The sequence below is a fragment of the Gordonia sp. 852002-51296_SCH5728562-b genome, assembly GCF_001665475.1.
Classification (GTDB): domain Bacteria; phylum Actinomycetota; class Actinomycetes; order Mycobacteriales; family Mycobacteriaceae; genus Gordonia; species Gordonia sputi.
In genome coordinates this window covers 1-57,671 of record NZ_LZMI01000004.1, presented here as the reverse complement: position 1 = coordinate 57,671, position 57,671 = coordinate 1, and the positions used below count along the sequence as shown (strand labels likewise).

The 57,671-nt window shown below is 65.6% G+C and carries 48 protein-coding genes (1 of these 48 running past the window's edge); 34 read left to right on the top strand and 14 right to left on the bottom strand.

Annotated features, from left to right (window positions below; genetic code table 11):
* The 8 genes from ftsZ to ileS all read left to right on the top strand — a co-directional run.
* Positions 1-211 carry the 3' portion of a cell division protein FtsZ gene (ftsZ, locus tag A5766_RS00770; protein ID WP_005205614.1) on the top strand. 962 nt of this gene lie to the left of the window's left edge, so 211 of the gene's 1,173 nt are visible here — the last part of the coding sequence; its start codon lies beyond the left edge, outside the window; it ends in the stop codon at positions 209-211.
* Between the two features lie 29 nt (positions 212-240).
* Positions 241-951 carry a peptidoglycan editing factor PgeF gene (gene pgeF, locus A5766_RS00765; RefSeq protein ID WP_197494586.1) on the top strand — a complete coding sequence of 237 codons (711 nt, stop codon included), beginning with the start codon at positions 241-243 and terminating at the stop codon, positions 949-951.
* On the top strand, positions 951-1,697 hold the full coding sequence (locus A5766_RS00760) for a YggS family pyridoxal phosphate-dependent enzyme (protein ID WP_064863588.1): 747 nt from the start codon (positions 951-953) through the stop codon (positions 1,695-1,697). Before pgeF ends, A5766_RS00760 begins: the two co-directional genes overlap by 1 nt.
* Before the next feature lie 96 nt (positions 1,698-1,793).
* Positions 1,794-2,513, top strand: a complete 720-nt coding sequence (locus A5766_RS00755) for a cell division protein SepF (RefSeq protein ID WP_064863587.1) — start codon at positions 1,794-1,796, stop codon at positions 2,511-2,513.
* Between the two features lie 134 nt (positions 2,514-2,647).
* Positions 2,648-2,974: a YggT family protein gene (locus A5766_RS00750; RefSeq protein WP_064863586.1), complete on the top strand. Its 327-nt coding sequence runs from the start codon at positions 2,648-2,650 to the stop codon at positions 2,972-2,974.
* Between the two features lie 324 nt (positions 2,975-3,298).
* Positions 3,299-4,084 (top strand): DivIVA-like cell division protein Wag31, encoded by a 786-nt coding sequence (gene wag31 / locus A5766_RS00745; protein WP_064863600.1) that lies wholly within the window; start codon positions 3,299-3,301, stop codon positions 4,082-4,084.
* A 33-nt stretch (positions 4,085-4,117) separates the two neighbouring features.
* Entirely contained in the window at positions 4,118-5,095 is a 978-nt protein-coding gene (locus tag A5766_RS00740; protein WP_064863585.1) for a hypothetical protein, read from the top strand.
* Positions 5,096-5,571: 476 nt separating this feature from the next.
* The gene (ileS, locus tag A5766_RS00735; protein WP_156527329.1) at positions 5,572-8,763 is read left to right on the top strand and encodes an isoleucine--tRNA ligase; all 3,192 of its coding nucleotides are present in this window, start codon (positions 5,572-5,574) and stop codon (positions 8,761-8,763) included.
* Positions 8,764-8,771: 8 nt separating this feature from the next.
* Here ileS and A5766_RS00730 read toward each other — a convergent pair whose 3' ends face one another.
* On the bottom strand, positions 8,772-9,482 hold the full coding sequence (locus A5766_RS00730; protein ID WP_064863599.1) for a TetR/AcrR family transcriptional regulator: 711 nt from the start codon (positions 9,480-9,482) through the stop codon (positions 8,772-8,774).
* A gap of 155 nt (positions 9,483-9,637) precedes the next feature.
* Here A5766_RS00730 and A5766_RS00725 point away from each other — a divergent pair, with 155 nt between their 5' ends.
* Entirely contained in the window at positions 9,638-10,099 is a 462-nt protein-coding gene (locus A5766_RS00725; protein ID WP_064863583.1) for a nitroreductase/quinone reductase family protein, read from the top strand.
* 95 nt (positions 10,100-10,194) lie between these two features.
* Positions 10,195-11,610 carry a DNA polymerase IV gene (locus tag A5766_RS00720; protein ID WP_064903061.1) on the top strand — a complete coding sequence of 472 codons (1,416 nt, stop codon included), beginning with the start codon at positions 10,195-10,197 and terminating at the stop codon, positions 11,608-11,610.
* 18 nt (positions 11,611-11,628) lie between these two features.
* Here A5766_RS00720 and A5766_RS00715 read toward each other — a convergent pair whose 3' ends face one another.
* Positions 11,629-12,579 carry an asparaginase gene (locus A5766_RS00715; RefSeq protein ID WP_064863581.1) on the bottom strand — a complete coding sequence of 317 codons (951 nt, stop codon included), beginning with the start codon at positions 12,577-12,579 and terminating at the stop codon, positions 11,629-11,631.
* 277 nt (positions 12,580-12,856) lie between these two features.
* Here A5766_RS00715 and A5766_RS00710 point away from each other — a divergent pair, with 277 nt between their 5' ends.
* Positions 12,857-13,393: a hypothetical protein gene (locus tag A5766_RS00710; protein WP_064863580.1), complete on the top strand. Its 537-nt coding sequence runs from the start codon at positions 12,857-12,859 to the stop codon at positions 13,391-13,393.
* An 88-nt stretch (positions 13,394-13,481) separates the two neighbouring features.
* Here A5766_RS00710 and A5766_RS00705 read toward each other — a convergent pair whose 3' ends face one another.
* Positions 13,482-14,471 carry a hypothetical protein gene (locus A5766_RS00705; RefSeq protein WP_082933726.1) on the bottom strand — a complete coding sequence of 330 codons (990 nt, stop codon included), beginning with the start codon at positions 14,469-14,471 and terminating at the stop codon, positions 13,482-13,484.
* Positions 14,472-14,510: 39 nt separating this feature from the next.
* Here A5766_RS00705 and lspA point away from each other — a divergent pair, with 39 nt between their 5' ends.
* The 5 genes from lspA to A5766_RS00680 all read left to right on the top strand — a co-directional run bounded on the left by lspA (position 14,511) and on the right by A5766_RS00680 (position 21,957).
* On the top strand, positions 14,511-15,119 hold the full coding sequence (gene lspA / locus A5766_RS00700; RefSeq protein ID WP_064863579.1) for a signal peptidase II: 609 nt from the start codon (positions 14,511-14,513) through the stop codon (positions 15,117-15,119).
* Positions 15,112-16,038 (top strand): RluA family pseudouridine synthase, encoded by a 927-nt coding sequence (locus A5766_RS00695; RefSeq protein WP_064863578.1) that lies wholly within the window; start codon positions 15,112-15,114, stop codon positions 16,036-16,038. The genes lspA and A5766_RS00695 overlap by 8 nt, the downstream gene beginning before the upstream one ends.
* Before the next feature lie 249 nt (positions 16,039-16,287).
* On the top strand, positions 16,288-19,833 hold the full coding sequence (gene dnaE / locus A5766_RS00690; protein ID WP_082933724.1) for a DNA polymerase III subunit alpha: 3,546 nt from the start codon (positions 16,288-16,290) through the stop codon (positions 19,831-19,833).
* A gap of 22 nt (positions 19,834-19,855) precedes the next feature.
* The gene (locus A5766_RS00685; RefSeq protein ID WP_064863577.1) at positions 19,856-21,535 is read left to right on the top strand and encodes an NAD-binding protein; all 1,680 of its coding nucleotides are present in this window, start codon (positions 19,856-19,858) and stop codon (positions 21,533-21,535) included.
* A gap of 143 nt (positions 21,536-21,678) precedes the next feature.
* The gene (locus tag A5766_RS00680; RefSeq protein ID WP_005205647.1) at positions 21,679-21,957 is read left to right on the top strand and encodes a hypothetical protein; all 279 of its coding nucleotides are present in this window, start codon (positions 21,679-21,681) and stop codon (positions 21,955-21,957) included.
* Here the strand turns inward: A5766_RS00680 and A5766_RS00675 are convergent.
* A complete protein-coding gene (locus A5766_RS00675; protein WP_064903082.1) occupies positions 21,918-22,904 on the bottom strand; it encodes an SMP-30/gluconolactonase/LRE family protein in 987 nt (328 codons plus the stop codon). The two genes, A5766_RS00680 and A5766_RS00675, sit on opposite strands and share 40 nt — an antisense overlap.
* Positions 22,905-23,086: 182 nt before the next feature.
* Here A5766_RS00675 and ilvA point away from each other — a divergent pair, with 182 nt between their 5' ends.
* A complete protein-coding gene (gene ilvA, locus A5766_RS00670) occupies positions 23,087-24,490 on the top strand; it encodes a threonine ammonia-lyase IlvA (RefSeq protein ID WP_156527325.1) in 1,404 nt (467 codons plus the stop codon).
* A 40-nt stretch (positions 24,491-24,530) separates the two neighbouring features.
* Here ilvA and treZ read toward each other — a convergent pair whose 3' ends face one another.
* Positions 24,531-26,441: a malto-oligosyltrehalose trehalohydrolase gene (gene treZ, locus A5766_RS00665; RefSeq protein WP_231894501.1), complete on the bottom strand. Its 1,911-nt coding sequence runs from the start codon at positions 26,439-26,441 to the stop codon at positions 24,531-24,533.
* A gap of 217 nt (positions 26,442-26,658) precedes the next feature.
* On the opposite strand from treZ, the gene A5766_RS00660 reads away from it, so the two are divergent.
* The 9 genes from A5766_RS00660 to A5766_RS00620 all read left to right on the top strand — a co-directional run bounded on the left by A5766_RS00660 (position 26,659) and on the right by A5766_RS00620 (position 36,439).
* Complete coding sequence (locus A5766_RS00660; RefSeq protein WP_156527324.1) at positions 26,659-27,528, top strand: MlaE family ABC transporter permease; 870 nt, start codon at positions 26,659-26,661, stop codon at positions 27,526-27,528.
* 1 nt (position 27,529) lies between these two features.
* A complete protein-coding gene (locus A5766_RS00655) occupies positions 27,530-28,396 on the top strand; it encodes an MlaE family ABC transporter permease (RefSeq protein ID WP_005205655.1) in 867 nt (288 codons plus the stop codon).
* 10 nt (positions 28,397-28,406) lie between these two features.
* Positions 28,407-29,771 carry an MlaD family protein gene (locus A5766_RS00650; protein WP_005205657.1) on the top strand — a complete coding sequence of 455 codons (1,365 nt, stop codon included), beginning with the start codon at positions 28,407-28,409 and terminating at the stop codon, positions 29,769-29,771.
* The gene (locus A5766_RS00645; RefSeq protein ID WP_005205659.1) at positions 29,768-30,802 is read left to right on the top strand and encodes an MCE family protein; all 1,035 of its coding nucleotides are present in this window, start codon (positions 29,768-29,770) and stop codon (positions 30,800-30,802) included. Before A5766_RS00650 ends, A5766_RS00645 begins: the two co-directional genes overlap by 4 nt.
* Before the next feature lie 8 nt (positions 30,803-30,810).
* Complete coding sequence (locus A5766_RS00640; RefSeq protein WP_005205661.1) at positions 30,811-31,791, top strand: MCE family protein; 981 nt, start codon at positions 30,811-30,813, stop codon at positions 31,789-31,791.
* An 8-nt stretch (positions 31,792-31,799) separates the two neighbouring features.
* A complete protein-coding gene (locus A5766_RS00635; protein ID WP_039855507.1) occupies positions 31,800-32,918 on the top strand; it encodes an MCE family protein in 1,119 nt (372 codons plus the stop codon).
* A 98-nt stretch (positions 32,919-33,016) separates the two neighbouring features.
* Entirely contained in the window at positions 33,017-34,189 is a 1,173-nt protein-coding gene (locus tag A5766_RS00630) for an MlaD family protein (protein ID WP_245548700.1), read from the top strand.
* Entirely contained in the window at positions 34,177-35,349 is a 1,173-nt protein-coding gene (locus A5766_RS00625) for an MlaD family protein (protein WP_064903059.1), read from the top strand. Before A5766_RS00630 ends, A5766_RS00625 begins: the two co-directional genes overlap by 13 nt.
* A gap of 37 nt (positions 35,350-35,386) precedes the next feature.
* Entirely contained in the window at positions 35,387-36,439 is a 1,053-nt protein-coding gene (locus tag A5766_RS00620) for a hypothetical protein (protein ID WP_231894500.1), read from the top strand.
* Here the strand turns inward: A5766_RS00620 and treY are convergent.
* The 4 genes from treY to A5766_RS00600 form a co-directional block, all read right to left on the bottom strand.
* Complete coding sequence (treY, locus tag A5766_RS00615; protein WP_064903057.1) at positions 36,404-38,869, bottom strand: malto-oligosyltrehalose synthase; 2,466 nt, start codon at positions 38,867-38,869, stop codon at positions 36,404-36,406. The genes A5766_RS00620 and treY overlap by 36 nt on opposite strands.
* Positions 38,866-41,520 (bottom strand): glycogen debranching protein GlgX, encoded by a 2,655-nt coding sequence (glgX, locus tag A5766_RS00610; protein ID WP_005205673.1) that lies wholly within the window; start codon positions 41,518-41,520, stop codon positions 38,866-38,868. Before glgX ends, treY begins: the two co-directional genes overlap by 4 nt.
* A gap of 157 nt (positions 41,521-41,677) precedes the next feature.
* Positions 41,678-43,879, bottom strand: coding sequence for an acyltransferase family protein (locus A5766_RS00605; RefSeq protein ID WP_064903055.1), 2,202 nt, complete (start codon positions 43,877-43,879; stop codon positions 41,678-41,680).
* A gap of 201 nt (positions 43,880-44,080) precedes the next feature.
* Positions 44,081-44,644 carry a TetR family transcriptional regulator gene (locus A5766_RS00600; protein ID WP_005205678.1) on the bottom strand — a complete coding sequence of 188 codons (564 nt, stop codon included), beginning with the start codon at positions 44,642-44,644 and terminating at the stop codon, positions 44,081-44,083.
* Between the two features lie 134 nt (positions 44,645-44,778).
* Here A5766_RS00600 and A5766_RS00595 point away from each other — a divergent pair, with 134 nt between their 5' ends.
* The 6 genes from A5766_RS00595 to A5766_RS00570 all read left to right on the top strand — a co-directional run bounded on the left by A5766_RS00595 (position 44,779) and on the right by A5766_RS00570 (position 50,141).
* The gene (locus tag A5766_RS00595) at positions 44,779-46,080 is read left to right on the top strand and encodes an adenosylmethionine--8-amino-7-oxononanoate transaminase (protein ID WP_064903052.1); all 1,302 of its coding nucleotides are present in this window, start codon (positions 44,779-44,781) and stop codon (positions 46,078-46,080) included.
* Between the two features lie 44 nt (positions 46,081-46,124).
* Positions 46,125-47,297 (top strand): 8-amino-7-oxononanoate synthase, encoded by a 1,173-nt coding sequence (locus tag A5766_RS00590; protein ID WP_064903073.1) that lies wholly within the window; start codon positions 46,125-46,127, stop codon positions 47,295-47,297.
* Positions 47,294-48,040, top strand: a complete 747-nt coding sequence (gene bioD, locus A5766_RS00585; RefSeq protein ID WP_064903050.1) for a dethiobiotin synthase — start codon at positions 47,294-47,296, stop codon at positions 48,038-48,040. Before A5766_RS00590 ends, bioD begins: the two co-directional genes overlap by 4 nt.
* Positions 48,037-49,098, top strand: a complete 1,062-nt coding sequence (gene bioB / locus A5766_RS00580; protein WP_064903048.1) for a biotin synthase BioB — start codon at positions 48,037-48,039, stop codon at positions 49,096-49,098. Before bioD ends, bioB begins: the two co-directional genes overlap by 4 nt.
* 150 nt (positions 49,099-49,248) lie before the next feature.
* Positions 49,249-49,524 (top strand): biotin synthase auxiliary protein BsaP, encoded by a 276-nt coding sequence (bsaP, locus tag A5766_RS00575; RefSeq protein ID WP_064903046.1) that lies wholly within the window; start codon positions 49,249-49,251, stop codon positions 49,522-49,524.
* Positions 49,524-50,141, top strand: coding sequence for a DUF2567 domain-containing protein (locus A5766_RS00570; RefSeq protein WP_064903043.1), 618 nt, complete (start codon positions 49,524-49,526; stop codon positions 50,139-50,141). Before bsaP ends, A5766_RS00570 begins: the two co-directional genes overlap by 1 nt.
* Here the strand turns inward: A5766_RS00570 and A5766_RS00565 are convergent.
* Positions 50,125-50,922 carry an NUDIX hydrolase gene (locus A5766_RS00565; protein WP_156527323.1) on the bottom strand — a complete coding sequence of 266 codons (798 nt, stop codon included), beginning with the start codon at positions 50,920-50,922 and terminating at the stop codon, positions 50,125-50,127. The genes A5766_RS00570 and A5766_RS00565 overlap by 17 nt on opposite strands.
* A 209-nt stretch (positions 50,923-51,131) precedes the next feature.
* Positions 51,132-51,647: a response regulator transcription factor gene (locus A5766_RS00560; protein WP_064903069.1), complete on the bottom strand. Its 516-nt coding sequence runs from the start codon at positions 51,645-51,647 to the stop codon at positions 51,132-51,134.
* A 227-nt stretch (positions 51,648-51,874) separates the two neighbouring features.
* On the opposite strand from A5766_RS00560, the gene nadA reads away from it, so the two are divergent.
* Both nadA and nadC read left to right on the top strand, forming a co-directional pair.
* Positions 51,875-52,933: a quinolinate synthase NadA gene (nadA, locus tag A5766_RS00555; RefSeq protein WP_064903041.1), complete on the top strand. Its 1,059-nt coding sequence runs from the start codon at positions 51,875-51,877 to the stop codon at positions 52,931-52,933.
* A gap of 4 nt (positions 52,934-52,937) precedes the next feature.
* On the top strand, positions 52,938-53,834 hold the full coding sequence (gene nadC / locus A5766_RS00550; RefSeq protein WP_064903067.1) for a carboxylating nicotinate-nucleotide diphosphorylase: 897 nt from the start codon (positions 52,938-52,940) through the stop codon (positions 53,832-53,834).
* 123 nt (positions 53,835-53,957) lie between these two features.
* On the opposite strand, the gene A5766_RS00545 is transcribed toward nadC, so the two are convergent.
* The 3 genes from A5766_RS00545 to A5766_RS00535 form a co-directional block, all read right to left on the bottom strand.
* Entirely contained in the window at positions 53,958-55,763 is a 1,806-nt protein-coding gene (locus A5766_RS00545) for an MDR family MFS transporter (protein ID WP_442902942.1), read from the bottom strand.
* A gap of 281 nt (positions 55,764-56,044) precedes the next feature.
* Complete coding sequence (locus A5766_RS00540) at positions 56,045-56,542, bottom strand: MarR family winged helix-turn-helix transcriptional regulator (RefSeq protein WP_005208448.1); 498 nt, start codon at positions 56,540-56,542, stop codon at positions 56,045-56,047.
* 322 nt (positions 56,543-56,864) lie between these two features.
* A partial coding sequence (locus A5766_RS00535; protein WP_197501257.1) for an HNH endonuclease signature motif containing protein occupies positions 56,865-57,671 on the bottom strand: 807 nt, incomplete at its 5' end.

The window sequence follows — 57,671 nt, the reverse complement described above, 5'->3', positions numbered from 1 at the left end:
CGACGCCCCCGCGGCCGTCGGCAAGACGGCCGTCGGAGCTGGCCAGGCGGGCACCGTGAACCCCGCGGAGAAGACCGACCCGCTCTTCGGGAAGATGCCGCAGGAGGGCGCTGGTGACCCGTTCGCCGATCGCCAGGCGTCGCCGCCCCGTCGCAACAGCGTCACGCTCGACGACGATGACGTCGACGTGCCGTCGTTCATGAAGCGCTGACGAACGTGAGCGGGCCGATCACGCCCCGGGTGCGTCGTGTGGTGACCACCCGGGACGGCGGTGTGTCGAAACCGCCCTACGACTCGTTCAATCTGGGCGATCATGTCGGCGACGACCCGGATGCCGTCGCGGCGAACAGGTCTCGGCTCGCGTCGCAGTTGGGTCTCGCCGCCGACCGCGTCGTCTGGATGGAACAGATTCACAGTCGCAACGTCACAGTGGTCGACGCTCCTGTCGGCCACGCCGTCGAGGCCACCGACGCGCTGGTGACGACGACGCCAGGGCTTGCGCTGGCGGTTCTCAGTGCCGACTGTGTGCCGGTTCTGTTGAGCGACGACGAGGCGGGTGTGATCGCCGGAGTACATGCCGGACGGGTGGGAGCGCGCATCGGGATCGTCCCGGAAACGCTGCGCGTGATGATTTCGTTGGGTGCGCGCCCCGAGCGGATCGGCGCATTTCTCGGACCTGCCGCGTGTGGACGCCAATACGAGGTTCCCGCTGCGATGCAGCGCGACGTCGAAGAGCATCTACCGGGCAGTGCCTGTTTGACCGACAAGCGCACCCCGGGACTCGATCTTCGGGCTGGATTGCGTCGGCAACTGCTTGCGCTGGGTGTCGCCGCGGTGGCAGAGGATCCGCGGTGCACGATCGAAGACGCGCACCTTTTCAGTCACCGACGCGGCGCGCCGACGGGCAGGCTCGCATCGGTCATCTGGATCGACCCGAGTCCCGAGTCGTGATGACTGCACACGACGATGAGCGCACGGCCCAACTGTCGGAGTCGCTGTCGGCTGTGCGCACACGTCTCGACGCCGCGGTCGATGCTGCTGGGCGACGACGAGGTGACGTGGAGTTGCTCGTCGTGACCAAGTTCTTCCCGGCCGAAGATGTCGCGCGATTGATCACGTTGGGCGAGAAGGACTTCGGCGAGTCGCGGGAGCCTGAGGCGAGCCGCAAAATCGACGAACTGCGCGCGGATGCGGGTGGCGATCTCGGCGACGTCGCATTCGACATGATCGGTTCGGTGCAGACCAAGAAGGCGCGCACCGTCGCCCGATGGGCACGTGCGGTGCATTCGGTCGACCGCGACAAACTCATCGATCATCTGGCGACAGCAAGTAGGTCCGCCCTCGACGACGGTGAGCGGGGCACGCCGCTGGGGATCTATCTCCAACTGAGCCTCGACGGCGATCCCACCAGGGGTGGAGCGCTTGAGGAAGAGCTTCCCGAGTTGGCCGACAGGGTCGAGGCGAGCGACTCGCTGGCGCTGCGCGGGCTGATGGTGATCGCGCCGCTCGACGGCGACGTCGACGAGTGGATGGCACGAACGGCGCAGGCGCACGAACGGTTTCGGACCCGGTTTCCCCAGGCGACCGGACTCTCGGCGGGTATGTCGTCGGATCTCGAAAGTGCCGTCGCACATGGATCGACATGCGTGCGTGTCGGTACCGCAATCATGGGTCCGCGGCCGTTAATCTCTCACTAGTCACATTGGTCACATGCGAACCAACGAGAACAAACTCCACACTGACAACACTCGCGAACCCGCCGCGGGTGTCGGATGACCAGAGAGGCCCCTCACATGACCACGATGCAGAAGTTCAAGGCATATTTCGGCATGGTGCCTCCGAGCGAGTACGAGGACGACTACTTCGACGAGCCCGGACCGGGTCCGGTGCGGTCGATGTCGCGTGAGCGCGTGTACCGCGACGACTACTACGGCGAGGCTCCGCTGCGTGACGGCTACGGGGATTCCTACGCAGACCCCGGCTACCGCGAGGCTGCCGACGCAGGCTACGACGAGCGACGATTCGGACCAGGCTTCGATTCGGCACCCGGCTACGAGCAGGGGTACCAGGGCGACTACACCTACGCGGGTCCGCGACACTCCGAGCCGGTCGAGCGTCCCCGCCCGGTCTCGCGCCTCGAGCCGCTGCAGCGGTCGAGTGCGGCCCCGCACCGCGCCGCAGCGGTGTCGGCCTCTGCGAGTCCCGATCTCGAGCAGGTCTTCGCCGACGGTCCGCTGCACAAGATCACGACGCTGCGCCCCGCCGACTACAGCGAAGCACGCACGATCGGCGAGCGGTTCCGTGACGGCAACCCGGTCATCATGGATCTCGTCGACATGAGCAACGACGACGCGAAGCGCCTCGTCGACTTCGCGGCCGGTCTCGCCTTCGCGCTGCGTGGCTCGTTCGACAAAGTCGCCACGAAGGTGTTTCTCCTCTCACCGGCCGACATCGACGTCTCTGCGGAGGATCGCAAGAAGATCGCCGCGACAGGCTTCTACAACCACGGCTGACATCGACGTATTCGGCGGGCGAATCGCACTCGGTTCGCCCGCCGATGCTCGTTCGGCCCCCACATCTGCTCGCGCGCACCAGGTCAGCGGTACCTGGGGTGCAGCGCGCCCGACATATCAGGCACTCTTGACTCGTGGCGATACTGTTCGAAGTCCTCTACATCGTGCTGTTCATCTACTGGCTGCTCCTGCTTGCACGCCTCGTCATCGAATTGGTGCGCACCTTCGCGCGTGAATGGCGACCGAGGGGTATTGCAGTTGTGATCATCGAGGCGGTATTCACTGTCACCGACCCGCCGATCAAGGCGCTTAGGCGCATACTGCCTCCGATTCCGCTCGGTCCGGTTCGGCTCGATCTCTCGCTGATGATCGTGATGATCGTCGTACTCATCCTCATGTCGGTCATGCGAGGGCTGGCCAACAATGCAGCGGCCTCGGCGCTGGCGAGCGCACTCCTCTGACCAGCTGATCGGAGCTCGGGCGCTCGGTGAACGTCGGTTGAACACGATCCGACGTCATGATCCGACTGCCGCTCGTCGAGCCGATGTTCTACCGTTGAGTGTCATCATCGAGTGACTGTTGCATTGCAGGACGGCATCGAACATATGCGACAAGCGGTTCAGATGTGACAGGATGAGACGCCAGTTACGGATTTTGACTGGTATGAATATTGAGTGACAGTCTGTACACATAGGCTGTGACGTATCCGCCCAACTGAAGACCAAGCTCGGACGACACCAAGCTCGAGCCGACCCAACGCTCTAACGACAATGAGGGGAACCGACATGCGGCTGACACCAGCTGATGTGCACAACGTCGCGTTCAGCAAACCGCCGATCGGTAAGCGCGGCTACAACGAGGACGAGGTCGATCAGTTCCTCGACTTCGTCGAAGCCGAGCTCGCTCGCCTGATCGAAGAGAACAGCGACCTCAAGCAGCGCGTCGAAGAGCTCGAGGGTGAGCTCGCCGACGCCAAGTCCGGCAGTGGGACCGCCGACGCATCCTCGTCGTCCGACTCGACACCGACGACCGATGATTCGACACAGGTGTCCGACGACGACTCGAACATCCGAGCTGCTCGGGTTCTCGCTCTCGCGCAGGACACCGCCGATCGCCTGACGGGTTCGGCTCGCCAGGAAGCCGACACGTTGCTCGCGGATGCCCGTTCGCGCGCGGACGCCATGGTGTCCGAGGCGCAGACGAAGTCCGACGCTCTGCTGAACGATTCGCGTCAGCGGGCCGAAGCAATCCTCGCCGACTCGCAGACGAGGTCGGAGGCTCAGCTGCGTCAGGCGCAGGAACGTGCCGACGCGCTGCAGAGCGACGCCGAGCGTAAGCACAGCGAGATCATGGGCACCATCAACCAGCAGCGCGGCGTCCTCGAGGGACGTATCGAGCAGCTCAAGACGTTCGAGCGTGAGTACCGCACACGCCTCAAGACCTATCTCGAGTCCCAGCTCGAAGAGCTACAGCAGCGCGGCAGTGCCGCGCCTGTCGAGAACGGGCGCTCCGATCAGTCCTTCTCGTCGGATCCCGGTAACGGCGGCTTCAGCAGCTACTCGCAGAGCTGATCGGTGCCGGCGGACGGTCATTAGGCAGATGACGTGCTGAGTCTGGCGCTCGCGGCCACCCTCGTGGGCTTCGTGCTGCTCATCGTCGGGTTGATCACCGGCTCGGTGTGGCTGGCGGTGGCGTGCATCGTCGTCTGCCTCATCGGCCTGGCGTTCCTGATCGTCGACATCATCGGTTCCGGCCGAAAAGATGACCAGGTCGGCAATGATGACCAGGTCGGCAGTGATGATCAGGTCGACGAGTCCGACACAGGGGAGCGTCCCGAGGGACGTCGCTCCCGTAGCGTCGCCGCCGAGAGTGATCTCTCCGACGACGATCCCCCCGACGGTGGTAATGTGTTCGACGGCGGCTCGGGCATTTCCGGTCCGTCTCCCGCTGCACGACGCGAGTCCCCTCCGCAATCGTCGTGGCAGGGTGTGATCCAACCCGGCGGGCGGTCGGGTTCATCCGCCGACGCGGCGTCGAATCCGGATTCCGGCGAGAATCCAGGGACGAATGCATTCGGCACGGGAGAGGCTGCCCAGTCCTCGCGTGAAGGCAATTACGACGACTATCTGCGCGCTGTCGGGGGCGATCCCGCAACCGGCGGATTCCGCAGGCCGTCGACGCCTGACGAGCAGGCGCCGCCCCAGCAGGGGCGCCCTGATCAGCGTCCGCCGGCGCAGGGATACCAGCAGCCCCCGCGGCAAGCGCCTCCCGCGCAGATGCCAACGCAGGGCCCCCCACCGCAGGGTCCGGCCGCGCCGGGGTACCCGCAGCAGCCGTATCCCCGGGGCCCATATCCCCAGGGGCGCGAGCCCTACGGCCAGCAGAGGCCGGGTGGCGACCAGCAGCGTCCCGGCGCGGCGCCCCGACAGCCAGAGCGCGAGCAGCCGCCAGGCATACAGCAACCGCCGTCCGACGACGGCAAACCTTCTGATCGACCCTGGGAGCAACCCGAGCGTGAGCAGGGGAGCGGAACCGGGCGTTTCGATCCTCTCGATCCCAACTGGCGTCCGCCGTTCGACTGATCCCGACCGATCCATCCCTGGCGACCCCCTGCGGCATCAACAGGGCGACGACACCCAGGGCATCGACGACGGTCGATTCGTGGCCGGGTAGCCGCGGTCGCTACACTGGAAGCGCAATGATCCGGCCATCACCGGGGAGCACCCGGAAGAACGGATTCTCGTCACGCACCGCGTGAGTCGGTGGGCGTCCCAGTAGAACCGGGCGGGAGTGGCCCGTCATAGCCGCAGGCCCATTCGGTTGGGAGTGTTGGAGCGCTCCGGGTGTGTGAGCACCCGGCGTTATTCGCCTGCCGATCCGAGAGGGCCATGAGCGGCATCGGAGCAGTCCGATGCAAGCGGGGTGGTACCGCGCACGCGTCGTGCGTCCCCGTGCCAAGAGCACATGCACACGTCCTAGTGGACGTGCGAGCCAGGCACGAGGAGTCAGCGTGAGCGAGCAGTCAGAATCGGCAACACGTGTGTACCCGGTCGTCGACATGACCGGTGGCGTACGTAGTGGTGCGCCATCTTTCCCCGACGTCGAGCTCAACGTTCTCGACTATTGGAAGAACGACGACACGTTCGCCGCATCCATCGCCAATCGAGCCGACGCTCCGGAGTTCGTGTTCTACGACGGGCCTCCGTTCGCCAACGGCCTCCCCCACTACGGTCACCTGCTGACCGGTTACGTCAAGGATCTGGTACCGCGGTACCAGACGATGCGCGGCAAGAAGGTCGAGCGTCGATTCGGCTGGGACACCCACGGACTGCCCGCAGAACTCGAGGCCGAACGTCAACTCGGGATCACCGATAAGTCGGAGATCGAGAAGATGGGCGTCGAGAAGTTCAACGACTTCTGTCGCGACTCCGTGCTGCGCTACACCGGTGAGTGGCGTGACTACGTCACCCGTCAGGCTCGTTGGGTCGACTTCGACAACGATTACAAGACCCTCGACATCGACTTCATGGAGTCGGTGATGTGGGCATTCAAGCGGCTCTGGGACAAGGGCCTCATCTATCAGGGCTATCGCGTGCTGCCGTACTCCTGGTACGAGCAGACACCCCTGAGCAACCAGGAATCGAAGCTCGACGACGCGTACCGCATGCGCCAGGACCCCGCTCTCACCGTGAGCATGCCGCTGGTCGTCGACTCCGACGGTCCGCTGGCGGCGCTGGACGGGGTCAATGCGTTGATCTGGACCACGACGCCCTGGACTCTGCCGTCGAACCTCGCGATCGCCGTCAATCCCGATGTCTCCTATGTGCATGTGCGTGCGGCGGACGGGCGCGAGTACCTCCTCGCCGAGCCGCTGCTCGGCAGCTACGCGAAGGAGATCGTCGACCCCGAGGTGCTGGGCACGTATCAGGGGCGCGACCTGGAGGGGCTGGCGTACACACCGCCGTTCGACTTCTTCGTCGGGCACCCCAACGCTCACCGCATACTGCTCGGCGATTACGTGACCACCGACAGCGGTACCGGAATCGTCCATCTCGCACCGGCTTTCGGTGAGGAGGACATGGAGCTCTCGACGGCCAACGGCATCGAGGTCGTGCAACCACTCGACGCAGGTGGCCGATTCACCTCGCAGGTGCCGCCGTATGAGGGCCTCATGGTGTTCGACGCCAACGCGCCGATCATCAAGGACCTCAAGGCCGGTGGGTCGCGCGTCCTCGCCGGATCGGACGGGCACCAGGGGCGTGTGGTGCGGCACGAGACCATCGAGCACTCCTACCCGCACTCGTGGCGGTCGGGAAAGCCGTTGATCTACATGGCCGTTCCGTCGTGGTTCGTCGCGGTCGACCCGATCAAGGACCGCATGATCGAGCTGAACAAGCAGATCACCTGGTCGCCGGCACACATCCGCGACGGGCAGTTCGGCAAGTGGCTCGAGGGTGCACGCGACTGGAACATCAGCCGCAACCGCTACTGGGGCGCGCCGATCCCGGTGTGGATCTCCGACGACCCGGAGTACCCGCGTACCGACGTGTACGGCTCGCTCGACGAGCTCGAGCGCGACTTCGGCGTGCGCCCGAACAACCTGCATCGTCCCTACATCGACGATCTGACGCGGCCCAATCCCGATGACCCGACCGGGAATTCGACGATGCGCCGCGTTCCCGAGGTTCTCGACTGCTGGTTCGAGTCGGGCTCGATGCCGTACGCCCAGGTGCATTACCCGTTCGAGAATTCGGAATGGTTCGACGGGGCGAGTGACGGTTCGGAGCCTGCGCACAATCCGGGCGACTTCATCGTCGAGTACAACGGCCAGACGCGTGGATGGTTCTACAACCTGCACGTGCTCGCGACTGCGCTCTTCGATCGTCCGGCATTCAGAACCGTTGCGGCGCACGGCATCGTGCTCGGCGACGACGGCCAGAAGATGTCGAAGTCCAAGCGTAACTATCCCGACGTCAACGAGGTGTTCGACCGCGACGGCAGCGATGCGATGCGGTGGTTCCTGATGGCGTCGCCGATCCTGCGTGGCGGCAACCTGGTGGTGACGGAGAAGGGAATCCGCGAGGGCGTACGCCAGGCGTTGCTCCCGCTGTGGAATGCCTACAGCTTCCTGCAGCTCTACGCCGACCGGCCCGCCACGTGGCGCACCGACTCGTCGAACGTGCTCGACCGGTACATCCTGGCCAAGCTCGCCGTCACGCGTGACGCGATGACCGAGGCCCTCGACGTTTACGACGTCTCCGGCGCGTGTGATGCGTTCCGCGAGTTCGTCGAGTCACTCACCAACTGGTATGTGCGTCGATCGCGGGCGCGTTTCTGGGCGGGCCAGGATGAGGACCCGGAGGCGTTCGACACCCTGTACACGGTGCTTGAGGTTGCGAGTCGCCTTGCGGCGCCGCTGCTTCCGCTGGCGACCGAAGCCATCTGGCGTGGGCTGACGGGCGAGCGTTCGGTGCATCTGACCGACTGGCCGACGAGTGACGAACTTCCCGCCGACGCCGACCTCGTCGCTGCGATGGACGACGTGCAGGCGGTGTGCTCGACGGCGTCGAGCGTGCGCAAGGCCAACAAGCTCCGTGTGCGACTTCCGTTGCCGCAGTTGACCGTCGCGTCGCCCAACGCCAATCGTCTCGCGCCCTACACCGATCTGATCGCCGACGAGATGAACGTCAAGTCGGTCGAATTGTCCACTGAGGCAGATCGATACGGTCACTACGAGCTCGCGGTCAACGCGCGCGCCGCAGGACCACGCCTTGGCAAAGATGTACAGCGCGTCATCAAGGCGGTCAAAGCGGGGAACTGGAGCGTGCGGACCGCCGACGACGGTACCGAGATCGTGTCGGCCGACGGCATCGACCTGGAGCCGGGCGAGTACAGCAGGAAACTCGTTGCGGAGGAACCGGATTCGACGGCCGAACTCCCCGGCGGGGGCGGACTCGTCGTCCTGGATACGAACGTCACCGAAGACCTAGAGTCGGAGGGTTGGGCGAAGGACCGCGTGCGTGAACTCCAGGAGGCACGTCGCGGTCTTGGGCTCGACGTGTCGGATCGCATCGAGGTGCGCTTCGTGGTGCCCGAGCCGCGACTCGAGTGGGCTCGACGCCACGCCGACATGATCGCCGGTGAGGTGCTCGCGACGTCGTTCGTAGTCGAATCGGCAGACGACTCCGGTGCGGGAGCGATCGAACTCGGCGACGGGGTGACGGCGGACGTCAAAAAGCGAGCTGAGTAGCCCGCCGATCAACATTGGTCGTCGAAGAGCAGTGACAGGACGGCGTCGACCTGCGTGGTGAACAGCGCGTCGGGATGTGTGAAGGTGTCGGCGCCGTACTGTCCGAAGACCTCGAGGCTGATCCCGCCGATGATGGTTGCCCATAGGGTGGTCGCCGCGGCGACCACCTCTGCGGGCATGTCGACGCCGAACTCGTCGAGGATCTGGCGCATGTCGGCGGCGACCGCCGGCGAGATCGATGGCAGCTGCGCGCGCAGTGCGCCATCGCGGTGGGCTGCCGCCAACTCGACGACGAGTCGGCCGACCACGCGCGTTCCGGGGACCGTCGTACGCTCGGCCGGTGCCGAGTACCCGGGCACCGGACTGCCGTACAGCAGCGCCCATCGCGCGGGATCGGTGAGTGCCCAGGCGCGCATCGCAACGGCCATGCGCCGCAAGCGCTTCCGCGAGTCGCTGACGCCGTCCGGGCTGTCAGCGTCAGCGGCGGCGTCGACGGTGTCGGCGACGTCGTTGTAGCCCTCCACCAGAAGCAGGGTCAACAAGTCGTCGCGGCTGGGTACGTAGCGGTAGACGGCCGACGAGACGACGCCGAGGTCGCGAGCGATCGCCCGTAGCGAAAGCCCGGCAGCGCCCTGCGTGCGCAGGTGCTCGCGGCCGAGCCGCAGGATCTCGGCCTCCATCGCCGCGCGATTGTCAGCGCGCGTCTTTCCCGTTGCCATGAGGCCAGTCTGCCAGATCAGAGAGCGGTGCTCTTGCACTTCCTCGGCGAAGAGCGCATGCTCAATGGAGAGCGGTGCTCTCGGTTCGGGCAAGGTTTTCACTCGCAATGCCTTCCCATGCACTGCTTCACATACAACGTCGAGGAGTAACCGTCATGCAATCAACGCAACACCACGTCACGCCCGGCCGCTCGGACCGCGTCTTCAATTCCGTCGTTCGCTGGCTCGCCGACCGTGGGGTCAACCTCGCCGGTGCACAGACGCTGACCGTCGTCGGACGAAAGTCTGGTGCACCACAGAGCATTCCGGTGAATCCCATCGCGCTCGACGGTCGCGAGTACCTCGTGGCGGTACGCGGCAACACCCAGTGGGTGCGCAATGCCCGAGCCGCGCGGACCGCGCACCTGCGTCGTGGTCGCAACGATCGAAGGGTCACGCTCAGCGAGGTCGATGTCGCCCACCGCGGTCCGATCATCCGCGCGTACCTGAAGCGATGGGGATGGGAGGTCGGCCGATTCCTACCCGACGGCATGACCACCGACCCATCCGACGACGAACTGCACACACACGCGGCGTCGATCCCGGTTTTCGCCGTCGGCAGGGCGACCACCGGGTAAGTCCCTGACGTGACGTGAATCGGCCTGCCTAGTCTTGATGTGTGTCAGCAGTGTCCGGTTCGTCCTCAGACGGGGAACGCAGCACCCGGTGGGTGATGCATCTGGACATGGATGCCTTCTTCGCCTCGGTGGAGCAGTTGACGAGACCGACCCTCGCGGGACGCCCGGTACTCGTCGGTGGCACCGGGGGCCGCGGTGTCGTCGCGGGCGCCAGCTACGCCGCACGTCGATTCGGTGCGCATTCGGCGATGCCGATGCATCAGGCACGACGCCTCGTCGGAGCGTCGGCGGTGGTACTGCCACCGCGCGGCTCGGTGTACCGCGTGGTGAGCAGCAAGATCTTCGGGATCGTGCGTGACGCGGTGCCGGTCATCGAGATGCTGTCCTTCGACGAGGCTTTCGGCGAACCCGTCGATCTCGTCGGTGCCTCCGCCGCCGACGCCGAGGCGTTCGCGCAAGAGATCCGTAGGCGCATCTTCGACGGCGTCGGGTTGGCGGCTTCCGTCGGTGTCGGCAGCGGTAAGCAGATCGCGAAGATCGCCTCGGGAATGGCCAAACCCGATGGGGTCATGGTCATTCCGCCGAGCAGAGAACTCGACTTCCTCCACGCACTGCCGGTACGCAAACTCTGGGGAATCGGGCCCGTCTCCGGAGAACGGTTGGCGCGCCTGGGTATTGACACGATCGGCGACCTTGCCGCGATGTCCGACCTCGAAGTAGCGTCGGTGCTCGGCTCCAGCGTCGGACCAGCACTGCATCTGCTCGCGCGTGGACACGACGACCGGCCCGTCACCGAGCGCGCAGCGGCCAAACAGATCAGCGCCGAATCGACCTTCGCGCGCGACATCGTCGACCTCGCAGGCCTGCGACCCGCAATCGACAAGTCGGCGGCCGACGCGCACCGTCGACTGCTTTCCGACGGACGCGGTGCGCGCACCGTCGTGCTGAAACTCAAGCGTTCGGATATGTCGATCCTGACCCGATCGTCGACGCTGCCCGCCGCGACGACCGATCTCGACACCCTCACATCGATGGCCCGACGACTCGCTCTGGACCCACAGACCGTCGGCCCGATACGCCTTGTCGGAGTGGGCTTCTCAGGTCTGTCGACCGTCGAGCAGTACGCACTCTTCGGCGACGCCGATATTGCACCAATCGCCGACATCGCACGGATGCCCCCAGATCTCGACGCCCCAGATCTCGAAGCAGTGGTGTCCGTCGACACGGCTGCACCCTCGGACGGATTCGAAACCACCCACTCTGCCGTCTCCGACAGCGGTGCCGAATCGGCCCTCTCCGACAGCGGGAGCTGGGCGACGACAGGCGTCGACGTGGTGCATCCCGAGTTCGGGCACGGCTGGGTGCAGGGGAGCGGACACGGTGTGGTGACCGTGCGATTCGAAACGCGGGCAACAGGACCCGGCGTCGCGCGCACGTTCGCAGCCGACGATGGCGCGTTGCGACGCGGCGACCCGCTCGACAGTCTCGCGTGGCCCGATGTACCGCGCTGAGCCCTCAGGCCACGACGATCAGGTGGCGGGCTCGGAACGGCGGAAGAAGTCGGCGACGTCGTCGGCGTCATGTCCCGTCGACAGCAGCGCGATCAGTGCCATGCGCGCCTGTGGCGCACGCAACCACCGGGACACCACGGCGCCTGCGCGTTCGAGGTCGACGGCTCCGCCACCGCCGCCATAGGTCGCGACCACCGGGCCGTACGGCACACGGGTCGTGACGACGACGGCGACCCCCGCGCGTCGCGCGGCGACAACCTCGGCGGTGATGTCGGGATGCGTGTTGCCCGAACCCGTTGCCGCGAGCACGATTCCCGACGCACGCTGTGCGACGGCCGCGGCGATGATTCCCGCGGCGACGCCGGGGTACAACGCGTAGGTGTCCACGCGGGCGAGACGTTCGGGCATCGGGTCGCCGACCAGGGGGCGCGGCAGTGCGTCGTGCACGGTGTCGAAGGCCTCGGTCGCGGTGGTCGACACTTTGAACGCTCCCCGAACGGGCAGCACGCGTCCGCCCAATGCCAGCACTACGCCGCGGCCACGGCTAGCCGGATCGGCCGCCACCTCGATGGCCGCAGCGATGTTCGCGGGTCCGTCGGCGTCGGGGGCGTCGGCGGGGTATTGCGCCCCGGTGAACACGACGGGCCGGGGATCGTCGGAGACGAGGTCGGCCAAGAACGCTGTCTCCTCCATCGTGTCGGTGCCGTGGGTGACGACGACCCCGGTCACGTCACCGTCGTCGAGTGCGGCCTTGACCGCGCGCACCACCTGCGCCTGTTGGGTCACCGTGATCGCCGAACTGTCGACCGACATGAGGTCGACGGACTCGATGAGTGGAGTGAGAGCGTCGGGCGTCGGCGCGTCGGCGAGGAGTTCGGACGCGGTCAGCACCGGAATCGCCCCGTCCGCGCTCTGGCGAGCAGCTACCGTTCCGCCCGTGGTGATGAGCGCGATTCGGGGTTGCGTCATGCCAGACAGCGTCCCCGGAACCGATGTCGGACGTCAACCGTTGCACTCGTCGGCACTGCTCGTGCGACACCGTAATGCTCACCGACGATCGTTGTCACGCACGATCTCGGCGGGTACGTGTCGTTGGGTGGAGTCGATGTGTTTGGCATAGTGGTGTGAGTTTGTGGCCACGGGGGTGGACGCGGTGACCGGAGTGACGGTCGCTGTGAACCGCGGACGACCGCGCCCGTCACCGCCGAACACGATCATCGCCGACGTTGAAATGTGAGGAAGATCCTTGAAGTTCCCTAAATTCGTAGGTGCCGCCGTCATGACCGTGGCAGTTGCCACGTCCCTCGCGGCATGCAGCAGCAGCGACGATTCCGACGACGTCCCCACGGTCGCTGCGACGACCAGTGCTGCCGCGACGTCCGAGGCCGCCGCGTCGGGTGCCGACGCCGGGGTCACCAACCCCAACGTCCGCCCGAGTGTCGCCACGCTGAACGCGATGTTGAACAAGGCGCTCGACCCCAATGTGCCCAACTCGGAGAAGACCGATCTCGTGCAGGGTTCCGAGAAGGATCCCCAGCTCTTCGACAAGCTGGTCAAGGCGCGTGAGGACAACAAGGACGTCACCTACCAGATCTTCCCGCCCGTGATCCCGGCCGGCCCGAACAAGGCAACCGTGAAGGTTCAGGTGAAGCTCCCCGACAACCCGCCGACCAAGCTCGACGCCCAGATCGTGTACGACGGCGGACGGTGGAAGCTCGCCAGCGACTCGGTGTGCCCGATCCTGTCCGGCAACAACATCAAGAGCGCCATGTGCACCAAGTGACTCAAGTGCACGCCTGAGCGCGCATGCACCACAACGAGAGCCCCTGTCCCGCGCGGGACAGGGGCTCTCGTGTGTGTGAGGGAGCTCTCTACTTCCAGGAGTAGGAGAAGCCGATCTTCTGGAGCAGTGGATTGGCAGGGTCGGCTCCGACAAGTTCACGCGCACCCGTGTACGTGCCCGAGCCGCTGATCGGCAGACCGCGCGTCACGTCGGAGACAAGGGTTCCCGAACCGGTGTAGGAGTAGCGGGAGATGGTCAGCGTGGTGTCGGAGCCGGGAATCGCATACACCGAGTTGACCGGTGATTCTTCGGTGGTGAAGTCGATGGTCACGCGGTTGCCGTCCCACGCCTTGAGTGTCGCGGTGATCGTCTGGGTCAGCGTTGTGGCGGCCGTGATGGTCCGCTCGGTTCGCCACGTCGCACCCACCCCGATCGGCTCGGTGGGCAGAGGAATCGAGTTCTGGAACGCCTGAACCAGCGACTGCTCGATGGCACTTCTCGCCTCCGAACCCGAATCCTTCGTCGGGATCAGTCGCAGCGAGACCGGAGCGGCGCCCGGTCCGAGCGCCACACCCGCCTTCGCGTCCTTGGTCGCCTTCAGTTGGTCGTTCAACGTCGGGTCGGGCGAGGTCGACGCGCCCAGTGTCATCTCGAGATCGGTGTTGTCGGTGCAATGGAACGACGCGGTGATCGGGATGTCGACGGTCTGCTCGGTCGTGCCGTCGGCCGCTGTGACAGACGACGTCGTCGACAACGTCGAATGTTGTGGCGTTGCGCGGTTCGGGGCGCTGCCGACCACGCGGTGTGGCTGGTTTCCGGTGGATGTGACAGTGACCGCCGCGGGTGGGATCGGGATCAGGTTGGCGTCGCGTTGCCCGGAGGTCGAGGTGGTCGTGCAGCCCGCTTGGGCTCCGGACGGCTGCCCCGATCCGGCATCCGACTCCGAGTCGCTGCCGCATCCCGACACGAGGAGCACACTCGCCAGTGCCGCTGCGGTCGATCCGAGCGTGACCCGGCGGCGAACCGAGCGGCGTCGAGGGGGTGGTTCATGGACAGTTCGACGGGTCGGATCGGACACGCCAGTCAGCGTATTGCACGTGTCAGGGATGATGGTGGGGTGGATGACCGACCCGACCAGACGCACGACCTCTCCGACGACCGGGAAACCAGCGAGAACGACCGCAGTGGGATGCTGCGCAGCTCGACCTCGGTGCTGGTATTGCTCGCGGGCATCGCGTTGGCGGTGATCGCGCTCGACGTGATCACCAAGTCGCTGGTCGTCGCGCTACTCGACCCGGAGCGCCCGGTGCACATCATCGGTGATGCCGTCACGCTGCGGCTCGTGCGCAACAGCGGCGCGGCATTCTCGATGGCGTCCGGCTACACCTGGGTATTGACGCTGATCGCCCTCGCGGTCGTGGTGGTCATCTTCCGGTTCAGCCGCAAACTCCGCTCGGGGTGGTGGGTCCTCGGTCTCGGGCTGGTCCTCGGCGGTGCCATCGGCAACCTGATCGATCGGATCTTCCGTGACCCCGCACCGCTGCGCGGACACGTCGTCGACTTCATCTCGGTCGGCTGGTGGCCCGTGTTCAACGTCGCCGACTCGGCGGTTGTGTGCGGTGCCGTGCTACTCGTCGTGCTGTCGCTGCTCGGATACGACTACGACGGCTCGCGGTCGGGCTTTGCCGCTCGGCGCGCCGCGAAAGTCGAGGCCGAGAATGCGTGAATCGCGTTCCATGCCGGTTCCCGACGGGATCGCGGGCATGCGCCTCGATGCCGGGGTGTCCCGCATCCTCGGCCTCTCGCGAACCGTCGTGGCCACTCTCGCCGATGCGGGTGATGTGACCGTTGACGGCATCGCGGTCGGCAAGTCGCACAAGCTCGCAGCGGGTAGTTGGCTCGATGTATTGCTTCCCGAGCCGGACGAGCCGTTGCGGGTCGAGCCGACGCCGGTCGAAGACCTCTCGGTGATCTATCACGACTCCGACATCATCGTCGTCGACAAGCCCGTTGGCGTCGCGGCCCATCCGTCGCTGGGATGGAGCGGACCCACCGTCGTGGGCGCGTTGGACGCCGCGGGATTCCGGATCTCGACCTCGGGCGCGGCTGAACGGCAGGGCATCGTGTCGCGTCTCGACGTGGGCACGTCGGGGTTGATGGTGGTCGCGGCGTCGGAGCACGGATACACGTTGCTCAAACGCGCGTTCCGCGACCGTGAGGTCGAGAAGGGCTATCACGCGCTGGTGCAGGGCCATCTCGATCCGCCGACCGGAACCATCGACGCGGCGATCGGCCGTCATCGGGGAGCCGACTGGAAATTCGCGGTGACCGCGAACGGCAAGCCGAGCATCACCCACTACGACACGCTGGAGATGTTCGCCGCGGCGTCGCTGCTCGACATCCACCTCGAAACGGGACGGACGCACCAGATTCGCGTGCACTTTTCTGCGCTGCACCACCCATGCTGCGGTGACCTGACCTACGGAGCCGATCCGGTGTTGGCCGCGCGACTCGGGCTCGAGCGCCAGTGGCTGCACGCTCGTTCGCTCGGGTTCGCCCATCCTGCCGACGGACGTTGGGTGGAGTTCGTCAGTCCCTATCCGGCCGACCTGCAACACGCTCTGGACGTCCTGCGCGACACGTGAGTGCACGCCCGCGCCGACACGCCGCGGGCGACACTCCGGGGATCCTCGCCTCATCTGTCACAGCCTGGCGCGGCATGTTCGTGAGTGTCAGAGGGGAGTCCTACAGTGGTTGAGGTCGATCAGTGGTCGGGATCGATCAACGCGCACACAGCAACACACTGAGCATCACGCACAGCAACACACGTACTCAGCAACACGCACATTCAGTGACGTCCTGTCCGGGACGTTCCTTCGAGGTGAGAGGCATCCGTGGCCGGTTCGTTTGTCCACCTGCACAACCACACCGAGTACTCGATGCTCGACGGTGCAGCAAAGGTGTCGCCCCTGTTCGCGGAGGCCAAACGCCTGGGCATGACCGCGATCGGCATGACCGACCACGGCAACATGTTCGGTGCAAGTGAGTTCTACAACACCGCGATCAAGAACGAGATCAAGCCGATCATCGGCATCGAGGCCTACATCGCACCGGAGTCGCGGTTCGACACCAAACGCATCCAGTGGGGTACGCGCGACCAGAAGGGCGACGACGTCTCGGGTTCGGGCGCCTATACCCACATGACGATGGTCGCCGAGAACGCGACCGGTCTGCGTAACCTGTTCAAGCTGTCGTCACTGGCGTCCATCGAGGGCCAACTCGGCAAGTGGGCCCGCATGGACGCCGACCTCATCGCCGAACACGCCGAGGGCATCATCGCGACCACGGGGTGTCCGTCCGGCGAGGTCCAGACCCGTCTGCGTCTCGGTCATGACCGCGAAGCTCTCGAAGCGGCCGCCAAATGGCAGGAGATCTTCGGTAAGGAGAACTTCTATCTCGAGTTGATGGAGCACGGACTCGAGATCGAGCGCCGTGTGCGTGACGGCCTGCTCGACATCGGCCGCAAGCTCGGCATCAAGCCGATCGTCACCAACGACTGCCACTACGTCACGAAAGACCATGCCGCGAGCCACGAGGCGCTGCTGTGTGTGCAGACCGGTAAGACGCTGACCGACCCGACACGATTCAAGTTCGACGGCGACGGCTACTACCTGAAGTCCGCCGACGAGATGCGCGCCCAGTGGGATTCGGTCGTCCCCGACGCCTGCGACAACACCCTCGAGATCGGCGACCGGGTGCAGTCCTACACCGACGTCTTCACCCACCGCGACCGCATGCCGATCTTCCCCGTTCCCGACGGCGAATCGCAGCAGACGTGGCTGCGCAAGGAAGTGGCCAACGGTCTCGCCGAGCGTCGTTTCCCCGGCGTCGAGGTACCAGAGGAATATCTGCGTCGCGCCAACTACGAGCTCGACGTCATCATCCAGATGGGTTTCCCCGCCTACTTTCTCGTGGTCGGCGACCTCATCCGGCACGCCCACGAGGTGGGTATCCGCGTCGGCCCAGGCCGTGGTTCCGCGGCGGGCTCGCTGGTCGCGTGGGCGCTCGGTATCACCAACATCGACCCGATCCCGCACGGACTGCTGTTCGAGCGATTCCTCAACCCCGAGCGTGTGTCGATGCCCGATATCGACATCGACTTCGACGACCGTCGACGCGGCGAGATGGTTCGCTACGCCACCGACCGGTGGGGCAGCGACAAGGTCGCCCAGGTCATCACCTTCGGCACCATCAAGACCAAGGCCGCGATCAAAGACTCCGCGCGAGTTCAGTTCGGCCAGCCCGGCTTTGCCATTGCCGACAAGATCACCAAGGCGTTGCCGCCGCCGATCATGGCCAAGGACATCCCGGTCTGGGGTATCACGAACCCCGAACATGAGAGGTTCGGCGAGGCCACGGAGGTCCGCACTCTCATCGAGACCGATCCCGACGTCAAGAAGATCTACGACACCGCGATCGGACTCGAAGGCCTGATCCGTAACGCGGGCGTCCACGCGTGCGCGGTGATCATGTCCTCCGAACCACTCACCGACGCGATCCCGGTGTGGAAGCGCGCACAGGACGGCGCGATCATCACCGGCTGGGACTACCCGTCGTGTGAAGCCATCGGTCTGTTGAAGATGGACTTCCTCGGTCTGCGCAACCTGACCGTCATCGGCGACGCGCTCGAGAACATCAAGCTCAACCGAGGCATCGATCTCGACCTCGACACCCTGCCGCTCGAAGACACCAAGACCTACGAGCTGCTGGCCAAGGGCGACACCCTCGGTGTGTTCCAGCTCGACGGCGCGGCGATGCGCGAACTGCTGAAGATGATGCAACCCACCGGCTTCGAAGACATCGTCGCCGTGCTCGCGCTGTATCGCCCCGGACCGATGGGCGTGAACGCGCATACCGATTACGCCAAGCGTAAAAACGGGCTGCAGCAGATCAAGCCGATCCATCCCGAACTCGAAGAGCCGCTCAAGGAAATCCTCGCCGAGACCTACGGTCTGATCGTCTACCAAGAGCAGATCATGCAGATCGCTCAGAAGGTCGCGGGCTATTCGCTCGGTCAAGCAGACCTGCTGCGCCGCGCGATGGGCAAGAAGAAGAAGGAGATCCTCGACGAGGCCTATGACGGCTTCGCAGAGGGGATGCGCAACAACGGCTTCTCCCAGGCTGCCATCACCGCCCTGTGGGACACGGTGTTGCCCTTCGCCGGCTATGCGTTCAACAAGTCGCACGCGGCGGGCTATGGTCTGGTCTCCTTCTGGACCGCCTACCTCAAGGCGAACTACCCGGCCGAATACATGGCCGGCCTGCTCACCTCCGTCGGCGACGACAAAGACAAGGCGGCCATCTATCTCGCCGACTGCCGGAAGCTGGGCATCACTGTGCTCCCTCCGGACGTCAACGAGTCGCAGCACAACTTCGCCGCAGTCGGAACGGACATCCGCTTCGGTCTCGCCGCGATTCGCAACGTGGGTTCGGGCGTCGTGTCGTCGATCCTCGCCGCCCGCGACGAGAAGGGGAAGTTCACCAGTTTCTCCGACTACCTCAACAAGATCGATGTCACGGCGTGCAACAAGAAGGTCACCGAGTCGCTGGTGAAGGCGGGCGCATTCGATTCGCTCGACCATCCGCGCAAGGGTCTGTTCCTGATCCATGTCGAGGCGGTCGAGTCGGTCATCGGCACCAAGAAAGCCGAAGCGATCGGACAGTTCGACCTCTTCGGCGACGCGGGGGGTGGAGCCGACGACACCATGGCCGAGGTGTTCGCGGTCAAGGTGCCCGACCAGGAATGGGATTCCAAGCACAAGCTCGCACTCGAACGAGAGATGTTGGGGCTCTACGTGTCCGGGCATCCGCTCAGCGGCGTCGAACACGCGATCGCGGCGCAGACCGACACCTCGATCACGCAGTTGCTCGAGGGCAACATCTCCGACGGTGCACAGATCACCATCGGCGGCATCATCTCGTCGGTGACCCGCAGGGTGAACAAGAAGGGCGAGCCGTGGGCGGCCGTCACACTCGAGGACATGGTCGGTGGTGTCGAGGTCTACTTCTTCCCGCGCGCTTTCCAGACCTACGGGATGGACATCGTCGCCGACAACATCGTGTTGGTGAAGGCGCGCGTCAACATGCGCGACGACTCGATGATGATCAGCGCCAACGACCTCGCCGTTCCCGATCTCAACGCCGCGGGGGCCACCAAACCGGTCGCGCTGACACTTGCGGCTCGCGCCTGCACGCCCGATCGCGTGCAAGCGCTCAAGCAGGTACTCACCCGACATCCGGGCCCGGCCGACGTGCACGTGACGCTGGTCAGTGATGAGCGGTCGACCGTGCTGAAGTTGACCGAGTCGTTGCGCGTCACGCCCAGTTCGGCCCTGATGGGCGATCTCAAGGCGCTACTCGGGCCGACCTGCCTGGGCTGACCGACACGGGTACGCTCCAGCAATGCCCGGCCACATCATCGTGCACGGCGATGACGCCCTCACCGAGCGCATCACCGAAGAACTACGGCTCGCAGGAGCGACCATCGTGGTGCTGCACGATCCGGCAGAACTGCCGGACGTCGGCGTCGAAACCGCCGCGGCCGTCGTCTGCGCCGGTTCCGACGACGCGCTCAACCTCGAGATCGCCCTTCTGACACGCCAACTCAGCGCCGAGGTGCGCGTCGTGACCAACCTGTCGAGCGGCGTCCTACGCGACGCTGTCGCCCTCGGCAACGGTCCGGGCGCGGTGCTCGACGTCGCCGAGCTCGCGGGTCCGTCGGTGGTCGAGGCGTGTCTCGGCCGCACCACGCACCCGATTCCGGTGGCGGGCAACGACTTCCTCGTCGCGGGTGACTACGCGTCCCGCGACGCCACGTTGCGCGAACTCTACGGCGACCTCGCTCCCGTCGCCGTGCTTCGCGGTGAGAACAGCCCTGACGAGGGGGAGGTCGTTCCCTCGCCCGGGCGCGATCTCGCTGTGACAGCGGGCGACTGGGTCGCGATGATCGGCACCGCCGACGAGTTGGCGCACCAGAACATCGCAGTCAAGGAAGGTCCCGAGCGTGTGCATCGTAGAAGCGGCCGCCCGGTTCTGTTGCGTCTTCTCGGTGGCCTTCGGGGATTTCGAGACGACGTGAACCCCAACCTGTTCCGTGCGCTCGGCGTCTCGCTGGCCCTGCTGCTGGGGGCCACGGTCCTGCTGCGGTTCACCTACCACCGGCCGGGGATGAGCTTCGTCGACGCGCTCTACTTCTCCACCGAGACCATCGCGACCGTCGGCTACGGCGACTTCAGCTTCGTCGGTCAGCCCACGTGGCTGCGACTCTTCTCGATAGCGCTCATGTTCGCAGGAATCACCACGACGGCGATCCTGATGGCCTTCGTTGCCGACCTGCTCCTGTCGCGCCGTATCGGGACATCGGCCGGACGCCGACGCGCGAGCCAGATGTCGGGCCACGTGATCGTGGTCGGTCTCGGCTCATTCGGAATCCGTGTCGCCACCGACCTCGTCGCGCTCGGTTATCCGGTTGCGGTGGTCGAGCGCAATGACGACAACCGCTACCTCGCTGCGGCAGCAGAACTCGACATTCCGGTCGTCTTCGGTGATGCGACGCTCCGCAGCACGTTGAACGACGCCGGACTCGCGCGGGCGCGGGCCGTCGCCGTGCTGACACACGATGACATGGTGAACATCGAGAGCGGCATCGTGCTGCGCGAACTGCTCGGCGCACGGTGGTCCCGCGGCGCCGACGGCCGACCTGGGGTGCCGGTCGTCATGCGCGTCTACGACCACTCGCTCGGTAAGGCCGTCGCGCATCGCTTCGGATTCCAGAACGTCCGATCGACGGTCGAACTGGCGGCGCCGTGGTTCATCGGGGCTGCGCTGGGGCTCCAGGTGATCTCGACCTTCTCCGTCGGACAGCGCTCGTTCATGGTCGGTGGTTTGTTCATCCGCGCCGGGAGTCCCCTTGACGGCATGACCATGGCCGACCTGCCGACGCGCACACGGATCATCGCCATCGTGCGGGGCACCGACACCATCGTGCATCCCCGCCGCGACGATCGCCTCGCCGCAGACGACACCGCGTACCTCGTCGGTCCCTACCACGAGCTCTTCGACACCCTGCGTGACGGGCGCTGACGCGAGCTGACCAGCAATGATCGGTTGGTCACTCCGAAAGGTTTCGGGTCACCGAATATTTTCTCGCGGGTATGTCTATACTCGACGCAAAGCCCACCCGAACGGGTAGACGAACAGCCAGCCGAATCGTTGCGAGGTATCCGATGACAGTTCTGCTCGAGTCCAACGGAGCTCACCGCGGTCGCGCAACCGGCGCCGGCCACACGATCGACATCGCCGGAGTGAGCTGGCCGGTGCACAAGCTGTACTCAGCCGTGGCAGCCGCTGCGGTCGCGCTGGTCGCACTCGTCGTGACCCGGTCGCCCGAGATCGCCGCATGGTCGTCGGCCGCGGCAGGTGTCGCGGTGTGGATCGTCGCCGCCAGCCTCACGCGCGAGTCGGCTCAGCGGCCGGGGAACGCGGCGACCGACCCGGCTGAGTAACCACTCGGGATCTCATAGATCCGACCGTCGAAGCCCGCCCGGTACAGGTGCCCGGCCGAGAAGCCACTCGCGGAACGACCGTACGACACCACGCTCGACAGCGGCAGTCCGCTCGCGAGGACGCAATAGCGTCCCGGTGAGGTGATTCGCACGATCTGACCACCCGCGTTGAACGGAACCACCGGACGGTCGGCGGCGTCGAGTGTCAATCCGTCGGGTGCGGCGAGCGCGTCGGCGCCACCGAGCGTCAACAGACTCTGCACGACACGCGGATTGCCCGTCGAGATCCGGCTGACGCCCGGATTGCTGAATGTGCGCGACACGTACAGGAAGCTGTCGTCGCGGTTGAGTACCGCTCCGTTGGCGCTCGGGATCGAAGCCCAGTTGGCCTGGACGGCCCCGTTCGGAGTGATACGTCCGACCAAATTGCCGAAGTCGTTGGTGGCGTACACATTTCCGCGCGCCGACACATCCATTCCGTCGGCTGCGGAGAGGCCGCCGACCCACGGGCGCAGGGCGAGGTTGTTGACGTCGAGCCGAGCAATCGCGCCGGGACGGATCGCATCGCCCAGGAAGACGCGTGGGTCCGACCCGTAGCCGACGAGGAGCGTGCCGTCCGGGGTCCACGCGAGTGCCCCTGCGCCACCGGAGGGAACCTTGGCGATCGGCACGGCACCGGCGCCGGGTCGATCGAGTCGGAACACCCGGCCGCTGACCAGGTCGGTGGTGTAGAGCCGTCCGCGCGAATCGACAGTCAGCCCTTCCAACGCTGCTCCGGGAACAGTTCCGACGAGCCGCGCCGGTGCTGCGCCACCCGGACACGGCGCCGCGGCATTCGCGGGACCGGTGCCGGTGACGGCGGTGACGATCACCGTCGCGCACGCTGCTGCGCAGGCGGTGGCAAGAGCTGTGGTCCGCCGAAGAGTTCCAGTCCGAAGGGCTGCCATGGGAACGCGGTGTCGGAGCATGCCGACCTCCTGCTTGTCGTCCGCCGCGATGCGGTGAGTGTGTCGCCACTGGGCTGGACGACGGCGTGTCGACGACGACGCGGCGAAATGGGTGGACGTCACCGATGCTACGTCGGTCGGGTCGCCCGACGAGGGATTTCGTGAGGTGAGACCATAAGAGCGTGAGTACGCAACACCTCGGAATCGACAATTCGCAGCCCACGACGTCGGATCAGCAGCTCTCCGCCGACGCGATCGAAGCGGCTGTCGCGCGAATTTCGCCCGCGGTCACGCGCACCCCGCTCGAGGCCGTCCCACGAATCTCGGAGGCGTACGGCGCGCGGATTCATGTCAAGCGCGAAGACCTGCAAACCGTTCGGTCCTACAAGATCCGCGGCGCGTACAACACCATGTCGCTGCTGTCCGACGACGAGCTCGCGCCCGGCGTCGTCGCGGCCAGTGCAGGCAACCACGCACAGGGTGTCGCCTACGCCTGCCGCACGATGAAGGTGCCCGGCCGCATCTACGTCCCGACTACTACCCCAAAGCAGAAGCGCGACCGTATCCGTTGGCACGGAGGCGAATTCGTCGAACTCATCGCGGTCGGCGACACCTACGACGCTGCCGCGGCGGCCGCGCAGGACGATGTGATCCGGACCGGCGCCGCATGGATTCACGCATTCGACGACCCGCGCACCGCGGCCGGTCAGGGCACCAGCGCGGTGGAGATCGTCGAGCAGCTCGGCAGGGTTCCCGACGTCGTCGTCCTTCCGGTCGGCGGGGGCGGCTGCCTGGCGGGTATCGCCACCTACCTGCGGGCGAAATCCGACGACGTCGCGATCATCGGTGTCGAACCATACGGTGCGGCATCGCTGTCGGCGGCGCTGGCGGCAGGAGGGCCGGTCACGCTCGACGAGATCGACCCGTTCGTCGACGGCGCGGCGGTCAAGCGGATCGGCGCACTCGGTCACCACGCACTCGCCTCGATGGGCGCGACCGTCGCCGATCATCCCGAGGTGCGCCGACTGGTCGCACGCCAGGGCGGAACGTCGCACGTGCCGGTGCTGTCCGTCGACGATCCGCTGGTCGTGACGCCGGGCACCACCCACATCACCCACGTCGACGAGGGCGCGATCTGTTCGACGATGCTCGACCTCTATCAGAACGAGGGAATCATCGCCGAGCCCGCGGGCGCACTGGCCGTCACCGGGCTGTCGAGACTGTCGCTGCCCGCCGACGCCGACGTCGTCTGCCTGATCTCCGGCGGCAACAACGACGTGTCGCGGTACAACGAGATCATCGAACGGTCTCTCGTCCACAAGGGGCTCAAGCACTACTTCCTCGTCGACTTCCCGCAGGAACCGGGTGCGCTGCGCAGGTTCCTCGACGAAGTCCTCGGACCCGACGACGACATCACGGTGTTCGAGTACGTCAAGCGCAACAATCGTGAGACGGGTGCGGCGCTCGTCGGCATCGAGCTCGGTTCACCGGAGGGGCTCGGCGACCTCATGGAGCGGATGTCGCACTCCCGACTCAACTGCGAGCGACTCGAGCCGGGCTCGTCGGCGTACAACTATCTGACCTGACCGCCGTTTCTGACCTTACCGGCCGGGTTCTGGTCCTACGTCAGCGAACTCTGGTGCCGACGATGACGTTGTGGCCCCCGCTGTGCAGGCCGTCGTCGCTGATGTCGACGTCGGCCCAGGTCAGTGCCGGTTCGAGCGGGATCGGCACGGTGGTTGGCTCTGCGCCGATCACCGCGACGACGGTCTGGTCGCCACGATGCATCGCGAACCAGCCGGCCTGCTCGTCGTACTCGACGTCTATAGAGGCAAAGGAGTTGTCGGCGAACGCGTTTCGTGTTTTCCGGAGTTCGATGAGTGCACGGTAGAACTCGAGTACCCGCGCGTGGATTCCGGTGTCGGGTTCGCTCCAATCGAGCTTCGAGTCGGCAAATGTCTGCGGTGATTGTGGATCGGGGATCTCGGCGCTGTCCCAACCGTGCTCGGCGAACTCGGCCTTGCGTCCCTCGGCGGTTGCGCGGCCGAGCTCGGGCTCGGGGTGCGAGGTGAAGAACTGGAACGGGGTGCTCGCCGCCCACTCCTCACCCATGAACAGCATGGGCGTGAAGGGGGAGAGGAGCACCAACGCGGCCTTGATGGCGAGCTGCCCGGGATCGAGATAAGCCGACGGGCGGTCGCCGATGGCGCGGTTGCCGATCTGGTCGTGGTTGCAGGTGTAGGCGAGTAGTGCCGTTGCCGGGATCTCGTCGGTCGGTATCGGCCTGCCGTGATGTCGTCGCCGAAACGACGAGTAGGTGCCATCGTGAAAGAAGCCGCCGCGCAACACCTTTGCCAGGGCCTGATAGCTGCCGAAGTCGGCGTAGTAGCCCTGCCGTTCGCCGGACACCAGGCTGTGGATGGCGTGGTGGATGTCGTCGTCCCACTGCGCCGTCAGACCGTATCCGCCGCGATCACGCGGTGTGATCAGACGCGGGTCGTTGAGGTCGCTTTCGGCGATCAGCGACAGCGACCTGCCGAGTTCGGCTGCGAGGGAGTCGGTTTCGAGAGCGAGCTCCTCGAGGATGTGTAGCGCGCGGTGGTCGTTGAGGGCGTGCACGGCGTCGAGTCGCAGGGCGTCGATGTGGAAGTCGCGGAACCAGCGAAGCGCATTTTCGACGATGTAGTCGCGGACAGTGTCCGAGTCGGGGCCCGCGAGGTTGGGTCCTGCGCCCCACGACGTCGCCCCGTCGCTCAGATACGGCCCGAAGTCGGGTAGATAGTTTCCCGACGGGCCCAGATGGTTGTAGACGACGTCGAGAACGACCCCGAGTCCCCGTGCGTGGCATGCGTCGACGAACCGCGCGAGCGCGTCCGGCCCTCCGTAGGACTCCTGGACCGCGTACCAGTCGACGCCGTCGTATCCCCATCCGACGTCGCCGTTGAACGCATTGACCGGCATGAGTTCGACGAAGTCGACGCCGAGGTCGACGAGGTGGTCGAGTTTGTCGATGGCGGCGTCGAGTGTCCCGGTGGGAGTGAAGGTACCGACGTGAAGCTCGTAGATGATCGCGCCGAGAATCGACCGTCCGCGCCATCCGTCGTCGGTCCAGATCGATTCGTCGACGACGTGCAACGCCGACATGTCGTGCACACCGTCCGGCTGGCGGACAGACCTGGGGTCCGGACGCACGGGAGCGTCGCCGTCTGTGTCGTCGGACAAGAGTCGGAAGCCGTAGCGACGGCCTGTATCCGACTCCGACGGCGCGCCGGAATCGGAACCGTCCTGAGTGTTGACCCGCCACCAGCCCGGAGCGTCGGGCACTCGCGTCATCGGACTGCCGTCGGTGTCCGGCGAGTCGGTCACGAGAACGACAGCATTCGCGGCCGGGGCCCACACCTCGATGTCGCCAATGAAGCGGGGAGGGGTGAACCGTCTCGACGGCGCGCTTGTGTGCACGTCTTCCTCCGACCTCGAGGCTCCTGTCGCCGGGATGTCTGCGTCGACAGGGCCGAGCAGTTCGGGGTTGGTCTGCATGGCCCCAACGGTAGATCCGCTGGCGGCCGGGCGCCGACTCGCCACCATGTGACCCATCGCACATGACGTCAGCGCGGCGATGTATATTACCGCGCAGTTAGATAAGTGAACTCTGGCGAACGACCGCTTGTTGGCATAGCGCCAACAGTGGCATGATTGCCGGCAGCGTGCGGCACCGCACAACATGGGCAGGGGTGGTTGTCATCGAGAGTCGGGCATGAGTGAAACCGCGGAGCGCGAGAGTGCGGCGCCAGAACGTGGCGTGACCATCCGGTCTCGCCACAACGGCGCTGCGGTGTGGTTTCGCGAGCATGTCGTGGCGTCGTTCGACACGTTCGGGCGGCAACTCGGTCTGTTCGTCGAGGTGTTCCGAACCCTGTTCGTCGATATCGCCAAGCGACGGTTTCCGTTCGCGGAGTTCATCCGTCAGTGCGCGTTCATGGCCAGCACGTCCGTGTTGCCGACCCTGCTCGTCGCCATCCCGATCGGCGTGATCGTGTCGATCCAGGTCAGCAACATCGCAGGTCAGATCGGAGCGACGTCGTTCTCTGGTGCGGCAACCGGTCTCGGTGTGATTCGACAGGGTGCACCGCTGGTGACGTCACTGTTGCTCGCGGGCGCCGTCGGCTCGGCCATCGCCGCCGACCTCGGCTCGCGGACGATCCGCGACGAGATCGATGCGATGAGGGTGATGGGTGTCAATCCGATCGAACGACTCATCTCGCCGAGACTCCTCGCGACGATGGTTGTGAGTTTTCTGCTGTGTGGCTTTGTGTGCTTCGTCGGCTTCATCACCGGCTACGTGTTCAACGTGTACTTCCAGGGCGGCACGCCCGGTAGCTACACCGGGACCTTCGCATCGTTCGCCTCTGTCTCCGACCTCTCGTTCGCGCTCACCAAATCGGTCATCTTCGGGGCGATCGTGGCGATCGTCGCCTGCGACCGCGGGTTGTCGACCAAGGGTGGGCCTGCGGGCGTGGCGAATTCGGTCAATGCCGCCGTCGTCAACTCGGTGCTTCTCCTGTTCACGGTGAACGTCATTCTCACGCAGATGTTTGCTCTCCTCGTCCCGACAAAGGTGGTGTGAGGTGACCGCATCACGGTATGTGCCACCGGTTCTACGTCCGCTCGGCGCGGGCAAGGTAGTCGTCACCGCACCGCGCGACGCACTCGCCAGGATGGGGCATCTCGTCACGTTCCTCGTGCGGTCGATCGGTGCTGTGCCGCTCACCTTCACCCACTACCGCAAAGAGGTGTGGCGCCTGCTCTCCGACGTCGCATGGGGCAACGGGGCGATCGTGGTCGGCGGTGGAACCGTCGGCGTGATGCTCATCCTCGGTGTCATGGGTGGGGCGACTGTGGGTATCGAGGGCTACACCGCGCTGAATCTGCTCGGCATGGCACCGGTGACCGGTGGACTCTCGGCCTTCGCGACCACCCGCGAGATCGGACCACTACTCGCAGCGACCGCGTTCACGGCACAGTCGGGATGCCGATTCACCGCGCAGTTGGGATCGATGCGGATCAGCGAGGAGATCGACGCACTCGAATCGATCGCGATCCGACCGATGCCGTATCTCGTGACCACGCGCATGCTCGCGGCCGTGATCGCGATCGTGCCCCTCTACTCGGTGTCGTTGGCCGCGAACTACATCGCCTGCCAAGTCATGTTCCAGCTCCAGAGCGGCAAAGGGGCAGGTGACTACCTTTCGTATTTCGACTCGTTCATCCGCTCTCAGGACGTGCTCTTCTCGTTCATCAAGGTGATCATCTTCGTGCTGCTGACCACCTTCATCCAGTGCTACTACGGATATTTCGCGTCGGGCGGACCCGAGGGGGTCGGCGTCGCAGCGGGCCACGCGATCCGACTCGCGATCATCGTCATCGTCTTCGCGAACCTCATCATGACGCTCGTCTTCTGGGGCATGTCGTCCGGCGTTCGGATATCGGGATGAGGGGGGACCGATGAACATCGCCACCGACGGACGCAACCCGTCGCTGCGCCAGTACGTTCTGCGCGGACTGATCTTCGTGGTTGTTCTCGCCATCATGTTCGTCGTCCTGTTCATGCGTTATCAGGGTGCGTTCGACTCGGTCGTCGGCGTGCACGCCGAGATGGAAGACATCGGCGACGGGCTCGTCGACAGCGCGGATGTCCGGTACAACGGCCTGATCGTCGGCGAGGTCAAGACCATGCAGCTCTCCACCGAGACGGGGGCGGGCGGCAAACAGATCAAGGTTGTCGACATCGACCTCGATCCCTCTCAGGCCGAGGGCATTCCGGCAAATGTGACGGCGCGGACGGTGCCGTCGAATCTGTTCGGCGTGAACTCGGTGGAGTTCGTCGCCCCCGAACAGCCGGCACCAGAACATCTTTCCGACGGCGCCAACATTCCCGCAGACCGGTCACTTCCGACCATCAAGCTGCAAGACGCGCAGAACGATCTGCGTACACTGCTGACAGCTGTCCCGCCCGAGCAACTCGCGTCTGTGCTCGGCACCATCGCGGATGCGCTGCACGGTGGTGGCGCAGTGTTCGGGATGTTCTCCGGCGAACTCAAGACATACTTCGAATCCCTCAACGCGCAGTTCCCGGCGGGTGCACCGTCGGGTTTCGACAACTTCAACGATTCGGTACTCGGACTGGCGAAGTCGGCGCCCGAACTACTGAACACATTGGGCCGCAGCGTCATCCCAGCTATGACCGTCGCATCACATCAACGTGACATCACCGCGCTCCTCACCGCGGCGTCGACCACGCTGGATCAGGCGCAGACCCTGTTCGCGCGCAACGGCGACGTGGCCAAGCGATTGGTTCCCGATCTCGACACGATGATCGGCGCAGTGACACTCGAGCCGAACTCGCTTCCGCAGGCGCTCACCGCTCTCAACCAACTGGCCGCCAAGGCGGTCACGGTGTTCACCGGACTCAACGGCCACGTCCAGGTCAACGTCGGCCTCAGTTTCGGTGCGCTGCAACAGTACTCGCGCGCGAACTGCCCGGTCTACAACGGCGGGCCGTACGGCCAGGCGCGCGGTCCGGGATGTATCGGACCGGGAACAGGTACCGGTCCCACCAGTTCGGGGCCGCTGCGCGTTGCGCCGGCCTCCAACCAGCAGGGATCGCGCCAGCAGGGATCGGGCCAGCCATCCAACGACGGCGACCGGTCGTCGGCGGGCGCGGTCACCACCGGCGCAGACAATCAGACACTGACAACGGCACTCGATCGCGCACCGCGTGCGGCCGACACGCTGATGCTCGGCCCACTCGTGCAGTCCGTGTCGCTCGAACAAGAACACGACGGCAACGGCACGGGGGGAGGACGATGAGCGCGGTCGAGGGGTCGATCCGAAAGCCGTTGATAGGCTTCACCATCTTCGCGGTGGTCGCGTTGTTGCTGACGTACATCATCTATTCGACGCTCGAGCGTTCCGTGTCGGGTCCTACGCGCGACTTCTCGGCGTACTTCAACGACGCGTCGGGCCTGCTCTCGGGCGACGACGTGCGGATGGCAGGTGTTCGCGTCGGACGTGTGCAGTCGATCGACCTCGACCACGGCCGCGCCAAGGTGACGTTCGAGGTGCAACAGGACCAGCCGGTGTTCACCACCACGCAGGCGGCGATCCGGTACCAGAACCTCGTCGGGCAGCGCTACCTCGCGCTCTCGCGCAAGGACGCGGCATCCGAGGCGCCGTTGTCTCCAGGTTCGACGTTGCAGCAGCCCTCCCAGGATTCGTTCGACGTCACCAAGTTGTTGGCGGGCTTCCAGCCGGTGTTCGACACGCTGCAGCCCGAGCAGGTCAACGCGTTGTCGAACGGGTTGATCCAAGCGTTCCAGGGCGACACCGTGTCGTTGAACACCACTGTTGCGCAGATCAGCAAACTCGCCTCCGACATGGCCAACCGCGACGTCGTGATCGGAGCGATCATCGACAACCTCAGCGGCGTGATGCGCGACCTCTCGGTGCAGAAGAGTCAGCTCACCGGGGTCGTGACCAGCGTCGCGTCGCTCATCGAGAAACTCAACGCGAACTCGGCCGCGCTGGGGAAGTCCGTCGACCAGGTCGGGAAAACCGCAGCAGGATTCGCAGATGTGCTCGGTCGGTCGCGTACAGATCTGGCGGCGGCCGCGAACAACACCAGGTATGCGACGAACGGGCTGATCTCGGCGGGCGCGTCACTCGACCAGACCGTGGTCGATCTGCCGAAGTTCCTCGCGCTCCTACCGAAAGCGATGCAGGAGGGGGCGTATCTGAACGTGTACGCATGTGATCTCGACATCTCGATAGGCAATGTTCTGCTGCCTCCGGGAATCCTCAACAAAGTCGGCGGCACCAAGCACTCCCCGGTGTGCCAATGAGCGGGCGCATGCGCAGGAGCTTCAGCAGGCACCGTCGTACCTGGTACGGCGTCATCGGTGCCGCCGTGATCGTGGCGCTCATCCTGCTCGTCACCGGGATCGGGCAGGCGCACATCGGGAAGAAGTCGTACTCAGCCGATTTCGCCCAGGCCGGGGGTATCCGGCCGGGCGACAAAGTGCGCGTTGCGGGAATCGACGTCGGTGAGGTTGCCGACACCTCGCTCGAGCGGGATCACGTCAAGATCACCATGAAGGTCGATCGCGATGTGAACGTCACCTCCAATGGGTCCGCTGAAATCAAGATGTCGACGCTGCTCGGACAGCGCTACATCGATGTGTCGCTGGGGGATTCGTCGCAACCCGCGCCCGATGGTCGGATCGCCAAGACCGCGGTGCCCTACGACCTGCAGAAGACTCTCGAAGTGGGCACGCCGGTGATCGCCGGTGTCGACGTCAAAGCGTTGGCGCAGAGCATCACGACGCTCAACGCGCAGCTCTCGGATGCGCCTGCGCTTGCCCGACCGACGATCGATTCGGTCGTCGAGATGTCGAAGATCATCACCAACCGCAAAGACCAGATCACCCAACTCCTCGCCGACACGAACACGGTGACCTCGGTGGTGAACGACACCCAGACGCAATTGGCGGTCATCGTCGGTCAGGGTGGACAACTCGCTCAGAAGATCGTCGCGCGTGAGGCATTGGTGACCAAACTCCTCGATGGTGTTGCGGCGCTGGCTGATCAGACGCGAGCCGTCGCCGCCGAGAACGGCAACAGCTTCGCGCCGATCCTGGCGAACCTCAACACCATCAGCCAGGGCCTGCAGAAGAACCAGGAGAATCTGCGCAAGCTCCTGCAGATCCTTCCGGTCACCTCACGCATGCTGAACAACATCATGGCCGACGGACCACACTCCACCGGATATCTCCCGTGGGGCCTTTTCCCCGACAACTGGCTGTGTACCGCACGTGTGGTGGACGGGTGCTGAGCATGGGAATGAGTCGACACGTGATCACGAATCCGCACTGGCGTAGGCCGACGATCATCGTCGCGCTGACCGTCCTGGTCGTCGCATTGCTCTCGGGGTGCTCGCTGGTCCCGGCGAGTTGGAAGGTGGCCGTCGGCTCACAGATCAAGGTGACCGCCTATTTCCCGAACGTCGCCGGTCTGTACAAGGACAACGACGTCGCGGTCCTCGGAATGCCGGTCGGGCAAGTCACTTCTGTTGAGCAACAAGGCAATCGCGTCAAGGTCACCTTCACCATCGACAAGAACGTCCCGGTTCCGGTCGACGCGACCCCCGCGATCGTGAACACCTCGATCGTCACCACCCGCCACATCGAGTTGACGCCGACCTATTCCGGCGGACCGAAACTGACAGACGGTGCCGTCCTCAAGAACGAGGGTCGGAGTCCGGTGGCCGTCGGAGATCTGTTCGACGCCGTCGATCGACTGGTGTCGTCGCTGAGTACCGACAAGGATGGCGAGGGGCCGATCGCCGATCTGGTGGACATCACGTCGGGCACGACGTCGGGAAACGGCGAGCGTATCCGTGAGGCAATCAACCAACTCGGCTCTGCGACAGACGTGTTCGCGGGCAACGGCGACCAGCTCACGCAGATCATCAAGAACACACAAAAGCTGACCGGTGCGCTGACCGCGAACTACCCGAAGATGAAGCAGTTCTCGTCGTCGATCAGTCAGGTGTCCTCGATGCTGGGTCAACAAGCTCCGGGACTGACGGCGACACTCGACGATCTCAATCAGACGCTGCTCAACACGTCGCAGTTCCTCGGCAACAACTCGACGACCATCAGCGACTCGACGGGCAGACTGAGCGCGCTGGTGCGCAATCTGAGCGACTACTCGCGTCAGGTGGTCGAGACGATCGACGTCGCGCCGCTGCTGTTCCAGAACCTGGCCAACACCGTATCGCCGGAGCAACGCGCGTGGCGCTTGCAGGTGCTCCTTGACAAGTCGCTGATCGACGGTGAGGCGCTCAACCAATTCTGCCAGTCGATCAACCTGCAGAAGAACGGCTGCCGAACCGGTCAGCTCAAGGATTTCGGGCCAGACCTCGGCGTGTTCTCGAGTCTGCTGGAGATGAGCAAATGAGGCAGTACACGATTACGCTGGGCAGGCCGCGATCGCCCATCTCGCGCGCCGCGATCGCGGAACATCTGCGGCCGATGCGTCGGATAGTTCGGACGCAGATGGGTCTGACGCAGTCGGGTCGGACGCAGTCGGGTCGGACGCACGGAATGCGCCGACGCGGCGACGCGCGTCGAGGTGTCCCGGCGATCCTCACGCTGATCGTCGCGGCGACCGTCGGACTGTGCGGCTGCAGCGCGATGCCCGGCCTCACCGTCGAACAGCTCCCGCTACCTGCTCCCGGTGGGATCGGCGACGGCAAGACGCTCATCGCGCACTTCGACAACGCATTGAACCTGCCGACCCGCGCGAAGGTGAAACTCAACGGCACCGACGTAGGTGAGGTCAGCGACATCGCGGTGCGCGACTACACCGCGATCGTGCAGATGAAGGTCGCAGGCGACGCGCAGATCCCCGCGGGTACCGGGGCACAACTGCGACAGGCGACGCCCCTCGGTGATGTCTTCGTCGCTCTCATGCCTCCGGCGAACGCATCGGGTCCCTCGGTTGCCGACGGCACGGTGCTCACCGGCCCGACGTCGGCTGCGGCGACCGTCGAGGACATCCTCGTCTCCGCGGCCGCAGTGGTCGACGGGGGATCGCTGGGGTCGTTGCAGCAGATCGTCACCGAGCTGAGCGCTGCCGTGGCGGGCGGACCGAGCAGCCCCGGCAATCTGCAGGGCGCCATCAAGGAATTCACCACCGCGATCAGCAGACTGAACGCCAACTCCGCCGAGGTCGACCGTTCGTTCCGCAACACCTCCGTACTGACCGCGGATCTCGCCGCGGGTCGACCGCAGATCATGGCGGCCATCAACAAGCTCGGCCCGGCGATCGACACCATCGACGACCAGATGAACCTGATCTTGTCGACGCTCGACAAGACGAACAGCGTCACCGACGCGGCGAATGACTTCCTCGGCAGCAATTCGGACAGCTTCGTCTCGCTGGTCGGGAGTTTGCGAACCCTGACCGCCGAATTGCGCGACATACCACCGATTCTCGGGCCGGTGTCGCGCAATCTGGGTGAGCTGACGCCGAAGTTCGCCAAGACGATTCGAGGCAACTCTGTTGCGAGTTCAGCAAAGTTGTACTGGCTCACAACGGGATTCGGGTTCGATTCGGCCAGCAGACTGCCCGAACTGCAAGACCTCCAGGCTGGTGGGCAGTCGCTCGAGCAGACGCTGACCCGGGTTCTTGCGCAACTGAGCGGCACGAAGGGATGCTGCGGATGATCACCTGGTTGCGAAAGCACTCGAGTCTGCTCGGCAACATCGGGCTCGTCGTCGTCATGCTGGTCGGCCTCGCCTACATCGGGTTCGGTGCGCTGAGTTGGCGCCCCTGGCAGGGCTCCTACCACCTCACGGTCAACTTCCCGATTTCCGGTGGACTACAAGACAGTTCACGTGTGACGCTCCGCGGCGTCAACATCGGAAAGGTCGAGTCGCTTCAGGTGCAACCCCAGTCGGTGCAGGCCAACCTCACCATCGACGACGACGTCAAGATCAACCGGAATTCCCTGGTATCGGCATTGGGCTTGTCGGCGGCGGGCGAGCAGTACGTCGACTTCACGCCGACGACGAGCAGCGGTCCCTATTTCACCGACGGCGACACGATCGAGGTCAATCAGACGCACGTCACCGCGCCGTTCCCGGCGTTGCTCGAGTCGTCGTTGAATGTCATCAGTCAGATAGACCCCGTGAAACTCCGTGCCACAGTGTCGAGTCTCGACACCGCGCTGACCCCGGAGGCCGGGCAGACCAATCAACTCCGAGTGTTCTTCGACGCCGCGGGCACAGTCTTCACCGACCTGCGTCGGGTGCTGCCCGAGACCACGAAACTCATCCAGCAGACCGGCACCATCCTCGCCACGACGGCCGACGTCCAGCCGGATTTCGGGACCACAACGGCGGGCGCGAGTGCTGTGATCAACTCAGCGGTCGCCGCGAACGGGGAACTCAACACCTTGCTCGGCAAGGGGCCTGCTCAGTTCACCAGCCTGAGCGGCTCCCTGAGTCAGATCCGCGATCCGTTGACCGGAGTGCTCCAGCAAGTGGCCGACATCGCGCGTCAGGGAGCACTGCGCGCTCCGGCGCTCGCAACCCTGCTGCCGTCGATCCGCGACGCGTCCTACATCAGCCAGGACATGTTCCACGACGGTGCGTGGTGGGTGATGGCGTCGATCTTCCCGCGGCCCTACTGCAACTACGCGGTCACTCCGATCCGGCCGACCAAGGTGCTCGAAACGGTGATTCCGACCAATCTGTACTGTGTCACCGAAGACAAGAACCAGCAGATCCGAGGCTCGGCCAATGCGCCACGACCTCCCGGTGACGACACCGCGGGACCGGCCCTGGGCGCCGACCCGAACGCACGGACGGTACCGCTGGGATAGGGACTGGCCTCCGCCGGGATACGACGGTGTGGGCGCCGTGACGACCACGGCCGCAGCCACCCGCGACGCCGCACATCGCGCCCGCCCTCTGGCGGGCGAGCAACTGAACTGGAAGCACATGACAGCCGACAAGAACACCGACGACACCAACACTGACGACACCAACACCGGCGACAACAACATCGGCGACACCAACACCGGCGACACCAACATCGAAGAAACCACCGGCGACGCCAAAGAGGTCGCGACCGAGAAGGTAGAAGCCGCGTCGTCGGAGAATGTCACCGAGTCTCAGGCACCTCGGACGAAGAGTGCGCGTGCGGCGGCTCGCAAGTCGAGTGCGGGCTCCGACGCAACCGCTCCGAAGACGGCAGGTCGAGAGACTGCCGCCCAGGAGACCGCCGTTCGTGAGAACGCCGCTCATGAAAACCAGGGTGCAGCACAGGAGAAGAACGAGCGCAAGGGTTCTCGCCAGGTCTCTGTCACCATCAGCACCGCGGGACTTCTCAAGGTCCTCGCCGGGCTCGTAGTGGTTGCCCTGATCGTGGGCGTCGGATTGCTCGGTTGGGGCTACTACCGGGATCAGCAGAAGCTGGCTGCCTTCGACGACGCGAAGTCGGCATCGTCGGTCTTCACCGTCAAGCTCGTCAGCACGATGAACTCCGACGCCGTCGGCGACATGAAGACGTTGCTGGGGCCGCTGAGTACCGGGGAGTTCAAGCAGAATCTCGAGCGCGAGCAGACCGACGGTTCCAAGGCCCTGCGTGATCTCAACGTCAAGGCCACGCCGACGGTCAAGTCGGTGTCGGTCGAATCGTTCGAAGCCGATCGGGCGTCAACGGCCGTGCTCGTCGAGGTGTCCGGTACGAGCACGATCGCTCCCAGCGGAGGTAAGGAGCTGATGCTCGTCTGGCTCGACCTGGTCAAGGAGGACGGCTCCTGGAAAGTCTCCAAACTCAGTGGGGCACAAGCAGGTCTGGGACAGCAGCAGGGAACGAACGGGCCGGCGGCCGATACTCAGGGCGGTTCGCAGAGCCCCGCACCGGCCACGCCCTCACCTGCCGCGCCAGCTCCTGCTCCCGGCGGCTGAGCCCGCCGGGGCGACGTCGGCCCCAGTCGCCGCCGGCCCCGCACCAGACGTCGCCGCCCCCGTTATCCCCGCTGACTTCGCGGCCGTTGTCGCGGAGGTGTCACCGTCCGTTGCGCGCACCAATATCGCTACCGGGTTCGCCGTACGCAATTCCCCGAGGTCTGCGACGCCTCGATAGACCTTGTCCGACAACACATCACGCCAGTTCCCAGCGGGTAGGTCGAGGAAGGTCAGTGCTGCGTCGTCGATGAGGCTGTGGGTGAATCGGGCCGTCACTACGATCACCTCGGTCACCCCGCCGACGACGCGTCCGAAGGCGATCGCATGGTCGGCGCCCGGTCCGTCGGCGTAGATCGGTAGATAGCCGCTACCGCGATCAAACGCTGCCGGGTGTGCGGCGCGTACCGCGAGTGCGGCACGCACCACTCGCGCCTTGGGATGATCCAATGAGCGGTCGTAGTCGACGGGGCGCCGATTGTCGGGATCGACGAGCGAGTCGTCCCACCACTCGGTGCCCTGATAGATGTCCGGTACGCCCGGGCACAGGAGCGCAATCGCCTTGCGTGCCAGCGCTTCCTGCTCCCACGCCGAGGCGATGCGCGCCACGAAGCGTGAGATCGACTCGGCCGCAGCGCCATTGGTGATCTCGTCGATCCAGGCGTCGATCTGGCTCTCGAACTCCTCGTTGACGTCGGTCCACGACGTGTGCAGTTCGGCCTCCCTCGTCGCCTTGCGTGCGTAGTCGTACAGGCGTTGTCGAAGGTCGTCGCCGACCGTCGCGCTGCCGGGTGGATCGCCGATCGGCCAGACGCCGATGATGTTCTGTAGCAGAAAGTAGCCGGTGAGGTCGTCGGGTGGCGGCCAATTCGACCACAGCTCGTCGACGAGGAGGGACCACCGTTCGGGCACCTGGGCGAGCAGCGCGATCCGGGCGCGTACGTCCTCACCGCGTTTGGTGTCGTGGGTGCTGGTCGCCGTCATGGCCTGTGGCCACTGCGCCGCGCGAATCTCGTTGTGGTTGTGGAAGTTCTGCAGGCTCATGGTGGGGTCGGCGGGGTCGCTGCCGACTTCGAGCGTCGAGACCAGTCGCGCCGTGCGGTAGAAGAGGCTGTCCTCGATACTCTTCGCAGTCACGGCACCGCCGGTCTGCGCCAGGCGAGAACTCGCGGCGCCCTCGTGCGCTGTCGCAGTGATCACGGTATCGATGGCGGCGGCGAGATCTGCTCTGCGCGCGGCGATCTCGGTCGCTGTGGTGATCAGCAGGGGGCGTAGCGAAGGGTAATCGGCGCGATACACGGGCAGCGCCGCGATCAGCTCCGCGGTCGCTTCGGCGACGGCGTTCGAGTCGGCGTCGGGATCCGAGTGGGTGATCGCACGGACCAGTCTGCGGTGTTCGCTGCCGAACTTGTCGCGCAGTGTCTGCAGCTTGCGTTCGCGTTCCTGGCTGTGCAGCCAGTGCGAATCACCCGGCAGACCGGTGACGCGCAGGTGGATCTCGTCGAGTTCGACGACCCCCGACGGTGCCGTGAACACTGCGTCGATGACCCGCATCTGGTCGTATCCGGTGGTTCCCTCGATGGGCAGGGTCGGTTCGAGCGGCTCGTCGGCCGCGAGGATCTTCTCGATGTACAGCAGCGAGTCGGAGCCGATGTCGCTGCGCAACTCGTCGAGGTAGTCCATCGGTTGCCAGAGACCGTCGGGATGATCGACGCGGAGCCCGTCGATGAGCTCGGCGTCGAAGAGCTCGTTGATCCAGGTGTGCGTTGCGCGATAGACCTCGTTGTCTTCTTGGCGTAGGCCCGCCAGCTCGTTGACCGTGAAGAATCTGCGGTAGCCGATGAGGCCGCTGTCCCACGGCACCAGCCGATAGTGTTGGCGCGCATGCACATCCTGTGCGCTACTACCGAGAGTTCCTGGAGCGGTGGGGAATTCGTGGTCGTAATAACGCAGAACACCGTGCGAGTCGACGGTCAGCGGCGACAGGTCGCCGTCGGAGGCGACCACGGGGATCGCGATCTTGCCGTCGCACCCGTTCTCCGACGAGAAATCGACGTCGAAATACGACGCGTACCGCGACCCGGAGCCGCGTCGCAGCAGGTCGGCGAACCACGGATTGCGCATGACCTCTGCAACACCGGTGTGGTTGGGCACGATGTCGATGATGATTCCCAGGCCACGCTCGGACGCCGCGACCCGGAGTGCGCGGAGCCCGTCGAGACCACCGAGAGTGGCAGACACCTGGGGCGGCGGCACCCAGTCGTAGCCATGCGTCGACCCGGGCATGGCGGTCCCGATCGGTGACAGATAGACATGGCTGATGCCCAGCGCCACAAGGTGATCCAGGATGCCGATGGTGGCGGCGAAGTCGAAATCCGGTGTCAGTTGTACCCGGTATGTGGCGATCGGGTGTGGGCGATCGCTTGTCGTCATGCCAGCGTGCGCAAGACGAGGAGTGAACGCGCGCCGATCGTGACCGTGCTGCCGCAGGGCGCCGACTCGATGTCGGAGTCGCCCTGCGGATGTGTGGTGTCCAAGACGCCCTCCCACTCGTGGCCGAGCCGTTCGGAGGCCAACGTGAACTCGATGTCCTCGTAGTGTGCGTTGAAGCAGATCATGAAGCTGTTGTCGGAGATGACCTCACCGCGTTCGTTTTTCTCCGCGATGCCGTTGCCGTTGAGGAAGACCGCGAGACTCTTGCCGAATCCGCTGTCCCAGTCGGCGGTCGTCATCGCCTCGCCCGAGGGCGTCAGCCACACGATGTCGAGCATGTCCTCCCCCCATCGGATCGGCTTGCCCGCGAAGAAGCGTCGACGTCGGAACACCGCATGCTTGGTGCGCAGGTCGATGGCCTTGCGGGTGAACGCGAGAAGGTCCGAATTCTTGTCGGCGAGAGACCAATCCATCCACGCCAGCGGCGAGTCCTGGCAGTACACGTTGTTGTTGCCCTGCTGGGTACGACCGATCTCATCGCCGTGCGCCAGCATCGGGGTGCCCTGCGACAGAAACATCGTCGCGAGGATGTTGCGCTGTTGGCGCGCGCGGAGTTCGTTCACTTCCGGATCGTCGGTGGGACCCTCGACGCCGCAGTTCCACGACCGGTTGTGGCTCTCGCCGTCACGGTTGTCCTCACCGTTGGCCATGTTGTGTTTCTCGTTGTAGGACACCAGGTCTCGCAACGTGAAGCCGTCGTGCGCGATGACGAAGTTGATACTCGCCGACGGCCGTCGGCCCGTGGACTCGTAGAGATCCGACGAACCGGTGAGCCGAGAGGCGAACTCTCCCAACGTCGCAGGCTCACCGCGCCAATAGTCGCGCACGGTGTCGCGATACTTGCCGTTCCACTCTGTCCACAGCGGCGGGAAGTTGCCGACCTGATAGCCGCCCTCGCCGATATCCCACGGCTCGGCGATGAGCTTCACCTGGCTGACCACCGGATCCTGTTGCACCAGATCAAAAAAGGCCGACAGGCGATCGACGTCATGCAGTTCGCGGGCGAGCGTCGACGCGAGGTCGAAGCGGAAACCGTCGACGTGCATCTCGAGCACCCAATAGCGCAGCGAGTCCATGATGAGCTGCAGCGTGTGCGGATGGCGTCCGTTGAGGCTGTTGCCGGTGCCCGTGTAGTCCATGTACATCTCGGGCTGACCGTCGACGAGTCGGTAGTAGGCGCCGTTGTCGATGCCGCGGAAGCAGACGGTCGGACCGAGGTGGTTGCCCTCCGCGGTGTGGTTGTAGACCACGTCGAGGATCACCTCGATGCCTGCAGTGTGGTACGCACGTACCATCGCCTTGAACTCGGTCACCGCGCTGGCGGGCTGATCCGGGTTGGACGCGTACTCGAGATGCGGCGCGAAGAAACCAAACGTGTTGTAGCCCCAGTAATTGCGTAAACCCTTGTCGCGCAGCACGAAGTCCTGCATGAACTGGTGCACGGGCATGAGTTCGATCGCCGTGATGCCAAGTTCTTTGAGGTGGTCGATGATCACCGGGTGGGCAAGGCCGGCATAGGTGCCACGCAACTGCTCCGGGATGTCGGGATGGGTCGCGGTCATGCCTTTGACATGCGCTTCGTAGATGACCGTCTGGTGATAGGGGCGTCGTGGCGCGCGGTCGTGCTGCCAGTCGAAGTACGGGTTGATGACCACGGACAACATCGTGTGACCGAGTGAATCGAGTTGCGGCATCGACGGCGACCGGTCGGCCGACACGTCCTCGGCGGGCGTGATCGTCTCCGTGTCGGCATCTTCGATGAGGACTTCGACGTCGTCGGCCGTGTCTTCGACGGTGGTCTCGGCGTCGTCGACGGTGGTCTCGGCGTCAGCTGAGGGATCGTCGGCCTCGCCTGTCGACGGGCCCGCGTCCCCGTTGGCGGTCGCGATCTCCGGTTCCTCTGCCGAGGCTCCGGTGTCCGCGGTGGGGTTGTGCGCGCCGGCAGTGGTGGCCGACGAGGTCTCGTAGTCGTCGGAGTCGGGGTCGGCGGTGGCGCGCAACGACTGTTCGGCGGGGACGACGGGCGGTTCACCACCATCGTCGTCGGACTCGGACGACGCCATGGGATAGGAGAACAACGACTCGTCGCCGTCGAAATCTCCGTGAAATGCCTTGCCGTACGGGTCGAGCAGCAGCTTTGACGGGTCGCAGCGCAACCCGCTCGCCGGATCGTAGGGGCCGTGGACGCGATATCCGTAGAACTGGCCTGGGCCGATGTTCGGCAGATAGCAATGCCAGCAGTAGCCGTCGACCTCGTCGAGACGAATGCGACGCTCGTGCCCGTCCCTGTCGATCAGACACAGGTCGACTGCCTCGGCGACCTCGGAGAACAGCGAAAAGTTGGTTCCCACACCGTCATACGTTGCGCCGAGCGGATATGGCGTACCCGGCCAGACCGGGATGGGCTCGGGCTCGGGAGCGACGAGCGCGTCAGCCTGTTCGGGGCTGTCCGGCGGCAGCGATCCCAGCGTCGACTCTGATGTACGCGGGGGAGTGGCCGTCGTCGCATCGGCTGTCTGTCCGACGCTCTGGGCATCGGTGCCGGGTGCCGGCTCGTGAGGTGCCGTGTCGTCGGTCGGCGGTACGGTCATGCCCACCTTTTCGCAGTCATGCCATGACCCTAGTCGCGATACGCGCCGTCTTCATCTCGGGGAAAAGCCGCACCCGTGTGCGTTGGACGACACCCCGCGGTCGGTCTGCATCGGCCTACTCCGCGAGGAGGTCGCTGAGCCGACGACCGCTGGCGCGTCAGCGGTGGTTGGGACCGGTCCAGGGCAGGGCCTGTGTCATCTGGCGTTCGAGCTCGTCGGTCAGACTGCGCACGTACGTGGCGCTCAGATGATGCCAATCCTTGTAGACGATGATGTTTCCCACGACTGCCGGGCATTCCGTCGGGGTGCAGATGCCGTTCGACACGTCGAGCGGATGGAACAGTGGCTTGCCGTCGGCGAACGGCGCTGCGGGATCGGTCGGGGAGAGCACCCGCGCTCGATCGGAGCCGCACTCGGATGCGGTGCCGCCGTCGGACAGGCACGTCGGGGTGTCGAGAGCGCCCGTCGGTCCCATCGGCCACGGTGTGTCGCGAATGCCGAGAACGGGGATGCCCGCATCCATGAATTGCGTGAAGATCGGCTTGTAGTCGTCGGGCATCCAGTCGCCCGGCTTGTAGTCGCGCGGACGGGTCGAGTTGGTGAACACCGCGTCGGGTTTGTCGGCGATAACCTTCGCCATCACGCGCTGCACCCAGTCGTGGCATTGCGGATACGGCACACCCCGCTGCTTGGGCACCAGCTCGGTGGACAGCGGGCACCCCATCTTCAGGTAGGTCGTGACCTTGAAGTGGTTGCGCTTGCCCAGTTCGTCGAGTGCGGTGATCCAGAACTCGGCGTGCGAACCACCCGCGAGGGCAATCGTCCTCGTCGCGGTCGGGTCACCGTAGACGCCGACGTGGATCTCCGGGTCCTCGAACGAACTCATGAAGCCCTGCGTCGAGGTCTCCGGGAAGTCGCCGAGCACTGCCAGCGGTGTCGGTTGGGGATCGAGCGCGGGCACCGGCCAGCCGTTGAGCAGAGCGCGGGCGCCGGGGTAGGAGTGCGGGTCGAGATTCGCTGTGTTGACGACGGTGTTCGCGACGTGGCGGTCCCATGCATTGACGCCGACCGCGACGCCGATCGACAAGACGACCAGCACGGTGGTCACCACCGACGTGTAGCTGAGCCACCGCGAACGTCCCTGGCGGTCGCCGCGGGCCAGCTTCGCGCGGTCGCCGCCCCGCAGCGGATCCTCGACGTAGCGCTTGGTCAGCCAGGCCAGACCGATGGACACGGCGAGGAGCCCGATGCCCTCGATGACGTTGGCGTGGTCTTTGCCGCGCCAGGTCAGATAGAAGATCAGCAGTGGCCAATGCCAGAGGTACAGCGAGTACGCGATGGTGCCGAGCCATTCCGGTACCCGGCTGGACAGCGCCCGGTTGACCGCCGGTTGCGACTGATCGATCGCTTCATGCCTGGACCGAGGACGCTCGAGCGCGGTGGCTCCCGCCCAGATGATCACGAGCGTCGAACCGACCGGCACCAGTGCCCATGGACCCGGGTACGAGTCGACGCCGTCGATCCACCACCCACAGGTGATGATCAGGCCGAGAGCGACGATCGCCGCACCGTTGCGGAGCCACCGGGGAACGTGCCAGCGCGGCAACCAGATGGCGAGCAGACCGCCGGCGAGTGGCTCCCACAGTCGCGAGAGGGTGTCGTAGTAGTTCCACTGTTGATTGACGCCCATCCGCATGTGCGCCCAGTAGAACGAGACGGCGGCGACCGCCAACAGTGCGAGGCCGACGAGAAGACGGATCGTCTTCGGCTCGGCGATCGGTCGGATGATCGCCGACAGCAGCTTGATCGTTCCGGCAGCGATGACCGCGGCGAACAGCATGCCGACGAAGAACTGCCCCTGCACCGACATCGACCAGATGTGCTGCAGCGGACTGTTCGCTGAACTCGCCGCGAGATAGTCCTGCGAGTTCAGTGCGAGATACCAATTCTGGTAGTACAGCGCCGACGCACGCAGCTCGCGCCCGATGTTGAGCCAGCGGGTCTGCGGAAGCACGATGACGGTCAGGATCGCGACCGCGATGAGGACCGTGAACAGCGCCGGGAGCAGTCGACGCAGCAGTCGTTTGAGGCGCGGCCACGGGTTGAGCGCCTCGATGAACGTGACGTGCGACGCCTGGCTGTTGATCGCGTGACGCAGCAGCGATCCGATGAAGAAGTAACCCGACAGTGCGAGGAAGACATCGACGCCGCCGGACACCCTGCCGAACCAGATGTGGAAGCAGGCAACCAGCATGATCGCGATCCCGCGGAGGCCGTCGAGATCGGTGCGATACGCGGGGAGCGGTGGGACGGGCTCGTTCCGGTTAGGGGTCGTCACCACTTGGGTTGGGGCTGCCACGTCTGTCGTGCTTGCTTCCGTGTCGGGGGTTGGGACGAGTCGGTGGCGACCTATCCACACACACGCGCGCGGTGGACGACAACCGCCGTACTCCGCGTAGGAGGCTACCCGCCGCAACTGTGAAAAACCCATTCCAGCGGGTCCGACACACTGAGCAGAGGGGTGTCGCGACGGCGCAGAGTGGTGTCGCGAGGCGTCTGCTCAGTGAGTCGCGCGCGCTCGGTGTCGAGCGCCGTCGAGTAGTACGCCGAGCGCGTCGTCGAATTCTGCTGCGAAGTCGCGACCCGACGGGCCGGTGACCCCGAGCCGTTCCATCTGGGCCCGCGTCTGTTCCTCGATCGTCAGCCCGATGATGAGCTGGCATATCGCGGTGGCGACTCCGTGCGCGTCGCGCGGGGTGAGTCCGCCGGAAAGCGCGACGTCGGTCAGGTCGTCGGACACCGTTCTCGTCGCAATTCCACTGGCCCACGCCGACGAGACCACCTCCGCGCTGTCGGGAACAGCGAGCAGCGCCGTCCGCATCCCGATCGCGATGTCGGCAAGTCTGGCGTCCCACGGCTGATCGGGGTCCGACGGGTCGATGTCGCCGAGGATGTCGTCGGCCAGCGCGGCCAGCAGCGACTGCTTGTTGGGAAAGTGCCAGTACAACGCGTTGGGGCGGACACCGACTTCGGTTGCCAGCCTGCGCATCGAGAGGTCGGCGAGGCTGTAGTCGGTCAGGATGCCGCGCGCGGCGCGCAGGACGTCGGCGCGGTTGTTGCTCACCGCGTCAGGGTATCCAGGCCGTCCGGCCGTGACGCAACCTGTACAGCGTTCAGGAGGAGCCTGTACAGTGTCCAGGAGTTCGGGCCTGAACGGTGTCCAGGACCACTCTAAGCCGGCGAGGAGGGACGCACCACATGGATGCAGCCGACATCAGCCGCGTCGACGCAGCACACATCTGGCATCCCTACGGCGCCATGCCGTCGCCGACGCAACCGCGTGTCGTCCGCGGCGCCGACGGCGTGCGACTCACACTCGCCGACGGCGGTGCGGTCATCGACGGAATGAGCTCGTGGTGGGCCGCCATCCACGGTTATCGCCACCCGGTCCTCGACGCCGCGGCGCGCGATCAACTGGAGTCGATGAGCCACGTGATGTTCGGCGGATTGACCCACGAGCCCGCCGCGCGGCTCGCGCAGTTGCTCGTCGACATCACACCAGCACCCCTGCAGAAGGTGTTCTTCTGCGATTCGGGTTCGGTGTCGGTCGAGGTCGCGGTGAAGATGGCGCTGCAGTATTGGCGCAGTCGTGGCAAGCCGGAACGCACGCGCCTGCTGACCTGGCGCGGTGGGTACCACGGCGACACCTTCACCCCGATGAGCGTCTGCGATCCCGAGGGTGGGATGCACGCGATGTGGCGTCGGGTTCTGGCCGACCAGGTGTTCGTGCCCGCCCCGCCCGCGGAGTTCGATGCCGACTATGTCGACTCCCTAGAGGCCGCTGTCGTCGCGCACCGCAACGAACTCGCCGCGATCATCGTCGAACCTGTCGTCCAGGGCGCCGGAGGTATGCGTTTCCACGACCCCGCCTATCTCGGGGAACTGCGTCGAATCTGCGACGAGCACGATGTGCTGCTGATCTTCGACGAGATCGCCACCGGATTCGGCCGCACCGGCGAGCTGTTCGCCGCCGACCACGCGCGCGTCTCGCCCGACATCATGTGTGTCGGCAAGGCGCTGACCGGCGGCTACCTGACGTTGGCCGCGACGCTGTGCACCACCGCGATCGCGGAGACGATCAGTGCGGGTGAGGCCGGTGGATTGGCGCACGGTCCCACGTTCATGGCCAATCCGCTCGCCTGTGCGATCGCGGTCGCCTCCACCGAACTACTGCTCGACGGTCCGTGGCGACGCCGCGTCGCCGACATCTCCGACCTGCTCGCGCGAGGACTTGCGCCACTGAACGACGTGGCCGGTGTTCGTGATGTCCGCACGTTCGGGGCCATCGGCGTCGTCGAACTCGACGACGAGGTCGACGTCGCCGCGGCCACGGATGCCGCCGTCGACGCCGGTGTCTGGTTGCGGCCCTTCCGCAACCTGATCTACACGATGCCGCCGTTCGTCTGCACCGACTCCGACGTCGAGACGATCTGCTCCGGAATCGCCGCGGCCACAACGGCGTCGTGTGCACAGTTGGTCGGCGCAGGAGGTGCCCGATGACATCGGAGTACGACACGCTGCGTTCCGGGCTGCGCGGCCTCGACATGGCGCAGGCCGCGAGCGGCACGGCGGTCGACGACGCGTCCGCCCTCGACTGGCTCGCCGATGCCGCTGCGGCACGCAATTCGGCTGGGCTGCACCGTGTCCCATTCGTCCGCGACGCCGGAGCGTCGATGCTCAACCTGGCGTCCAACGACTATCTCGGACTCTCGACACACCCCGCAGTGCTCGCGGGCGCGCATGCGGCGCTCGACGAGTTCGGAGCGGGGTCGACGGCGTCGCGACTCGTCGCGGGCACTACACGGTTGCACGTCGACTTCGAGGACGACATCGCCGACTTCATGGGTTTCGATGCGGCACTGTGCTTTTCGTCCGGCTACCTCGCCAATGTCGGAGCCATCACCGCACTCGTCGGCCGCGGCGACCTCATCGTGTCCGACACCGGAACCCACGCGTCGCTCATCGACGGGTGCCGACTGTCGCGCGCGCAAGTGGTCGTCGTCGGCCGCGGCGATGTCGCGGCCGTCGCAGCGGCACTCCGTGGTCGCACAGAAGAGCGGGCACTGGTCGTCACCGATTCTGTCTACTCGGTCGACGGCGAACCGGCACCCGTCGAGCAGCTCTACCGCGTTGCCCGCGAACACTCTGCGGCGCTGCTCGTCGACGAAGCGCATGCACTCGGAGTACGCGGACCAGGCGGCAGGGGACTGATCGCCGAAGTCGGACTGTCCGGTGCGCGCGATCTCGTCGTCACGACCGTGTGCTCCAAGTCGCTCGGCGCACAGGGCGGCGTGGTCCTTGCGACTTCTGCTGTCCGTGAGCACCTCATCGACGTCGCGCGCACCTTCATCTTCGACACCGGACTCAGCCCGGCAGCCGTCGGTGCGGCGCGTGCTGCGCTGGGGGTCTTGCGTGCGCAGCCGGAGCTACCGGACCGATTGCGGCACAACGCAACCCGCATGGCTCGCAGCCTCGGTGCGCCGGTCCCGGCTGCCGCGGTGATCTCGCGCATCGTCGGCGACCCGCAGCCCGCGGTCGACGCCGCCGCACGGTGTCGGGACAGCGGTGTGTTGGTCGGGTGTTTCCGACCGCCATCGGTACCGCCGGGGACCTCAAGACTGCGCCTGACGGTGCGCGCCGATCTCGACGACGCGACCGTCGACCGCGCCGCAGACGTCATCGGCACCGCTCTGGCCGAAGGCGGAGGTGCACGATGACGGGACGTGCCCTCCTGATCACCGGCACCTCGACCGACGTGGGCAAGACGATCGTCACCGCTGCGCTCGCGTGCGTTGCGGGAGGATCGGCGAGTGGCGTGGCGGTGTGCAAACCCGCGCAGACCGGCGTCGAGCCAGGTGAGCCGGGTGATCTCGCGACTGTTGCTCACCTCGCGGGTGTCGTGGATCTGGTCGAGTGTGCGCGCTATCCGGAGCCGCTGGCGCCGGAGACCGCGGCGATGCGCGCAGGACTCGCACCACTGAACCTTTCGACCATCGTCGACGCTGCCACCGAGCTTGTTTCGACTCATCGGTTGACCCTCGTCGAGGGAGCAGGCGGGGTACTGGTGCGCCTCGCGCCCGACCTCACCGCCCTCGATGTCGCGTCCGCGATCGGAGCGGACGCGATCGTCGTCGTCCAGGCAGGCCTCGGTGCGCTCAACCACGCCGAGCTGACCGTCGAAGCGTTGCGGGCGAAACGAATTCGTCCCGCCGGTCTCGTCATCGGCTCATGGCCGCGCGATCCCGACCTCGCCATGCGGTGCAATCGCATCGACCTGCCCCGGCTCACGGGTGTCCCCGTCGTCGGCGTCATACCGGACGGTGTCGGGGAACTCGAGCCCGATCAGTTCAGGGCCGCGGCGCCCACCTGGTTCGATCCCGACTTCGTCGCAGACCTCAATTCTCGTTCCGCGCCCGACAAGATCGCGGCAGATCAGCCCATCGAAGGAGTTCACGCATGACACAGGCACCCGTAGATCCGACGCTCGACGCCGCGACCGCGCAGGCGTCGTCGGGCGCGTCGTCGACCGACATCCTCGACGTCGCGCGCGCCCAGGTTCTCGAACGCGGAGAGCCCTTGGATCGCGACCAGGTGCTCGAGGTGCTGCGGCTTCCCGACGAGCGCCTCACCGAACTGCTGCAGGTCGCCCACGACGTCCGGATGCGGTGGTGCGGACCGGAGGTCGAGGTCGAGGGCATCATCTCGCTCAAGACCGGCGGCTGCCCGGAGGACTGCCATTTCTGTTCCCAGTCAGGGCTTTTCGCATCGCCGGTGCGCAGCGCGTGGATCGACATCCCCTCGCTGGTGGAGGCTGCCAAGCAGACGGCGAAGACTGGCGCGACGGAGTTCTGCATCGTCGCGGCCGTGCGTGGCCCGGATAAGCGACTGCTGTCACAGGTGGCCGCGGGAATCGAAGCCATTCGCAATGAGGTCGACATCCAGATCGCCTGCAGCCTCGGCATGCTGACGCAGGAGCAGGTGGACCAGCTACGGGACATGGGTGTTCACCGCTACAACCACAACCTCGAGACCGCGCGCAGCCACTTCCCGAACGTGGTCACCACCCACACGTGGGAGGAGCGTTGGGACACGCTGCGCATGGTTTGCGACGCTGGCATGGAGGTGTGCTGCGGCGGCATTCTCGGCATGGGGGAGAGCCTCGAACAGCGCGCCGAGTTCGCGGCAGACCTGGCTGCCCTCGAACCCGACGAGGTTCCGCTCAACTTCCTCAATCCGCGACCGGGAACCCCGTTCGGAGACCTCGACGTGCTGCCTGCGGCCGAGGCGCTCAAGGCGGTGGCGGCGTTCCGCCTCGCTCTGCCGCGCACGATCCTGCGTTTCGCGGGTGGCCGCGAGATCACGCTGGGCGACCTCGGCGCCAAGCAGGGAATCCTCGGCGGCATCAACGCGGTCATCGTCGGCAACTACCTGACCACGCTCGGCAGGCCTGCCGAGGACGACCTCGACCTCCTCGACGACCTCTCGATGCCGATCAAGGCGCTCAACGACAGCATCTGAGCCCGGCGCCGAGAACGGGCGGTTCGGCTCGGCGCCGGGAGCGTGCGAGCGGGCCGTTTCGGCTCGGCGCCGGGAGCGTGTGAGCGGGCCGTATCAGCTCGGCGTGCATACTCGAATTCGATGACCTACGAGCGAGCTGAGAGGACGCCGATGACTCCGACGCCCACCGTCGATCCGGGTGCGAGAAGCCCCATCGACATCCCCGGTCCGCTCGACGAGCCGTGCCGGTACGGCGTGTACACCGGCATCGAACTCGACCTGCAGTCGGCCGACGCCGTGCCTCCGGCAGCGCGGCTCGGTTTGGAGCCGCCGCGGTTCTGTGGTCAGTGCGGCAGGCGGATGGTGGTGCAGGTGCGCCCCGACGGGTGGGACGCACGTTGTTCGCGCCACGGTGTCGTCGATTCGTCGCAACTCGGTCGACGATGATGGCACAGGCGTATCCGGGGACACCCGGCTATCCGGTGTCGGCGAAGCGAAAGCACTCGCTAGCACCGCTGGTTGTCGTCGGTGTCGTGGTGCTGTTGCTCGGCGTCGTGTTCGGTGTGGCGTGGGCGGTCACGACCCCCGCGATGACCGGGACGGTGACTGCGCAGGGTGCCGCTGTGCCGTCGGAACAGCTCGGTGAGGAGTTCGCCGGTGTTGCGGTGTTCGCGCTCTGGATGCTCGCCTACGGTGCGGTCGCGGCGGCGCTCGCATGGTTCGCCGCCCGCTACTGGAGAGGTCTGATCGGTTACGGCGTGACCTTCGTGACCGCAGTGATCGGCACCGTGATCGCGGGATCCATCGGCACCTGGGTCGGGCACCTACACTTTCCGGATCCGCACGACGTCGGGATGGGCCAGACCTTCCGTGTCGTCCCCGACCTCGTGCTCGACGGCGCCACACGCAACGGGTTCTCGGCGCCGTGGATTCTCCTCATCTGTGCACCGCTGACCGTGAGTCTCGTCTATCTGGTGTGTGCGCTCGCGAACAGCGACGCCGACCTCGGTGTGGGCGACGGCGTCGTCGACGACGCGGACCGTTCGCTCACAGTGGGGGTTTGAGCGTCGCGAACTCGTCGGTGACGCGTAACTCGTTGTCGGCGAAGGCATAGAGCGCGGGCGGCCGCCCGCCCGAACGGCCAGTCTTGCCGACCGTCCCGGTGGCCACGACGACGCCACGTCGACTGAGTATTCGCAGAAGGTTGGTCGTGTCGACCGGGTAACCGAGTGCAGCACAATAGATTTCAGATAGCTCAGACATTGGGAACCGAGACGGTGCCAACGCGAAGGCGATATTGGTGTACGAGAGTTTCGCAGCCAGACGTCGACGCGCCGCGGCGATGATGTCGGCGTGGTCGTGAGCCAACACGCCGAGGGAGTCCACCGGCAGCCACGCCGCGGTGTCGGGTAGTCGTGCAGGCGCGTCGGTGGGTACCAGGCCCAGATACGTCGACGCAATGGTTCGACGTCCCGGAGTGCGATGCGGCGCCGAGAACACCGAGAGCTGTTCGAGGTGTGCAACCTTGCGGATGTCCATCGTGTCGGCAAGCTGGCGTCGAGCAGTCTCCGAGAGGCTCTCGTGTGGTGCGACCCCGCCACCGGGGAGAGCCAACGGCTCGTCGTCGTGCTGCCGCCACAGAAGAACGCACAGTTGGGGCTCGTCGTCGGGCGTCGGGCGTCGCACCTGGAAAACCGCGCTCAGGACCTCGACGCCTGCAGTCCCCGGCGACTCAGACGTCGTCCGGCCCGATTCCTGTGTGATCGATTCCCGCGTACCCGACTCCCGTATGACCGACTCCTGTGTGACGGCGCCATCGGAACTGTCATGAATCGGCGCGGACATGCGGTCGATTCTAGGGCGCGTCCCGCAGCGCGGTCTTCAGGCGCTGCGGAACGCGTCCTCGCGGTGCTTCGCTGGAACTCGAGAGGCGCGCTTCACTGGGAACGCGAGAGGCGCTTCGCTGGAAATCAAGAGGCGCTTCGCTGGAAATCAAGAGGCGCTTCGCTGGAAATCAAGAGGCGCTTCGCGCGGGAACGCGAGAGCCGCTCCGCTCAGAGTTCGTCGAGGCTGATCAGCCCGTCCTGGATCGCACGAGCAACCAACGACGCCTTGGTACGCGCCGGGCGCCCGGCGTCTGCGTACTTCGTCCGAATGCGCGCCAGATGCGTGTTGACCGTGCCCACCGAGATCACCAGCCGCGACGCCGCCACCGACTTGGAGTCGGTGAGAAGCCATGTCCGCAGCACCTCGACCTCTCGGGATGTCAGGGGAACTCGTGGATGCATCGGCTCACCGCCTCCAGGTGCAGGCGCGGAATGCATCCCGGAGCCAACCGACGCCGACACCATAGGGCGAAGGTGCGCGTGGTCTGCCGTGGGTCGCGTGGGAGGCGTCGTCACGATTCGACGTGCAGCAAGACGTTCGAGTGCCTCTTGGCGGCGTCGAACCGCTTCAAGCGGAGTGCAGAACGATGATCTGCGCGTCGGGATCGACGGCTTGATGGCCATGGGGGAGGTCGATGTAGGAGGAACGTCGTCGCCGGCGCGGGGGCCAATCGTGGAGGTCATCGGGGGTATCTCCTGTGATTCTCGTCGAGCAGTGGCGGTGTTGTCGCTGACCTCTTCGACGCTATTGCCGCAGGCGACCACAGAAACGCGTAGTGAGCTACTCGAATCGGAGTACCGACGGTACCCACCGGGCGGGGTGCTACGATCTAGGTGTTTTCGACCGACAGTCGAAAACCTGTATCGGAGCACGAACCGCGTTCTCCGGTCGCAGGCTGAAGGAGTGACACATGAGTATCACGAGCGACCGTCCGGCGGCAGTTCCCGAACCCGGTCTGATCGACGCGGTGTGGACAGACGGTCCCGGTGGATTCACCGGTGTGGAACCGACCGCGGCGTGGGCAGAAGAGGTTCGTCGACTAGCGCGTGCGCGTAATGCGACCTTACTCGCGCACAACTATGAACTACCGGCAATTCAAGATGTTGCAGACCATGTCGGTGACTCGCTTGCGCTGTCCCGGATCGCGGCGGAGGTCGACTCCGACGAGATCGTGTTCTGCGGCGTTCACTTCATGGCGGAGACCGCGAAGATCCTCAGCCCCGACAAGCGGGTCCTGATCCCCGATGCCAGGGCGGGGTGCTCGCTCGCCGATTCGATCACGGCCGACGACCTCCGGGCGTGGAAGGCCGAGTACCCCGACGCCGTCGTCGTCTCCTACGTCAACACGACCGCCGAGGTGAAGGGTCTCACCGACATCTGCTGCACGTCGTCGAACGCTGTCGACGTGGTGGCGTCGATCGATCCCGATCGCGATGTGTTGTTCCTTCCGGACCAGTTCCTCGGCGCGCACGTCAAACGGGAGACCGGCCGCGACAACATCCACATCTGGGCGGGCGAGTGCCACGTGCACGCCGGGATCAACGGTGACGAGCTGACCGCCAAGGCCAACTCGCACCCCGACGCCGACCTGTTCATCCACCCCGAGTGCGGGTGCGCGACGTCGGCGCTCTACCTCGCGGGTGAGGGAGCGGTGCCCGATGACCGCGTGAAGATCCTGTCCACCGGCGGAATGATCGACGCCGCGCGGCAGACCGGTGCCAAGCAGGTTCTCGTCGCCACGGAGATCGGCATGCTGCACCAACTCCGTAAAGCCGCGCCGGGTATCGACTTCCAGGCGGTCAACGACCGCGCGTCGTGCCCGTACATGAAGATGATCACTCCGGCCGCGCTGCTGCGTGCGCTGCGTGAGGGCAAGGACGAGGTGTTTGTCGCTGACGACGTTGCCGCGCGCGCACGCAAGAGCGTCGAGCGGATGATCGCGATCGGCAATCCGGGTTCGGGTGAATGAGTCGATGAGCGCGTTCATCGGCCAACGCGAGGCAGCCGGAGAACTCGACCTGGCCATCACCGACGAGGTCAGGACGCTGATCCGAACGGCACTCGACGAGGATCTGCGCTACGGACCCGACGTCACCACCGCGTCGACGGTGCCCGCCGGCGCGACGGTCGATGCGCAGATCGTCAGCCGTGCGCTCGGAGTGGTCGCCGGGCTGCCCGTCGTGCTTGCTGTTCTCGACGAGGTCGTCGGTGTCGGGGCGTACGAGGTGACCGCCGCGGTTGCCGACGGCACGAGAGTCGCGCCGGGCGACGTGGTGTTGGCGGTTCATGCGCCGACCGCCGCTCTGCTCACCGCGGAGCGCACGGCACTCAACCTGGCGTGTCATCTCTCGGGCATCGCCACCGCGACAGCACAGTGGGTCGACGCCGTCGACGGAACGGCTGCGAAAATTCGTGACTCGCGAAAGACGTTGCCTGGCATGCGTTATCTGCAGAAATATGCGGTGCGCGCGGGTGGCGGCGTCAACCATCGCATGGGGCTCGGCGACGCTGCGCTGATCAAAGACAATCACGTCGCCGCCGCGGGATCGGTGAGCGCAGCGCTGCGCGCCGTGCGTGCGGCGGCACCCGACCTGGCGGTCGAGGTCGAAGTGGACTCGCTCGACCAACTCGACGAGGTGCTCGACCTCGAACCCCAACTCGTGTTGCTCGACAACTTCGAACTCTGGGCTACCAAGATGGCCGTCTCCCGCCGCAACAACCGATCGCCGGAGACGAAGCTGGAGTCCTCGGGCGGGTTGAGTCTTGACCAGGCCGCCGACTACGCACGCACGGGCGTCGACTACCTCGCCGTCGGAGCACTGACACATTCGGTCACCGCGCTCGACCTGGGACTCGACATACCGCTCTGAGTGGCGGAAACGCACTGCCGAGTGGTGCAAAAGCACTGTGGCCCACAGTGAAGGCTGTGGGCCACAGTGTTTTCTTGATTTTGGTGCGTCTGGCACCCAGCGTGCCTTTCGGCAGCCAAATGGTCAGTCGGTGCGCTCGTGGCGTCCGTGCTGCGAGTCGGCATCTCCGGTCGCGGCTGCCGAACGCGCGGTGGCGTCCGGACCGTCGACCAGTTCCGCGAACTCCCTGTCGAGGTCGTCTACCGCCGTGCTGCCAGTCGCTCCTGTGTTTGCAGTGCGGTTCTCGCCTGTCCAGCCGCTGTCCAAGGTGACCGGTGCGACGTCGAACGACGCGGTGGGCGTGACGTCGATGACTTCCTCGCGGACGGCGGCGAGCCGCTGTTCGTCGAAGCTCTGCGTCTTGAGTGCGACCTCCTTGATGAACACGATCGCGACGAAGCTGATCGCGGCCATCACACCGGCGATGAAGAAGACGCGCGCGATTGCGTCACCGTAGGAACCGCGGACGATCTCGGCGATCGGTCCGGGCAGATCCTTGAGGTTCGAGAGCCCTGCACCCGACCCGCCGGTCTGTGCCGGATTGACACCCGCCGCGACCAGACCCTTGGTGATCAGGTCGGTGACGTGGGTGGCCAGCACCGCACCGAGCACCGACACGCCCGCCGCACCTCCGAGCGAGCGGAAGAACGTCACCGTCGACGTCGCCGAACCGAGGTCATCGGGTCCGACGTTGTTCTGCACAGCCATCACGAGGTTCTGCATGGTCATTCCCATGCCGAGTCCGAGGATGAACAGGAACGCTCCGATGACGACCATGTCGGTATGTGCGTCGATGGTCGACAGAAGGAAGAATCCTGCTGTCATCAGCGCAGCGCCCGTGACGAGGAAGCGCTTCCACCGACCGAACCGTGTGATCAGAGCGCCCGAGACCGTTGCGGCGAGCATCGAGCCGATAATCATCGGAAGGGTGAGCAGACCTGCCGCCGTGGGGGAGTAGCCGCGGGCGATCTGGAAGTACTGACCGAGGAACACGGCACCACCGAACAGTGCGACACCCACGGCAACGCTTGCCAGTGTGGCGAGGGTCGTGGTGCGGTCGCGGAACAGTCGCAGCGGAATGATCGGGTCCTTGGCGCGCGATTCGACGAACAATGCGCCGACGATGAGCACGATTCCGAGTGCGACGAGTCCGAACGTCATTCCCGACAGCCACGCGAAGCTGTCACCGGCGAGGGTGACCCAGATGAGCAGGGTGCTGACACCTGCCGCGATCAGGAACGCGCCGAGGTAGTCGATGCGGACGTCCTTGCGGACCGTCGGAAGGTTCAGCGTGCGCTGGATGACCAGCAAAGCGATCACCGCGAGCGGAACACAGACGTAGAACGTCCAGCGCCAACCGAGCCAGCTGGTGTCGACGATCACGCCGCCGATCAGCGGGCCTGCGACGGTCGCGAGCGACATCACAGCTGCGATCGGACCCTGGTAGCGGCCGCGTTCGCGCGGGCTGAACATCGATGCGATCACGATGACGACCAGCGCCTGCAAGCCACCGAGCCCGAGGCCCTGGATGACGCGGAAACCGATCAGCATGCCGACCGACTGTGAGAGTCCGGCGAGGACCGAACCGAGGGTGAACAACGCCAACGACGCCTGGACCAGGATCTTTTTGCTCACCAGGTCGGAGAGCTTGCCCCAGATGGGTGTGGTCGCCGTGGATGCGAGGAGGGTCGCCGTGACGACCCAGGTGTACTGGCCCTGCGTTCCATGCAGGTCAGTGATGATGACGGGGAGCGCATTGGACACGATCGTCGACGAGAGAAACGCGACGAACATTCCGAGGAGCAGACCGACGAGCGCTTCTAGCTTCTGTCGATGGGTCATCGGTGCGCCCGCAGCGGAAGTGACCTCCCGCGTGGCGGCTTGAGACATGGGAGAACCTCCTGAGGTAGTGGCTGGTCCCGCGCGGTCCGCCGCACGGGAGAAGGATGTCGGGGCGCGGCAACGATGGCCGGCCGATTGCTGGCTGCAGATACGTCACGCAACCAACTAGTTGAGTGAAGCAACTATAACCATTGATAGTTGTAACGCGCAACTATCTTGAGTATTCCCGGACCAGGCGCAGTTTCTCGACGCGGCGAATCGGAGCCGGGTCTCGGGTTCAGTCTGCGGCCGGATTCGAGGTAGTTCGGGGGCTCACGCTCGCTCAGGGCTCAAGCAGGGTCGGGTTCGAACTCCGCGTCGTCGACAAGGAGGCGGTTGAGCAGTCGGGTGAGGGTCCGGATGTCCTCTGGGTCCCATTCGGACAGCCGTGCACGCCAGTCTGCGACCGCCGCGTCGGCGACGTGATCTACGCGTGCTCGGCCGGTAGGGGTCAGGGAGACCAGTCGAGCGCGGGCATCGTGCGGGTCGGCGTGTCGCTCGGCGAGACCGAGGCGCACGATGGCGTCGATCTGTCTGCTCACAGTCGACTTCTCGAGTCCGAGCTGCGCGACCAGTGTCGACACAGGCAGAGATCCGTCGGCGCCGGCGAGCATCGCGATCAGGGGGTAGTTCGACGGGTCGAGTCGGGGATCCACCGCGCGGGCGCGGTTGCGTAGTCGAATTCGTCCCTGTCGCATCAGGTCGGCGAAACCTGTCTCCAGGTCGGTGATCGGGTCATCGGATGCGTCGTCGGCGTTCACTGGGTGGTCGGAGCGAGCGTCGCCCATCTGCGGTGAATCCTGTCCGTCGCGGTTCGTCGGATGATGCGCCACAGGGTACCGCGCACGGAAACGTGATTCAGGACTCGACGGGTGTGGCGGTCGTCGGAGAGGATGCGGACGACACGGGTGAGGGGCACCCGCACACGCTGTGGCGCCGCGCTTCACGGTTGCTACGTTGCTTGCGTTCATCTTCCGGACCTGCCCGCCAGTAACCACGTCTGCCCCGCCACCGGGGTGTGGTGGCGGGGTGTGGACGGGTTGCGGCACAACCGGATTGGTTGTTTTGTCGCGGTCGGCCGGGTTGGCACACGGTCGGCTGGCGCGGTGGTCAGGCGGCGTCGGACAAGGGTGGGTCGACGTCGCCGGGCGGGTCGACGCCGCCGAGCCACCAGGGGCTGGCTGGTGGGGCGGGACCTGTAGGTGCGTCTGGGTCTGTGGGTGGCTCGGGGTCGGGTGGGTCAGTGAGGTTCCATTGGATGTCGACCCGCCCGCTGAGGCGCACGGTGTCGCTCAACGGCAGTGCGCCCACCAGTGCGAGCTCAACGCCGGTCAACGTCGGCTCATTCACGCTCGGCGCACCTGGCGTCGAGGGCGGCGACATCATCCAGGCACCGACCGCGTCCGCGACCACCATCTCGGCGTCCGCTGAACCCGAGGCACGCGCGCCGACCTCAGTGTCGGCTGTATCCGAGGCTCGCGCGCCGATCTCGGTAACCGTCGCGCCAACACCGGCCGCGCGTGCTGCGGCGGCGGCTTCGTTGTTGGTGTGTTCGGCGGTGAGGTAGTCGTGGAAGTCGGCTTTGACGTCGGCGATGCGGTTGATGCGTTCGGGATTCTCGGGCATACCGGGTTTGGCGTTGAGTCGCCACGCAACACGGCCCGTATCGGGTCCGTCGGTGATCATGCGGGTGGTGAACTGCCCAGGCTTTTTGCCGACCCGCCGATTGTGCACATCACACGCCGGCACCAACTGGTCGATGTCGGTCAAGCCGCCGTCGGCCCAGTCTTTCGCGGCGTGATGCATCTGCACCCGTGAGGCGGGTTGGTTACAGCCCGGTGCGGAACACATTTTGCCGCCGGGTGAGGCGAACGAGGCCAACCGTTGCCCCAGCGTGGCGATCCGCTTCGACCGACC

Excerpts from the sequence above, each read along its gene's own strand:
- A5766_RS00760 (WP_064863588.1), top strand. The coding sequence starts at position 951 with ATGACTGCACACGACGATGAGCGCACGGCCCAACTGTCGGAGTCGCTG.
- A5766_RS00755 (WP_064863587.1), top strand. The coding sequence starts at position 1,794 with ATGACCACGATGCAGAAGTTCAAGGCATATTTCGGCATGGTGCCTCCG.
- wag31 (WP_064863600.1), top strand. The coding sequence starts at position 3,299 with ATGCGGCTGACACCAGCTGATGTGCACAACGTCGCGTTCAGCAAACCG.
- ileS (WP_156527329.1), top strand. The coding sequence starts at position 5,572 with ATGACCGGTGGCGTACGTAGTGGTGCGCCATCTTTCCCCGACGTCGAG.
- A5766_RS00730 (WP_064863599.1), bottom strand. The coding sequence starts at position 9,482 with ATGGCAACGGGAAAGACGCGCGCTGACAATCGCGCGGCGATGGAGGCC.
- A5766_RS00725 (WP_064863583.1), top strand. The coding sequence starts at position 9,638 with ATGCAATCAACGCAACACCACGTCACGCCCGGCCGCTCGGACCGCGTC.
- A5766_RS00720 (WP_064903061.1), top strand. The coding sequence starts at position 10,195 with ATGCATCTGGACATGGATGCCTTCTTCGCCTCGGTGGAGCAGTTGACG.
- A5766_RS00715 (WP_064863581.1), bottom strand. The coding sequence starts at position 12,579 with ATGACGCAACCCCGAATCGCGCTCATCACCACGGGCGGAACGGTAGCT.
- A5766_RS00695 (WP_064863578.1), top strand. The coding sequence starts at position 15,112 with ATGCGTGAATCGCGTTCCATGCCGGTTCCCGACGGGATCGCGGGCATG.
- A5766_RS00685 (WP_064863577.1), top strand. The coding sequence starts at position 19,856 with ATGCCCGGCCACATCATCGTGCACGGCGATGACGCCCTCACCGAGCGC.
- A5766_RS00680 (WP_005205647.1), top strand. The coding sequence starts at position 21,679 with ATGACAGTTCTGCTCGAGTCCAACGGAGCTCACCGCGGTCGCGCAACC.
- A5766_RS00675 (WP_064903082.1), bottom strand. The coding sequence starts at position 22,904 with ATGGCAGCCCTTCGGACTGGAACTCTTCGGCGGACCACAGCTCTTGCC.
- treZ (WP_231894501.1), bottom strand. The coding sequence starts at position 26,441 with ATGCAGACCAACCCCGAACTGCTCGGCCCTGTCGACGCAGACATCCCG.
- A5766_RS00660 (WP_156527324.1), top strand. The coding sequence starts at position 26,659 with ATGAGTGAAACCGCGGAGCGCGAGAGTGCGGCGCCAGAACGTGGCGTG.
- A5766_RS00650 (WP_005205657.1), top strand. The coding sequence starts at position 28,407 with ATGAACATCGCCACCGACGGACGCAACCCGTCGCTGCGCCAGTACGTT.
- A5766_RS00645 (WP_005205659.1), top strand. The coding sequence starts at position 29,768 with ATGAGCGCGGTCGAGGGGTCGATCCGAAAGCCGTTGATAGGCTTCACC.
- A5766_RS00640 (WP_005205661.1), top strand. The coding sequence starts at position 30,811 with ATGCGCAGGAGCTTCAGCAGGCACCGTCGTACCTGGTACGGCGTCATC.
- A5766_RS00635 (WP_039855507.1), top strand. The coding sequence starts at position 31,800 with ATGAGTCGACACGTGATCACGAATCCGCACTGGCGTAGGCCGACGATC.
- A5766_RS00630 (WP_245548700.1), top strand. The coding sequence starts at position 33,017 with ATGGGTCTGACGCAGTCGGGTCGGACGCAGTCGGGTCGGACGCACGGA.
- A5766_RS00625 (WP_064903059.1), top strand. The coding sequence starts at position 34,177 with ATGCTGCGGATGATCACCTGGTTGCGAAAGCACTCGAGTCTGCTCGGC.
- treY (WP_064903057.1), bottom strand. The coding sequence starts at position 38,869 with ATGACGACAAGCGATCGCCCACACCCGATCGCCACATACCGGGTACAA.
- glgX (WP_005205673.1), bottom strand. The coding sequence starts at position 41,520 with ATGACCGTACCGCCGACCGACGACACGGCACCTCACGAGCCGGCACCC.
- A5766_RS00595 (WP_064903052.1), top strand. The coding sequence starts at position 44,779 with ATGGATGCAGCCGACATCAGCCGCGTCGACGCAGCACACATCTGGCAT.
- A5766_RS00590 (WP_064903073.1), top strand. The coding sequence starts at position 46,125 with ATGGCGCAGGCCGCGAGCGGCACGGCGGTCGACGACGCGTCCGCCCTC.
- bioD (WP_064903050.1), top strand. The coding sequence starts at position 47,294 with ATGACGGGACGTGCCCTCCTGATCACCGGCACCTCGACCGACGTGGGC.
- bioB (WP_064903048.1), top strand. The coding sequence starts at position 48,037 with ATGACACAGGCACCCGTAGATCCGACGCTCGACGCCGCGACCGCGCAG.
- bsaP (WP_064903046.1), top strand. The coding sequence starts at position 49,249 with ATGACTCCGACGCCCACCGTCGATCCGGGTGCGAGAAGCCCCATCGAC.
- A5766_RS00570 (WP_064903043.1), top strand. The coding sequence starts at position 49,524 with ATGGCACAGGCGTATCCGGGGACACCCGGCTATCCGGTGTCGGCGAAG.
- A5766_RS00565 (WP_156527323.1), bottom strand. The coding sequence starts at position 50,922 with ATGTCCGCGCCGATTCATGACAGTTCCGATGGCGCCGTCACACAGGAG.
- A5766_RS00560 (WP_064903069.1), bottom strand. The coding sequence starts at position 51,647 with ATGACCTCCACGATTGGCCCCCGCGCCGGCGACGACGTTCCTCCTACA.
- nadA (WP_064903041.1), top strand. The coding sequence starts at position 51,875 with ATGAGTATCACGAGCGACCGTCCGGCGGCAGTTCCCGAACCCGGTCTG.
- nadC (WP_064903067.1), top strand. The coding sequence starts at position 52,938 with ATGAGCGCGTTCATCGGCCAACGCGAGGCAGCCGGAGAACTCGACCTG.
- A5766_RS00545 (WP_442902942.1), bottom strand. The coding sequence starts at position 55,763 with ATGTCTCAAGCCGCCACGCGGGAGGTCACTTCCGCTGCGGGCGCACCG.
- A5766_RS00540 (WP_005208448.1), bottom strand. The coding sequence starts at position 56,542 with ATGGGCGACGCTCGCTCCGACCACCCAGTGAACGCCGACGACGCATCC.